Annotated in this window: 36 protein-coding genes; 21 read left to right on the top strand and 15 right to left on the bottom strand. The window is 62.9% G+C overall.

All coding sequences use genetic code 11. From position 1 onward, the window contains the following. Window positions 1-229: 229 nt before the first annotated feature. The 3 genes from glcF to LCF59_RS14410 all read right to left on the bottom strand — a co-directional run bounded on the left by glcF (window position 230) and on the right by LCF59_RS14410 (window position 4,167). The gene (glcF, locus tag LCF59_RS14420) at window positions 230-1,543 is read right to left on the bottom strand and encodes a glycolate oxidase subunit GlcF (RefSeq protein ID WP_292288315.1); all 1,314 of its coding nucleotides are present in this window, start codon (window positions 1,541-1,543) and stop codon (window positions 230-232) included. A gap of 3 nt (window positions 1,544-1,546) precedes the next feature. Continuing rightward, a complete protein-coding gene (locus LCF59_RS14415) occupies window positions 1,547-2,650 on the bottom strand; it encodes an FAD-binding protein (RefSeq protein WP_292288314.1) in 1,104 nt (367 codons plus the stop codon). 68 nt (window positions 2,651-2,718) lie between these two features. Then, complete coding sequence (locus LCF59_RS14410; RefSeq protein WP_292288313.1) at window positions 2,719-4,167, bottom strand: FAD-linked oxidase C-terminal domain-containing protein; 1,449 nt, start codon at window positions 4,165-4,167, stop codon at window positions 2,719-2,721. Between the two features lie 122 nt (window positions 4,168-4,289). Here LCF59_RS14410 and LCF59_RS14405 point away from each other — a divergent pair, with 122 nt between their 5' ends. From LCF59_RS14405 to LCF59_RS14395, 3 genes are read left to right on the top strand one after another with little or no spacing between them, the layout of a single operon-like run. Next, window positions 4,290-4,700, top strand: coding sequence for a CopD family protein (locus LCF59_RS14405; RefSeq protein WP_292288312.1), 411 nt, complete (start codon window positions 4,290-4,292; stop codon window positions 4,698-4,700). Then, the gene (locus LCF59_RS14400; protein WP_292288311.1) at window positions 4,700-5,410 is read left to right on the top strand and encodes a DUF599 domain-containing protein; all 711 of its coding nucleotides are present in this window, start codon (window positions 4,700-4,702) and stop codon (window positions 5,408-5,410) included. Before LCF59_RS14405 ends, LCF59_RS14400 begins: the two co-directional genes overlap by 1 nt. 36 nt (window positions 5,411-5,446) lie before the next feature. Beyond that, entirely contained in the window at window positions 5,447-5,779 is a 333-nt protein-coding gene (locus tag LCF59_RS14395; RefSeq protein WP_292288310.1) for a hypothetical protein, read from the top strand. Window positions 5,780-5,843: 64 nt separating this feature from the next. On the opposite strand, the gene LCF59_RS14390 is transcribed toward LCF59_RS14395, so the two are convergent. Next, complete coding sequence (locus LCF59_RS14390; RefSeq protein ID WP_292288309.1) at window positions 5,844-6,764, bottom strand: rhodanese-related sulfurtransferase; 921 nt, start codon at window positions 6,762-6,764, stop codon at window positions 5,844-5,846. Between the two features lie 112 nt (window positions 6,765-6,876). Here LCF59_RS14390 and pncA point away from each other — a divergent pair, with 112 nt between their 5' ends. The 4 genes from pncA (at window position 6,877) to LCF59_RS14370 (ending at window position 11,180) form a co-directional block, all read left to right on the top strand. Beyond that, a complete protein-coding gene (gene pncA / locus LCF59_RS14385; protein ID WP_292288308.1) occupies window positions 6,877-7,470 on the top strand; it encodes a bifunctional nicotinamidase/pyrazinamidase in 594 nt (197 codons plus the stop codon). 212 nt (window positions 7,471-7,682) lie between these two features. After that, the gene (locus LCF59_RS14380; RefSeq protein WP_292288307.1) at window positions 7,683-8,138 is read left to right on the top strand and encodes a TerB family tellurite resistance protein; all 456 of its coding nucleotides are present in this window, start codon (window positions 7,683-7,685) and stop codon (window positions 8,136-8,138) included. Window positions 8,139-8,212: 74 nt separating this feature from the next. After that, complete coding sequence (gene pncB, locus LCF59_RS14375; RefSeq protein WP_292288306.1) at window positions 8,213-9,505, top strand: nicotinate phosphoribosyltransferase; 1,293 nt, start codon at window positions 8,213-8,215, stop codon at window positions 9,503-9,505. Between the two features lie 253 nt (window positions 9,506-9,758). Next, window positions 9,759-11,180 (top strand): saccharopine dehydrogenase C-terminal domain-containing protein, encoded by a 1,422-nt coding sequence (locus LCF59_RS14370; RefSeq protein WP_292288305.1) that lies wholly within the window; start codon window positions 9,759-9,761, stop codon window positions 11,178-11,180. Window positions 11,181-11,405: 225 nt separating this feature from the next. Here LCF59_RS14370 and LCF59_RS14365 read toward each other — a convergent pair whose 3' ends face one another. The 4 genes from LCF59_RS14365 to LCF59_RS14350 all read right to left on the bottom strand — a co-directional run bounded on the left by LCF59_RS14365 (window position 11,406) and on the right by LCF59_RS14350 (window position 16,480). Next, entirely contained in the window at window positions 11,406-13,868 is a 2,463-nt protein-coding gene (locus LCF59_RS14365; RefSeq protein ID WP_292288304.1) for a heavy metal translocating P-type ATPase, read from the bottom strand. 51 nt (window positions 13,869-13,919) lie between these two features. After that, window positions 13,920-14,381, bottom strand: coding sequence for a hypothetical protein (locus LCF59_RS14360; RefSeq protein WP_292288303.1), 462 nt, complete (start codon window positions 14,379-14,381; stop codon window positions 13,920-13,922). A gap of 89 nt (window positions 14,382-14,470) precedes the next feature. Further along, on the bottom strand, window positions 14,471-15,658 hold the full coding sequence (gene rlmN, locus LCF59_RS14355) for a 23S rRNA (adenine(2503)-C(2))-methyltransferase RlmN (protein WP_292288302.1): 1,188 nt from the start codon (window positions 15,656-15,658) through the stop codon (window positions 14,471-14,473). Between the two features lie 288 nt (window positions 15,659-15,946). Next, window positions 15,947-16,480: an invasion associated locus B family protein gene (locus LCF59_RS14350; RefSeq protein WP_292288301.1), complete on the bottom strand. Its 534-nt coding sequence runs from the start codon at window positions 16,478-16,480 to the stop codon at window positions 15,947-15,949. 172 nt (window positions 16,481-16,652) lie between these two features. Between LCF59_RS14350 and LCF59_RS14345 the strand changes: the two genes are divergently transcribed. Beyond that, window positions 16,653-17,651: an asparaginase gene (locus LCF59_RS14345; RefSeq protein WP_292288300.1), complete on the top strand. Its 999-nt coding sequence runs from the start codon at window positions 16,653-16,655 to the stop codon at window positions 17,649-17,651. On the opposite strand, the gene serB is transcribed toward LCF59_RS14345, so the two are convergent. Next, entirely contained in the window at window positions 17,623-18,513 is an 891-nt protein-coding gene (gene serB / locus LCF59_RS14340; RefSeq protein WP_292288299.1) for a phosphoserine phosphatase SerB, read from the bottom strand. The two genes, LCF59_RS14345 and serB, sit on opposite strands and share 29 nt — an antisense overlap. 295 nt (window positions 18,514-18,808) lie before the next feature. Here serB and LCF59_RS14335 point away from each other — a divergent pair, with 295 nt between their 5' ends. From LCF59_RS14335 to LCF59_RS14325, 3 genes are all read left to right on the top strand, one after another. Continuing rightward, a complete protein-coding gene (locus LCF59_RS14335; protein WP_292288298.1) occupies window positions 18,809-19,990 on the top strand; it encodes a phosphoserine transaminase in 1,182 nt (393 codons plus the stop codon). Between the two features lie 106 nt (window positions 19,991-20,096). Beyond that, window positions 20,097-21,692 (top strand): phosphoglycerate dehydrogenase, encoded by a 1,596-nt coding sequence (serA, locus tag LCF59_RS14330; RefSeq protein WP_292288297.1) that lies wholly within the window; start codon window positions 20,097-20,099, stop codon window positions 21,690-21,692. A gap of 47 nt (window positions 21,693-21,739) precedes the next feature. Then, window positions 21,740-22,477, top strand: coding sequence for a metallophosphoesterase family protein (locus LCF59_RS14325; protein ID WP_292288296.1), 738 nt, complete (start codon window positions 21,740-21,742; stop codon window positions 22,475-22,477). Here LCF59_RS14325 and LCF59_RS14320 read toward each other — a convergent pair. Both LCF59_RS14320 and LCF59_RS14315 read right to left on the bottom strand, forming a co-directional pair. Continuing rightward, on the bottom strand, window positions 22,464-23,474 hold the full coding sequence (locus LCF59_RS14320; RefSeq protein WP_292288295.1) for a cytochrome d ubiquinol oxidase subunit II: 1,011 nt from the start codon (window positions 23,472-23,474) through the stop codon (window positions 22,464-22,466). The genes LCF59_RS14325 and LCF59_RS14320 overlap by 14 nt on opposite strands. 4 nt (window positions 23,475-23,478) lie before the next feature. Continuing rightward, window positions 23,479-24,864 carry a cytochrome ubiquinol oxidase subunit I gene (locus tag LCF59_RS14315; RefSeq protein ID WP_292288294.1) on the bottom strand — a complete coding sequence of 462 codons (1,386 nt, stop codon included), beginning with the start codon at window positions 24,862-24,864 and terminating at the stop codon, window positions 23,479-23,481. A gap of 467 nt (window positions 24,865-25,331) precedes the next feature. Between LCF59_RS14315 and smpB the strand changes: the two genes are divergently transcribed. From smpB to LCF59_RS14300, 3 genes are all read left to right on the top strand, one after another. Continuing rightward, on the top strand, window positions 25,332-25,805 hold the full coding sequence (smpB, locus tag LCF59_RS14310) for an SsrA-binding protein SmpB (RefSeq protein ID WP_292288293.1): 474 nt from the start codon (window positions 25,332-25,334) through the stop codon (window positions 25,803-25,805). Between the two features lie 220 nt (window positions 25,806-26,025). Then, window positions 26,026-26,883 carry a 3-mercaptopyruvate sulfurtransferase gene (sseA, locus tag LCF59_RS14305; RefSeq protein WP_292288292.1) on the top strand — a complete coding sequence of 286 codons (858 nt, stop codon included), beginning with the start codon at window positions 26,026-26,028 and terminating at the stop codon, window positions 26,881-26,883. Beyond that, window positions 26,883-28,067: an amino acid aminotransferase gene (locus tag LCF59_RS14300; RefSeq protein ID WP_292288291.1), complete on the top strand. Its 1,185-nt coding sequence runs from the start codon at window positions 26,883-26,885 to the stop codon at window positions 28,065-28,067. The genes sseA and LCF59_RS14300 overlap by 1 nt, the downstream gene beginning before the upstream one ends. A 147-nt stretch (window positions 28,068-28,214) precedes the next feature. Here LCF59_RS14300 and LCF59_RS14295 read toward each other — a convergent pair whose 3' ends face one another. The 3 genes from LCF59_RS14295 to LCF59_RS14285 all read right to left on the bottom strand — a co-directional run bounded on the left by LCF59_RS14295 (window position 28,215) and on the right by LCF59_RS14285 (window position 32,433). Next, window positions 28,215-28,559, bottom strand: a complete 345-nt coding sequence (locus LCF59_RS14295; RefSeq protein WP_292288290.1) for an antibiotic biosynthesis monooxygenase — start codon at window positions 28,557-28,559, stop codon at window positions 28,215-28,217. Window positions 28,560-28,608: 49 nt separating this feature from the next. After that, on the bottom strand, window positions 28,609-31,593 hold the full coding sequence (locus LCF59_RS14290) for an error-prone DNA polymerase (RefSeq protein WP_292288289.1): 2,985 nt from the start codon (window positions 31,591-31,593) through the stop codon (window positions 28,609-28,611). A gap of 108 nt (window positions 31,594-31,701) precedes the next feature. Beyond that, window positions 31,702-32,433 carry a 4'-phosphopantetheinyl transferase gene (locus tag LCF59_RS14285; RefSeq protein WP_292288288.1) on the bottom strand — a complete coding sequence of 244 codons (732 nt, stop codon included), beginning with the start codon at window positions 32,431-32,433 and terminating at the stop codon, window positions 31,702-31,704. 109 nt (window positions 32,434-32,542) lie between these two features. Here LCF59_RS14285 and LCF59_RS14280 point away from each other — a divergent pair, with 109 nt between their 5' ends. The 5 genes from LCF59_RS14280 to rlmH all read left to right on the top strand — a co-directional run bounded on the left by LCF59_RS14280 (window position 32,543) and on the right by rlmH (window position 37,690). After that, a complete protein-coding gene (locus LCF59_RS14280; RefSeq protein WP_292288287.1) occupies window positions 32,543-33,226 on the top strand; it encodes a putative nucleotide-diphospho-sugar transferase in 684 nt (227 codons plus the stop codon). Window positions 33,227-33,316: 90 nt separating this feature from the next. Beyond that, window positions 33,317-34,300, top strand: coding sequence for a deoxyribose-phosphate aldolase (deoC, locus tag LCF59_RS14275; RefSeq protein WP_292288286.1), 984 nt, complete (start codon window positions 33,317-33,319; stop codon window positions 34,298-34,300). Between the two features lie 34 nt (window positions 34,301-34,334). Then, the gene (locus LCF59_RS14270) at window positions 34,335-36,683 is read left to right on the top strand and encodes an aldehyde dehydrogenase family protein (protein WP_292288285.1); all 2,349 of its coding nucleotides are present in this window, start codon (window positions 34,335-34,337) and stop codon (window positions 36,681-36,683) included. A 153-nt stretch (window positions 36,684-36,836) separates the two neighbouring features. Then, a complete protein-coding gene (rsfS, locus tag LCF59_RS14265; RefSeq protein WP_292288284.1) occupies window positions 36,837-37,202 on the top strand; it encodes a ribosome silencing factor in 366 nt (121 codons plus the stop codon). 14 nt (window positions 37,203-37,216) lie between these two features. Further along, the gene (rlmH, locus tag LCF59_RS14260) at window positions 37,217-37,690 is read left to right on the top strand and encodes a 23S rRNA (pseudouridine(1915)-N(3))-methyltransferase RlmH (protein WP_292288283.1); all 474 of its coding nucleotides are present in this window, start codon (window positions 37,217-37,219) and stop codon (window positions 37,688-37,690) included. 100 nt (window positions 37,691-37,790) lie between these two features. Here rlmH and LCF59_RS14255 read toward each other — a convergent pair whose 3' ends face one another. Next, entirely contained in the window at window positions 37,791-38,594 is an 804-nt protein-coding gene (locus LCF59_RS14255; RefSeq protein ID WP_292288282.1) for an undecaprenyl-diphosphate phosphatase, read from the bottom strand. 219 nt (window positions 38,595-38,813) lie between these two features. Here LCF59_RS14255 and LCF59_RS14250 point away from each other — a divergent pair, with 219 nt between their 5' ends. Both LCF59_RS14250 and gltB read left to right on the top strand, forming a co-directional pair. Then, window positions 38,814-40,247 (top strand): NAD(P)-dependent oxidoreductase, encoded by a 1,434-nt coding sequence (locus tag LCF59_RS14250; protein WP_292288281.1) that lies wholly within the window; start codon window positions 38,814-38,816, stop codon window positions 40,245-40,247. A 68-nt stretch (window positions 40,248-40,315) separates the two neighbouring features. Next, on the top strand, window positions 40,316-44,854 hold the full coding sequence (gltB, locus tag LCF59_RS14245; protein WP_292288280.1) for a glutamate synthase large subunit: 4,539 nt from the start codon (window positions 40,316-40,318) through the stop codon (window positions 44,852-44,854). The last annotated feature ends 13 nt before the right edge of the window (window positions 44,855-44,867 follow it).

Raw genomic sequence — 44,867 nt, 5'->3', positions numbered from 1 at the left:
TGTGCAAAACGCTTTACCGGCAAGTTCGAGCCGGCCAACCGCTTCCCAGGCGCGACCATCCTGGCGGCTCTCCATCGAGAACAGCCCGGCCCCTTGTGCCGCTGCACCGATTGGCAGCAACAGAAACAATGCCCCCCAGAGCACATTGCGCACAAATCACCTCCGATGTGAGACTTCGCAGTGCCATCTGAATCAGGCGAAACTATGACGCAAGGCCAGAGTCGGGTTCCTACAGCCTGGACGCTTCCAGGGCAGCGGGTTTCGGACCACCCGTCGCCCAGTCCAGCAGCTCGACCGTATGCACGATTGGAACATCCGTTCCTCCGCCGATCTGCATCATGCAGCCGATATTGCCGGCTGCGATGATCTGTGGCTGTTTCGCCTCCAGCGTCCGGACCTTGCGGCCCTTGAGCTGTTTCGAAATCTCCGGCTGCATCAGGTTATATGTCCCCGCCGACCCGCAGCACAGATGGCTGTCCGCAGGCTCCACCACCTCGAACCCTGCTGCCTTCAACAGCGTCTTGGGATGTGTCTTGATCTGCTGGCCATGTTGCAGGCTGCAGGCCGCATGATAGGCCACGCGCGCTCCGCCATGCACAGCCCTGGCCTTTGCCACGGCCGCTTCGTCAACCAAATCCACAAGCACTTCGCTGACATCCTTGGCAATCGCCGACACGCGCGCCGCGTCCCCGGCCAGTGGATCATTGCGAAACATGTGCCCGTAATCCTTGACCGTGGTGCCGCAGCCGCTGGTGTTGATGACAATCGCGTCAAGCCCGCCCGCGTCCATCTCGCGCGCCCAGGCCCTCACGTTGGCCGCCGCCGACCCGTGGCTTTGGTCCACCTTGCCCATGTGATGCGTCAGCGCTCCGCAACAGCCCGCACCCTCGGCTACCACCACCTCGCAGCCAAGCCGTGTCAGCAGCCGGATGGTGGCATCGTTGATATCGGTGTTCAGCGCCTTCTGCGCACAGCCGGTCATCAGCGCGACGCGTTTCTTGCGCGGCTGTTGGGGCGCAAAGCTCTGCGGATCGTCATTGCGGCTCACTGGCGGGATGCGCTTGGGCGCCATCTCCAGCATCGCCTTCAGGCGCGCATCCGGGATCAGCGGGGCAAAGGGCCTGCCGATCTTCGCCAGAAGCAGCGCCACCCGGAACCGCGCCGGATAGGGCAGGATCTGCGCCAACGTCCAGCGCAGCGCCCGATCATGCCAGGGCCTGTCGTAATGCGCCTCGATATAGGCCCGCGCGTGATCGACCAGATGCATGTAATGCACGCCGGACGGGCAGGTCGTCATGCAGGCAAGGCAGGACAGGCATCGGTCGATATGGGTAACCGTCTTTTCATCCGGCACACGCTCGTTTTCGAGCATGTCCTTGATCAGGTAAATCCGCCCGCGAGGACTGTCCAATTCATCGCCCAGCACCTGGTAGGTTGGACAGGTCGCGGTGCAGAACCCGCAATGCACGCAAGCCCGCAGGATCTCGTTGGATCGCTGGAAGTCGAGATCCTGCAACTGATTTTCCGTAAATGTCGTCTGCATGATCTACCCCATCAATCCGGTGTTCAGGATCCCCCTGGGATCAAACCGCTGCCGCAGCCCGTGTGACAGCGCCGCAAGTTCCGCCGGTTCCGGCTGAAACTTTGGCTGCCCGCTCCCGCGCACGAGCGTGGCATGGCCGTCAAAATCACCCAGGCGTGCCCGCAGATCCGTGCCCTCCGGCACGCTCATCCAGATCAGGCCGCCGCCCCAATCGTACATCACCGCCTTTGCGCCGCTCCGCCGGGCCAGATCGGCCCCGGTGGTCGGCCTGCCGGATACGCGCCAGACATCCCCCGGCGTGCCGTGGAACGGGGCAACATCCCGGATTTGCGCCCAGTGCTCGGCCACGCCATCCGCGTCGCTCTCGATCCGCGTGCCCATGTCCGCAAACAGGGCCGCAAGCTGCTCTGCACGGTAGCGGACCGATCCCGAAAATCCTTCGATACGCAGCATGGTGACGGGGCCGTCCCCCATCCCGTTTGGAAGATGGGCTGCGCCAGACACCTCGAACGGGGACCGCAATGCCCTGGCCATCGCGGCGATCGCTTGTGAGTCATCCAGCCCGTCGATCATGATGCACGCGGTACGCTCGGGCGTCGGCAGAACCTTCAGGCTGACTTCGGTGAGGATGCCAAGGGTGCCCCAAGAGCCGGTCATCAGCTTCACGAGGTCATACCCCGTGACATTCTTCATCACGCGCCCGCCGTTTTTGACAAGGGTCCCGGTCCCATCGACAAACCGCACGCCGAGCATGAAATCCCGGCAGGCCCCAACCGACACGCGGCGTGGCCCGCTGACATTTGCTGCAACAACACCGCCAATCGTCGGAGCGCCCGATGTGCCCATCAACCCGCGATGGTCCATTGGCTCGAAAGCTAGCCGCTGCCCCTCGGCAGCAAGCGCCGCTTCGATCTCGGCCAAGGGTGTGCCCGCCTGCGCGACAAGGGTCAAAGACCCCGGCTCGTAGAGCGTGATCCCCGACAACCCACCGGTCTCGAGCATCTCCCCATTAAGGTTAACGCCCCGCGTTCCCCCGCCACGCACACGAATCGGTCGTGTCGCCGATGCGATCATCTCGGCCAGGTCGGCCTCTGTCTCAGGTCTCATGATCTTCTCTGGTTCCAAAATATCCCGGGGGAGGCGCGCAAGGCGCGCCGGGGGCAGCGCCCCCAATCCTACTCTGCCGCCAGCGCGACGCTGCGACGGCTCTCGGACGCGGCCAGCGGAAACACCTTTGCAGGGTTCAGCAGCCAGGCCGGATCGAACACGTCCTTCACCGCCATCTGTGCCTCGAGATCGGCAGGCGCGAACTGGTCCACCATGAGGTCGCGTTTCTCGATCCCCACACCATGTTCTCCGGTCAGGCACCCACCCACCTCGACACAAAGCCGCAGGATATCCGCGCCAAGCGCCTCGCAGAGTTCAAGATCACCCTCCTTGTTCGCATCGAACAGGATCAGCGGGTGCATGTTGCCGTCGCCTGCATGGAACACGTTGGCCACGTCCAGCCCGTATTCCCTGGACATCTCGCCGATGCGCCGCAGCACGTAAGGCAGTTCGGACACCGGGATCGTCCCATCGAGGCACATGTAATCGTTGATCTGCCCCATCGCGCCAAAAGCCGATTTGCGGCCCAGCCAGATGCGCCCGGCCTCATCGGCATCCTTGGCCTCGCGCAGCTCCACCGGGTTGTGCCGCCGGGCGATCTCGAGGATCAGTGCAAGCTGCTCGTCGATCTCGGCCGGGCTGCCCTCGACCTCTACAATGAGCAGCGCCTCGCACATCGGGTAGCCCGCCTTGGCAAAGGCCTCGGTCGCCTCGATGCAGGGGCGGTCCATGAATTCGATGGCCACGGGCAGAACACCGGCCTTGATGATATCGGCGACGCAGGCCCCCGCAACCTCGTTCGACTCGAACCCCATCAGCACCGGCCGCGCGCCTTCGGGTTTCGGCAGGATGCGCAGCGTGGCTTCCGTCACCACACCCAATTGTCCCTCAGAGCCGCAGATCAGGCCCAGCAGATCGTACCCGCCGGCATCCAGATGCTTGCCGCCGATCTCCATGATGGTGCCATCCATCTGCACCATGGTGATACCCAGCAGGTTGTTGGTGGTGACGCCATATTTCAGGCAATGCGCGCCGCCCGAATTCATCGCGATATTGCCGGCGATGGCGCAGGCCAACTGGCTCGACGGGTCGGGTGCGTAGAAGAACCCGTCATCCTCGACCGCGCCGGTGACGCTCAGGTTCGTGCGACCTGTCTGCAGGCGGATGATGCGATTGTCGTAATCCGTCTCGATCACCTCGGTCATCCGCGCCACTCCCAGCAGCACGCAATCGGCGGTCGGCAATGCACCCCCCGCGAGTGAGGTGCCCGACCCGCGTGGCACGACCGGTACGCCCATGTCGTGACAGACCCTGAGGACATCGGACACTTCTTGCGTGGAGGCGGGCAGCACCGCTGCAAGAGGCGGGCATTTATACGCGGTCAGGGCGTCACACTCGTAGGCGCGCGTTTCCATCTCGTCCGAGATCACGGCATCCTGCGGCAAGACCTTGCGCAGGCGGCTGACGATCTGTTCCTTCAAGGACAGCACCCTGGCGTCGGGTTGGGGCATTTGCATGGCGGGCTCCTCCGAATTGGTAAGATTATATAACCAATCTTGCGTCAAAAGCTAGAAGAATCTTCTCCCCCTTGGCACTGTAGCCCCTTGCTTTTGGCCGCATCGCCGGTCACGAAGCAATCATGGACTGGATCAAGATCATTCATATTCTTTGCGTCATGGGCTGGATGACCTCGATCTTCGCGGTCCCGCGGGCGCTGATCTACTGGAAGCGCGAACATGACCGCATCGGCGAATTCGGCCCGCTGGGCGACCTGACGATCCGGCTCTACCGCTTTTCCGCCGGGCTGGGTGTGATCGCGCTTGTGACCGGGCTGTGGCTCGGGGGGATTTGGGGCATGCCGCCCTGGGTCTGGCTCAAGCTGGGTTTGGTGCTGCTCCTCGCACTGCATTATGCTTGGACCGGGCGGCTTGTGATCCGCGCGAAACGCGGTGCGTTTACCGAATCTGACCGCTATCTGCGCATCTTCAACGAAATCAGCGTGTTCGGGGTGATCGCGATCCTTTGGGTTGTCGTCGTCAAGCCGTTCTGATGGAGTGGTTAGACCGCCTTTACCTGTTCACGGTGCTGGATGCGGTGGGCCTTGGCCTGCTTATAGTCAGTTGGATCGGCAGCACGATCATCATCGAGAACGCGCCGAAATCGCATCGGTCCACGTCGGAGATCATGGCCGGGTATCGCCGCGACTGGATGCGCACGTTTGTCGATCGCGATCCGCGTATTTTCGACAGCCAGATCATCGCAAGCCTGCGGCAAGGCACTGCCTTCTTTGCCTCCGCCAGCATGATCGCCATCGGGGGTGGCTTCGCGCTTTTGGGGAACGCCGAACGCCTGCGCGGTGTGGCGCAGGACCTGACACTGGAAAGCGATCCGATCTTCCTGCTCGAGGTCAAGCTGCTGGTGCTCTTGCTGTTCGCGGCGAACGCGTTCCTGAAATTCGTCTGGTCGCACCGGCTGTTCGGCTATTGCTCGGTCATCATGGCGGCGGTGCCCAACGATCCGACCGACCCCAAGGCCTTGCCCATCGCCTTGCAGGCCGGCGAGATCAACATCACCGCGGCGCGGGGCTACAACCGGGGTTTGCGGTCGGTCTATTTCGGGATCGCCTCGTCCGCCTGGCTTCTTGGCGCCGAGCCCTTGATACTTGCCAGCTTGGTAACGCTGCTGGTGATCCTGCGCCGGGAGTTCGCGTCGAAATCGCGGCATGTGCTGCTCAATGGCGCGCCGGATGCGGAAACGTGATTTTGCGTGTTGCCGGCGATCTGCTACCGCTTGATCATGATGTATCGTTCCTTGGTCGGCCTCCTGATTTTCACAGGTCCTGTCTTTGCGGACCCGCCTGAAATTGTCGGCTCGGACATCAGCGCAAACCGTGTGTCGGTGACAGTGTCGCATCCCGATACCGGGTGGGAGCATTACGCCGATGGCTGGCGGATCGAAGCCGACAACGGCGCGGTGATCGCCACACGCGAATTGCTGCATCCGCATGTGAATGAACAGCCCTTCACCCGGAGCCTGAGCGTTGGCGGCCTGCCAGAAGCGCCTCTGTTCATCCGGGCGAAATGTTCGGTAGATGGTTGGTCCGAGACCCGCGCGCCCCTGCCGCGCTGAAACCGGGTGAGGATCGCTGACCCAATGTTTCGCACGCGAAACATCTGGGCCGGATCGGACCTATTTACCCTTCGTCAATTACATCGGCATGCAGATGCCGTTGCCCGCGTGCCTCGGAGAGTCGGATCTGTTTCTGCCGCTCGCGGAACCGCGCCTTGTCCGTGTCCGAGGTCTTGTCGATGCACAGATGGCAGGACACGCCATGTTCATACTCCGGCCTGTCACGATCCTCGGGCAGAATCGGATGTCGGCAAGCGTGGCACAACAAATGCGGTCCTTCCCGAAGGCCATGACCCACCGACACGCGACCGTCGAAGACAAAGCATTCCCCCTGCCAGGTACTTTGGTCCTGCGGCACCTCTTCGAGGTATTTCAGAATGCCGCCCTTGAGGTGATACACCTCTTCGATCCCCTGGCTGAGCAAGTAGTTCGTCGATTTTTCGCAACGAATACCCCCGGTGCAGAACATCGCGATACGCTTGTTGTGGAACCGGTCCTTGTTCTGCTCCCACCATTCCGGGAATTCGCGAAAGCTTTCGGTTCCGGGGTCCACTGCGCCGTCGAACGTGCCAATGCCGACCTCGTAGCCGTTGCGCGTGTCGATCACGGCCACATCCGGGCTCTGGATCAGGTCGTTCCATTCAGAGGCATCGACATAATGCCCGACTGATGCGCGCGGATCGACGTCCGGAACGCCCATCGTCACGATCTCTTTCTTCAGCCGGACCTTCATCCGGGCAAACGGCCGGTCCTGCGCGGTGGACAGTTTCCAGTCCAAGTCGGCGCAGCCGGGCAGGGCGCGCAGATGGGCTAACAAATGGTTAACGCCAGCCTCGGGACCAGCCACCGTCCCGTTGATCCCTTCGCGTGCCAAAAGCAGCGTGCCCGTGATCGCATTGTCGCGACAGACCGCTAGAAGCGGATCGCGCAACGCGGCAGGATCGTCGAAGCGTGTAAAATGATATAGTGCGCAAACCGTGAACATGGGCGTGGAATTACGCCCGCAGCACGCCCTGCGCAAGGCTGCCGAATGCCGCAAGCCTTGACCGTTCCTGTCAGGCTTCATACCCACATGAGACGCAACAGGAGGCTGCCGCATGTCCGCGCTACTCGTCATCGACGTACAAAACGATTTCTGCCCGGGCGGGGCACTGGCCGTGCCCGAGGGCGACCAGATCGTGCCCGGCATCAATGCGCTGATGCAAGATGCGGAGGCGGTGATCCTGACGCAGGACTGGCATCCCGCGGCGCATTCCAGCTTTGCGTCGCAGCATGACGGGGAAGACCCGTTCGGAATGATCGAAATGCCCTATGGGCCGCAGGTGCTTTGGCCGGACCATTGCGTGATCGGGTCGCATGGCTCTGCGTTTCATGCGGACCTGAACACCGACTGCGCCGAAATCGTCGTCCGTAAAGGGTTCCGCCGCGACATCGACAGCTATTCCGCGTTTTTCGAAAACGATCATCGCACGCCGACCGGGCTGGAGGGTTACCTCAAGACGCGGGGCATCACGTCTTTGACACTGGTCGGGCTCGCCACGGATTTCTGTGTCGCCTTCTCCGCGATTGATGCGGCCAGGCTGGGCTTTGATACCACCGTGCGCCTGGACCTTTGCCGGGCGATTGATCTGGATGGATCGCTGGCGAGGATGAAATCCGACATGGTCCGAAGCGGCGTCGTGTTGTCTTGAGTTTGTCCGCGGTCGCCGGGTCGAGGCGAAACAGCCATCGGCTCCGTGATGATCGAAGGAGCCCGATGTGCGGCGCAAGCGCCGCGCGCATGGGCTGTCGCGCGGGTGACACGGGGTTCGGCGAATGCAAGCTCATTGCGCCCTCTCCCTTTCCTGGCTGCCGGAAACTGCGGTAGCATTACAAAACGGACCGGCCAAAGGTGTGCTGCCCCATGTTTGAACGAATTCTCGCTCTTTTTGACACATCGGCGTCGCAGACTCCCCTGCCGCCGGCAGAGTCCAGGTACGCGCTCGGGGCGTTGATGGTGCGCACCGCGATGGCGGACAATGCGTATCTCTTTCAGGAGGTCGAAGAGATCGACCGCGTTCTGGCGCGGATGTATGATCTGGGGCCAATCGACGCCGCCAAGATGCGCGCACAATGTGAACGGCTCGAACACGAGCTTCCCAGGACGGCCGACCTTGCCAGGATCCTCACCGAGAACATCAGCCCCGCGAAACGCGAGGCTGCGGTGGCGGCGTTGTGGGACGTGGTCTATGCCGATGGCAATCGCCACGCCAAGGAAGACATGTTTCTCGGCCACATCGCGGGCCTTCTCGGTGTGGACGAAGCAACCTGCGAGCGCATCCGTGACCAGGAAGTGGCCAAGAAGCAGGCGGATGACTGAGGCTGGACAAGTCGGGGCGGGATTGCTCTAAGCAACTCGCTTGTGTTCTCGCGCCCGCGCAATCGGAGGCCGTCATGGTAGATATCGCCACACGCGTGTGGAACCGCAAATGGAAGATCGACCCGGTCGTGCGGTCGCTCATCGACACGGATTTTTACAAGTTGCTGATGTGCCAGTCGGTCTTCCGCAACAAACGGGACACGCAGGTAACGTTCAGCCTGATCAACCGGTCGTCCGACGTGCCATTGGCCAAGCTGATCGACGAGGGCGAACTGCGCGAACAGTTGGACCATATCCGATCCCTGTCCCTGCGGCGGAACGAGAGCACCTGGCTGCGTGGCAACACCTTTTATGGCAAGCGGCAGATGTTCCGATCGGATTTCATGGAGTGGTTCGAAGGTCTGCGCCTGCCCCCCTATCACCTGGAGCGCGTGGGCGATCAGTATGAACTGACCTTCGAAGGCGCGTGGCCCGAGGTGATGCTCTGGGAAATTCCGGCGCTGTCGGTTCTGATGGAGCTGCGCGGGCGCGCGGTTCTGAACGATATGGGCCGGTTCGAACTTCAGGTGCTGTATGCCCGCGCGATGACCAAGCTTTGGGAAAAGATCGAGCGTCTGCGCGAGGTGCCGAAGCTTCGGATTGCTGATTTCGGAACCCGGCGCCGCCATTCCTTCCTCTGGCAGGACTGGTGCGTGCAGGCGATGTACGAGGGGTTGGGCGACAGCTTTGTCGGCACCTCGAATTGCCTGATCGCGAAGAATCGCGACCTCGAGGCGATCGGCACCAACGCGCATGAATTGCCGATGGTCTATGCCGCGCTGGCCGAGGATGACGCGGCTTTGGCGCGCGCGCCCTACGACGTGCTGGCGGATTGGCACGAGGAGCATGACGGCAACCTTCGGATGATCCTGCCCGATACCTACGGAACCGGCGGGTTTCTGAAGAATGCGCCGGATTGGCTGGCGGGTTGGACGGGGATCCGGATTGATTCCGGCGATCCCGCAACCGGGGCCGAGACGGCGATCAAGTGGTGGAAAGAGCGCGGCGAGGATCCGACGCAAAAACTGGTGATCTTTTCCGACGGGCTCGACGTGGACAAGATCCTGGAGCTTCAGGCCCGGTTTTCCGGGCGGGTTCGGATATCCTTTGGCTGGGGCACCCTTCTGACCAATGATTTCCGGGGGCTGACCACCGATGATCGGCTGGCCCCGTTCAGCCTTGTCTGCAAGGCGATCGAAGCGGATGGGCAACCCACGGTCAAGCTGTCGGACAACCCCAACAAGGCGATGGGTCCTGCCGACCAGATCGACCGCTACAAACGGGTTTTCGGGGTCGGGGAACAGGAACGGCTCGAGGTGATGGTCTGACCCCGTCCCATGCGTGGGACATCCCCGCGCGCCAGCAATTTCAATAGGTTACCGGTACGGATTTACGTTTTGGTAATCTCTGGAGCGGGAAAACGGGTTGGGCGAGACATCTTTGGAACCGACCACACCAAGAGGTCCCTGGTCCGGTTGCCGATCCCGGCCAGGTGCTGTTGACACTGTGCCGCATCGCACTTGGACTCCCTGCGGGCAGCAAGGTAGACAGCGGGGCGAGCGGAGTTTGAAAGGGGCGATCATGACGCAGAGCTATCCGGTTTACGGGCGTATCGACGGGCCGATCGTGATGATCGGCTTCGGGTCTATCGGCAAGGGGACGTGGCCCCTGATCGAGCGGCATTTCGAATATGACGCGGATAAATTCGTGGTGATCGAACCGGATGAAAACCAGGCGAATTTCCTGCGTCAGCACAAGATCAACCACATGCAGGTTGCCTTGACGCCAGACAATTACCGCGAGGTTCTCGGGGGGCTTTTTGCCGAGGGCAAAGGCTTTTGCGTGAACCTGTCGGTGGATACCTCGTCGCTTGACCTGATGAAGGTCTGCCGCGACTTGGGGGTTCTTTATATCGACACGGTGGTGGAACCCTGGGCCGGATATTATTTCGACACCACTGACAACGCGGAGCGGACGAACTACGCGCTGCGCCAGACGGTGCGCAACGAGAAAGCCGCGACCCCCGGTGGCCCCACGGCGGTGAGCTGCTGCGGCGCCAATCCCGGCATGGTGTCGTGGTTCGTCAAGGAGGCATTGCTGACGCTGGCGCAGGACACGGGGCGCGATGTGGTCGCGCCGCAGGACCGGGCCGGCTGGGCCGAATTGATGCAGTCTCTGGGTGTGAAAGGTGTGCATATCGCCGAGCGCGACACGCAGGCACGGCGGGTGCCCCGGCCCCGCGACATGTTCGTGAACACCTGGTCGGTCGAGGGCTTCATCGCGGAAGGGTTTCAACCGGCCGAGCTGGGATGGGGCACCCATGAGACGTGGTTCCCGGAAAACGGCTATTCGCATGACCGGGGGTGTCAGGCGGGCATCTGGCTCGACCGGCCGGGTGCGATCACGCGGGTGCATACGTGGTGCCCGACGCCGGGACCACAGTTCGGGTTTCTCGTGACGCATAACGAGGCGATCTCGATCGCCGATTACTACACCGTCGGCGACGCCGGCGCGCCCGCGTATCGGCCGACCTGCCACTATGCTTATCATCCCTGCGACGATGCCGTGCTGTCGCTGCATGAGATGTTCGGATCGGGCAAGCAGCAGACGGTGCATCATATTCTCACGGAAGACGAGATCGTCGAGGGGGTCGATGAACTGGGTGTGCTGCTTTACGGGCATGACAAGAACGCGCTTTGGTATGGATCGCGCTTGTCGAACGCGGAGACGCGCGATCTCGCGCCGTATCAGAATGCCACGGGGCTACAGGTAACCAGCGCGGTTCTGGCCGGGATGGTCTGGGCGCTGGAAAACCCGGAGGCCGGAATCGTAGAGACCGACGAGATGGATCACGCGCGGTGCCTTGAGGTGCAGCGCCCCTACCTGGGTCCGGTCGAAGCGCATTACACGGACTGGACGCCGTTGCAGGACCGTTGGGTGCATTTCCCCGAGGACATCGACGAGAGCGACCCTTGGCAGTTTCGGAACGTGTTGGCGAGCTGAGCCGGATCCGTTGTTCCCGGCGCGCTGACAAGACGGCGTGATGGACCGGATCGACAGCCATGCGCTGGGCGATGGCGGCACCGAGGTCACGGGGCTGTCGCCGGGATGGATCGGCCTGTTCTGCGGGATGCCCCCGGATGGGGACACCGTGCCTTTGGCGGGCCGGGATGATGGCATATTTGAAAAGAGAAGAAGATCAGGGCCGGCCGCCCCTGTTGGCGGTGCTCATGCGGGCACTTCGGTCGTGGTGGGGGCCGGGGCGGGACGGTCCTTTTGGGCCGGGACGATGCCGCGCAGGCGCAGCGCGTTGGTCAACACGAAGACAGAGCTGAGCGCCATGGCGCCCGCCCCGAGCATGGGCGAGAGAAGAACGCCGAAGGCCGGGTAGAGCACGCCGGCCGCAACCGGGATCAGCGCGGTGTTATAGGCGAAGGCCCAGAACAGGTTCTGGCGGATGTTGCGCATGGTGCGGCGGGAGATTTCGACGGCGTTGACAACGCCCGCGATGCGCCCCGAGGACAGGACGATGTCGGCGGCTTCGATGGCGACATCGGTGCCGGTGCCGATAGCAAGGCCGATCTCGGCTTCGGCAAGCGCGGGCGCGTCGTTGATCCCGTCGCCGACGAAGGCGACGGGGCCGAAGCGGTGACGCAGGTCGGCGATGGCGGCGACCTTTCCGTCCGGCAGAACGCCGGCGGTGACATGGTCGATGCCGAGCTGATGGGCGATGGCCTGTGCCGCGTTGGGGCTGTCGCCCGAGATCATCGCGACCGTGAGCCCTTGCGCGTGCAGCGCGTCAATGGCGGGTTTGGCGCCCGGTTTGATCTGGTCGGCGACGGCGAAAACCGCCGCGGCCTCGCCGTCGATGGCGAGACAGACCAAGGTGTGGCCTTTGTCGGCAAAGCGCCGGATCGCATCGGCCAAGGGGGCGGTGTCGACGCCCTGTTCGGCAAGCAGACGTTCCGAGCCAACGAGCAGGGATTGGTCGCTGGTTCGCGCGACGAGGCCATAGCCGGGGCGGTTTTCGGTCTCGTGCAGCGTCGGCAGATCGCCTGGGGCGGCGGCAAGAATTGCACGGGCGATCGGGTGGTCGGAGCCGTGTTCGACAGCGGCGGTCAGCCTGAGCGCCTCGGTTGCGTCGACGCCCTGGGCCGTGGCCTGATCCACCAGCGTCGGGCGGCCTTCTGTCAGGGTCCCGGTCTTGTCGAAGGCGATGACCTTGGCGCCGTCAAGCCGTTGCAAGGCGTCGCCCTTGCGGAACAGCACGCCGAGTTCGGCGGCGCGGCCCGTGCCGACCATGATGGAGGTCGGGGTGGCAAGGCCCATGGCGCAGGGGCAGGCGATGATCAGCACCGCGACACCGGCGACAAGCGCGTGGCTGAGCGCCGGGGTGGGGCCGATCAGGAGCCATGTCGCAACTGTCAGCGCGGCGATGACAAGCACCACCGGGACGAAGATCCGGACCACGCGGTCGGCCAGGGCCTGAATGGGCAGTTTCGCGCCCTGAGCGGTCTGGACCATGTCGATGATCCGGGCCAGCACCGTGTCGGCACCGACGGCGGTGGCACGGTAGGTGAGCGGACGCTGGCCATTGATCGTGCCGCCGGTGACCGTGTCGCCGGGGGATTTGGCCACGGGCACGGGTTCGCCGGTGATCATCGATTCGTCGACGAAGGAGGTGCCTTCGCTGACGATGCCGTCGACCGCGATGCGCGCGCCGGGGCGTGCCTCGATCATGTCATCGGTCCTGACCTCGGAGAGCGGGATTTCGGTTGGCGTGCCGTCGCGCAGCACGCGGACCGTATCGGGGCGCAGGCCGACCAGGTGGCGGATGGCGGCGCCGGTGCGGCCCTTGGCGCGCGCTTCCATCCAGCGACCTGCGAGGATAAGCGTGACGATCACGCCTGCCGCCTCGAAATAGACCGCGCGGGTGCCCTCGGGCAGGAGCGCAGGGGCGAAGGTAGCGATGGTGGAATAGACCCAGGCCGCCAGGGTGCCGAGCGCCACCAGGCTGTTCATGTCGGGGCTGCCCTTGGCCAGGAGTGGCAGGCCGATTCGGAAGAACCGGCGGCCGGGCCAGGCAAGGACCAGCGTGATCAGCAGGAATTGCAGCACCCAGAAGCTTTGGATCCCGATGCTGCCCATGATTGCATGATGGATGGGCGGATACAGGTGCCCGCCCATTTCGGCGAGGAAGACCGGCAGCGTCAGCGCGCCCGCGATCAGCGTGTCGCGTTTCAGGGGTGTGATTTCCGAAGCGGTTCGGGACGGAGTCTCGTCCGTCACGCGGGACGCCGGGTAGCCAGCCTCTGTCACTGTAGAGGCCAGCGCGTCGGGCGTCACCGCGCCCTCGAGGGTCCGGATGGTCGCGGTTTCGGTGGCCAGGTTCACGGTCGCCGACAGGACACCGGGCAACGAGGACAGCGCGCGTTCGACGCGGCCGGTGCAGGAGGCGCAGCTCATCCCGGTGATCGAAAGCTGATGCGTGGCCGTCCGGGCGGGGTAGCGCGCGGTGTCCAGGGTCTTGGCGAGATCTGCGGCCAGGGCGCGCCCGGTGACGACAGCCGTGTGATTGGCAAAGTTGACCGAGGCTTCGGTGACGCCGGAGGTCGCGGCCAGCGCGCGTTCGGCCCGCCCTGCACAGCCGGCGCAGCTGAGGTTGTCGACGGTGAATTTGAGGGTGGGCATGTCGGACTCCATGTTCATGCCCGTCAGATAGGGTCTCCAGTTACTGGAAGGTCAAGGGGCATCACTCCTGCGGGTGCTGATATTTCGACCCGAGATCCGGGAGCGGCACTCTTCGCACAGGAGCGGCAGGCCAACGCGCGCGCCGGCGCAGAGCAGGGGCAGAAGCGCGTCGGGGGAGACAAGGAAACTTGCTTCGGTCATGGCCACATCGCGGCGCTGTTCGGTGGCGGCCATGACGAACCGGGTGATGGAGAGTTCATCTGCGGAATACCGGGGGGCGGTCGGACGCAGGATGACAACAGAGTGCCAGCCGTGTTTCGTGAGCAGGGCCAACATTTGTTCAAACGCCTGAAGGCAGGCGCGGGCGCGCGAAGATCCGAGCGAGCCGCGCAGATCGGCAAGGATCGTCTCTTGCGGGTCCGGGTCGGTGTACCAGACCCGAAGCATGCCGATCAGCCTGTGTTCCGGACCCCGCAACGCGGCGCTTTCAAGAGATTCGGTGGCTGATTGCATGACAGTGACCACAGGTTGAGACTGTAATCACTTTATAGAGTTTAATTCTGACAAAAACAATCAGATAATTTACAACCCGCGGATTGCACTTATCCCGTGCCGGTTTCGGCCGCGATCTGGGCGCGGCTCTTGCGTTCGCGTTCGGTCGCGGATTTGAGTTGGCCGCAGGCGGCCATGATGTCTTCGCCGCGCGGCGTGCGGATTGGCGAGGCGTAGCCTGCCTTGTAGACGATGTCGGCAAAAGCCTCGATCCGGGACCAGTCGGAGCGTTCGTAAGGCGCGCCCGGCCATTCGTTGAAGGGGATCAGGTTGATCTTGGCCGGGATGCCCTGAATCAGCTTGATCAGGCGGCGGGCGTCTTCATCGCTATCGTTCACATCTTTCAGCATCACGTATTCAAAGGTGATCCGTTCGGAGTTCGATTTCTTCGGATACTCGCGCAGGGCGTCGAGCAGGGTTTCGATGTTCCAGCGCTTGTTGATCGGAACCAGCTTGTCACGAACATCATCCGTGGTGGCGTGGAACGACACGGCCAGAAGGCAGCCGATTTCTTCGGCGGTTTTGGCGATCTCCGGCACGACGCCGGATGTGGACAGCGTGATGCGCCGGCGCGACAGGGCGATGCCCTCGCCATCCATCGCGATCTTCATGGCGTCGCGCACGTTGTCGAAATTGTAGAGCGGTTCGCCCATGCCCATCAGCACGATGTTCGACAACAGGCGGGGGCCGTTTTCGCCGGTGCCGATGCCCGGTTCGGGCCATTCGCCCAGATCGTCCCGGGCAAGCATAACCTGGCCGATGATTTCCCCGGCGGTGAGGTTGCGCACCAGCTTTTGCGTGCCGGTGTGGCAGAAGGAACAGGTAAGCGTGCAGCCGACCTGGCTTGAGATGCAGAGCGTGCCGCGATCCGATTCGGGGATATAGACCACCTCGACTTCGTGACCGCCGGCTATTCGGACAAGATATTTGCGGGTGCCGTCGGCGGAGATGTTCCGGGACACCATCTCGGGCAGGGTAATCTCGAACGTCGCGTCAAGCTGCGTGCGGTAGGTCTTGGCGAGGTTGGTCATCGCGTGGAAATCACGCACCCCCCACTGGTACACCCATTGCCAGATCTGATTGACGCGCATCCTGGATTGTTTTTCGGATGTGCCCATGGCGATCAACGCATCGCGTAGCGCCGGCCGGGTAAGGCCGACGATATTCGTCTTGCCGCCCTCGGGCACCTTGCGCGGGATGGTCATTACGTCTTGCGTGATCGGTGCAGAGCCGGTCATTGGGTCAGCCTTTCTCGAAAAGAGATGAGGCACATATAGGATTCTTCGCGTTTTGCCAAAGGGGAATGATGCAGAGGGCGTCCTTGACGCGGCTTGGCCCCCGCAGCGGTGCCGATGAACGGCACAGCAGGGCGCACCAAGCGGCCGGCGTTGAGGCGCGATTGCGCGGCAGAACGCGGCCGTGGCTGGCGCGGTTTCAGGCGGGTCGCCCCCTGAAGCCCGTATCGCGGATGCAGACGGTATCCGACGCTGTGACAGCCTGAGCGCGCCTGCCGGGTTGGCAGGTCTTCAGGACGCGCAGCGCTGTTCGGCATCCTCGATCGCGGCAGTGAAGCCAAGGAGCGAGAACGTGTCCTTGGTCGTTGTCCCGCGGGATGACCGCGCAGTCAGAACCGCATCCGCGCCGCGCTTCATGGCGGTCACGAGTTTCGTATCGTCCTGCGGTGTCGCAGGCCATGCCCATTCACCCTCGGTGAAAAGTTCAAACTCGGTGCCGCCGATATTGACGTTGACGGTGGACCCGCCGGCGAACGGATAACCGCCGGTGAAGGCAACCTGACCCTGCACCTCGGCGCCCGGACGGAAGAAGACCATCAACAGGATTTCGCCCCGCGTCACGGCGACGACCCGGCCATCCTTGGTGTTGACGCTTTCCTTGTAGGTGGTCACGGCCCAGCATTCCCGCGGGTCCTGACCTTCGAACACGCTCCAATCGGTGATGGCGTTCACGCGGTTGTTGCTTGTTTGCTCTTGCGCGATACCCGTGCCGGCCGCCCCAAGCGTCATCGCGCCGATCAGCGCACCGCCAATCCATGATTTCATGCGTCCAGCCTCCAGACTGTCCTTAGCCTCAATTCGATGTGAGTCGCAGTGTGGGTTCTGTGCGCCCGTGTGTCACTGCAAGTTTGCTCTCGACGTGGTGAGATTAGCCTGATTTACAAGAGGCTTCAAAGCCAAATTGGCAGATTCTTGCCCAATCCGAAAGGAGCCTGCGATGGCACAGCCCGCACCCCTTGCCGAGGTCTGGCGCGGCGCGTTCCGCGAAAGCCATCATGTCGGTCATGCCGTGATCTGTGATGGCGCCGGCCAGGTTCTCTTGGCCGTGGGGGATCCGGATGCGGTGGTGTTGCCGCGCTCTTCGTCGAAGATGATCCAGGCCTTGCCGCTGGTCACTTCGGGGGCGGCCGATGCGCAGGGTCTGGGGTCCGAGCATCTGGCGCTGGCCTGTGCCTCGCACGAGGGCGCGCCGATGCATGTGGAGCGGGTCAGCCGGTGGCTTTCGGACCTCGGCCTCGCGGATGATGCGCTGCGCTGTGGCCCGCAAGTGAGCCGGGACACGGACCTGAAACTGGAGATGATCCGGGCGCATGAAATGCCGTGCCGTGTGCACAACAATTGCTCTGGCAAACATGCCGGGTTCCTCACCCTTGCGCAGCACCTGGGGGCAGGGCCGGAGTACGTGGATGTGACCCATCCCGTGCAGGCCGCTTGCAGCGACGCCTTCGAGACCGTGACCGACCAGGCCAGCCCCGGCTTCGGGATCGACGGCTGTTCGGCTCCGAACTTTGCCACCACGATGCAGGGAATGGCGCGGGCCATGGCGTATTATGCCACGGCGGATCAGCGGTCAGACCGGATGAGCGCGGCAGCAGCGCGGCTGGTGGCCGCGATGCACACCCATCCCGAGCTTGTCGCCGGAGAGGGGCGGGCCTGCACAAGGCTGATGCGCGCGGCGGCAGAGCCGGTGGCGCTGAAGACCGGGGCTGAAGGGTATTTCGTCGCGATCCTGCCGAAGCGGGGTCTTGGCATTGCCGTGAAAGCGGCGGATGGGGCCACACGCGCTGCGGAATGCGCGATTGCCGCGCTGCTTGTGCGGCTCGAGGTTCTCGACACTGCCAACCCGGAGGTGAAAGCGTTCTTGAACCCGCAGGTTCACAATTGGGATGGGCTGATCACGGGTGAAATCAAGCCAGCACCGGGTCTTCTGGCGTAACAAAGGCCTCGCGGCTGTAGCCCTGGAGGTAGAGCAGTGCCGTCAGATCGCCGTGGTTGATGCGAAGCTTTGCCTGCGCCTGGACGCTGGGTTTGGCGTGCAGGGCGACCCCCGTTCCGGCAAGCTGCAACATGCCCAGATCGTTCGCCCCGTCACCAACCGCGAGCACATCTGTCTCTGACAGGCCGAGGTCCGCGGTGATTTCCTTCAGCGCGGCGATCTTGGCTTCGCGTCCAAGGATCGGTCTGGCGACGTCACCGGTCAGGTGGCCGTTCGTCGCGAGCAGCGTGTTGGCGCGGTGGGTTTGAAAGCCGAGTGCCTGTGCGACGGGCGCGGTGAACGCGGTGAACCCGCCAGAGACAAGCGCTGTATGGGCGCCCGAGGCCGTCATCGTGGCCAGAAGGGTCGGCCCGCCGGGCATTAGGCTGATCCTGTTGCGCAGCACCTCGGCAATCACCGACACCGGGAGCCCTTTCAAAAGCGCGACCCTCTCCAGCAGCGCGCCTTCGAAATCCAGCTCTCCGTTCATGGCGCGGGCCGTGATTTCCTTGACCTGCGCGCCGACGCCCGCAACCACGGCCAGCTCGTCGATGCATTCCTGCTGGATCATGGTGCTGTCCATGTCGGCCAGCAGCATCGCCTTGCGCCGCCCCCCGGAGGGTTGGATGGCAAGGTCAACAGATTGACCCTGCAACGCTGTCCAGCTTGTCTCGGCCGTGTCGGGGATGGTCTCCATCTCGAACTCCGCCGCCTCGTCCGGAGCCAGCCAGACAAGATCGCCGCCGCCCCAGGCATTGCGCAACGATTCGGCCAAGGCAGGGTCGAGCAGTCCGGGGCTGGCGATCAGCGTGGCTGTGAGCATGGGGCATGTCCTTCGTGATTTTCGGTGCTTTACTCACGGTGCGGCCAAAAGGCCAGACGCAAGAGGCAAGGGATCTGTCGTCTTTTCGTTCGGGAAATGCGTGCCGGGGACATCCGTTTGTGTCGCCCGTGCAAGGCGCTGCCGTGGTCCTGATCCGCTCCGGGAGACTGGTTCTGTGGCGCGGTGCGACGCATCATCTGCATTTTCCGACTTGCAACGCTGGTGGCCGGCGCATAGACGGGGAGGTGGGACACCCCTCCCCAACGAGGGGCGCTTATCTGGAAGGATAGCATAAATGGCTATGACACCACCGGCGTCGCACGAAACCGTGCGCAAACCATCTGCGCGGCCTGCCAACCCGCGTTTTTCCTCTGGCCCCTGTGCCAAACCCCCCGTTTTCAAACTGGACGCGCTATCGGACGCCCCGTTGGGTCGCTCGCACCGGGCAGCCGTGGGCAAGGCCAAGCTGAAGGCCGCAATCGAAGAGACGCGCGAGATTCTCGGCGTGCCGGGCGATTACAAGATCGGTATCGTGCCCGCATCCGACACCGGCGCGGTCGAGATGGCGATGTGGTCGCTGCTGGGCGAACGCAAGGCGACGATGGTCGCATGGGAATCCTTCGGCGCAGGCTGGGTCACGGATGTGGTCAAACAGCTCAAGATCGACGCCGATGTAAAGACGGCTGACTATGGTCAGATCGTCGATATGCCGGCGCTCGATTACGACACGGATGTCGTGTTCACCTGGAACGGCACCACCTCGGGGGTGCGGATGCCCAATGGCGACGCGATCCCGGCGGATCGCGGTGGCCTGACGATTTGCGACGCGACCAGCGCGGCTTTCGCGCAGGACCTGCCCTGGTACAAGCTCGATGTGACGACGTTTTCCTGGCAGAAGGTGCTGGGCGGCGAAGCAGCGCACGGGATGCTGATCCTGTCGCCCCGTGCGGTCGAGCGGTTGGAGACATACACGCCTGCGTGGCCTCTGCCCAAGGTCTTCCGCCTGACAAAGGGCGGCAAGCTCAACCAGGGAATTTTCGTTGGTGAGACGATCAACACCCCGTCGATGCTGTGTGTCGAGGATTACCTGCAGGCGCTCGACTGGGCGCGCTCTGTTGGCGGGCTCAAGGGCCTGATGGCGCGGGCGGATGCCAATGCGCAGGCGGTCTGGGATTTCTGCGACGCCAATGACTGGATCGCGAACCTGGCCGATGATCCGGCAACGCGGTCGAACACCTCGGTCTGCCTCAAGTTCACCGATTCCCGAATCACCGATGGCGCGACCTTTGCCAAGGCGGTTGCCAAGCGGCTGGAAGCGGAAGGCGTGGCGCTGGATATCGGCGCGTATCGCGATGCCCCGGCGGGCCTGCGTATCTGGTGTGGCGGCACGGTCGAAACGGCGGATATCGAAGCGATGCTGCCGTGGCTTGACTGGGCGTTCCACGCCGAGATCGACGCGCAGGCCAAAGCGGCCTGACCCCAGACCGAGTCCAGACGGCGCGTGCCTGCGCGCCTTTCCTCCAAAATTTTCGGGGTGCGTGTTGTCACGCACCACATCCGACATCCATCAAAGGACCAATGATATGGCCCCCCGTGTACTCATTTCCGACAAACTCTCCGACGCCGCCGTGCAGATCTTCAAGGATCGCGGCATCGACGTGGATTTCCAGCCCGATCTGGGCAAGGACAAGGACAAGCTGGCCGAGGTGATCGGCCAGTATGACGGCCTTGCGATTCGCTCGGCCACGAAGGTGACGCCGAAAATTCTCGAGAACGCGACCAATCTCAAGGTGATTGGCCGTGCCGGGATCGGCACCGACAATGTCGACAAGGACGCCGCCTCCAAGAAGGGCGTGATCGTCATGAACACGCCTTTTGGCAACATGATCACCACTGCGGAACACGCCATCGCGATGATGTTCGCGGTGGCACGGCAGATCCCCGAGGCGTCGGCTTCGACCCATGCTGGCAAATGGGAAAAGTCCAAATTCATGGGGGCCGAGCTGACCGGCAAGACGCTGGGCGTGATCGGGGCCGGCAACATTGGCGGGATTGTCTGTGACCGTGCCCGCGGGCTCAAGATGAAGGTCGTTGCCTATGACCCTTTCCTGAGCGCCGAGAAGGCCGAGAAGATGCAGGTCGAGAAAGTCGAACTCGACGATCTGCTCAAGCGCGCAGATTTCATCACCCTGCATGTGCCGCTGACCGATCAGACCCGCAACATCCTGTCGGCCGAAAACCTTGCCAAGACCAAGAAAGGGGTGCGGATCATCAACTGCGCGCGCGGCGGTCTGGTGGATGAGGCGGCTGTCGCGGAGCTGCTGAAATCCGGCCATGTTGCCGGGGCCGGGTTTGACGTGTTCGAAGAAGAACCCGCCACGGACAATCCGCTGTTCAACCTGCCCAACGTGGTCTGCACCCCGCACCTGGGGGCCGCCACGTCGGAGGCGCAGGAAAACGTGGCCCTGCAAGTGGCCGAGCAGATGTCGAATTACCTGCTGACCGGCGCGGTTGAAAACGCGCTCAACATGCCGTCGGTGACCGCCGAGGAGGCCAAGATCATGGGGCCGTGGATCAAGCTGGCCGATCATCTGGGTAGCTTTATCGGCCAGATGACCGATGAGCCGATCAAGGCGATCAACATCCTTTACGATGGGTCGGTGTCCGAGATGAACCTCGATGCGCTGAACTGTTCGGCGATCGCGGGCATCATGAAGCCGGTGAATCCGGACGTGAACATGGTCAGCGCGCCGTTGATCGCCAAGGACCGGGGCATCAAGATCAGCACGACCAACCAAGCGCAATCCGGGGCGTTTGAAGGCTATGTCAAGCTGACGGTGGTGACCGACAAGCGCGAACGCTCGATCGCGGGCACGGTGTTCAGCGATGGCAAACCGCGGTTCATCCAGATCAAGGGCATCAATATCGACGCCGAGATCGGCGCGCATATGGTCTATACGACCAACGAGGACATGCCGGGAATCATCGGCACCCTGGGCACGACCATGGGCGAGAACAGCGTCAATATCGCGAACTTCACGCTTGGCCGGTCCGCCTCAAAGGGTGAAGCCATTGCGCTGCTTTACGTTGATGAACCGGTGCCGGCGGATGTTGTCGCCAAGCTGCACGAGACCGGTATGTTCCGGCAGGTCAAGCCGCTGCAATTCGATGTGGCCTGACGGGGCGCGTGATTGAACCTTGACGATATCCCTGCGAAAGAGCGCGTATGACACGCGCTCTTTACGCATTCGGAGACATCCACGGCCAGGCATCCATGCTGGAAGAGCGGCTGGACTGGGTCCTGGCTGATGGTGGCCCGGATGCGCGGGTTGTGTTTCTGGGTGATTATGTCGACCGCGGCCCGGACAGCCGCAGCGTCATCGAGCTGTTGGCGGGCGGGCTTGATGCCGGGCGGAATTGGGTGTGTCTCAAGGGCAATCACGATCGCTTGTTCGAATGGTTCATCCATCCGGACGGGCCGCGCACCGATCCGTGTCTTCTGGTGGGGTATCACTGGTTGCATCCGGCGATCGGAGGGATCGAAACGCTGGCGTCCTACGACATCTACCCGCCCGAGCGGATACGCCAGGGTCTCCTTGCCGAACAGGTGCGCGCGGCCATGCCGGAGGCGCACAAGGCGTTTCTGCGTGGCCTGGAGACGTCCCACCACGAGGGTGACTTGTTCTTTGTTCACGCCGGGATCCGGCCGGGCGTGTCTTTGGACCGGCAGGAGGAACAGGACCTGCTCTGGATTCGTCAGGAGTTTCACAAGGACCGCCGCGATCATGGCGCGGTGGTGGTGCATGGGCACACGCCCGTCGATGCGCCCGAGCGCTATCACAACCGGGTCAACCTCGATACCGGGGCGGGCTATGGGCGGCCTTTGACCGTCGCGGTGTTCGATGGGAACGAGGTGTTCCGACTGACGGCACAAGGCCGTCAGCGCATCCCTAATCGTAGCTGAGCGCGGTCGCCTTGCCGCGGAACACCGTATAGGCCAACGCGGTGTACCCCAGGATCATCGGAAGCACGAAACAGGTCCCGATCAGGATGATGAACAGGCTTTCCGGGGCGCTTGCCGCTTCGTAAATGGTAAGCTGGTCCGGCACGATGAACGGGTAGAACGAATAGGCCATCCCGAAAAATCCCAGCACGAAGAGCACGATGGTCGCCGAAAACGGAAACCACGCCCAACTGTCGTCGCGGGTGGGCAAACGGCGCAGGGCCATCCAGAGCAGCACGACAAGCGCGGCTGACATCAGGGGAAGCGGCATCAGCAAAAAGAACTCGGGCACCGAGAACCATTTGTCGAAGATGCGTTGGCTGACCAGGGGGGACGCGATCGATATCGCGCCAAGGCCAAGGACAACGCCCCAGATACCGCCTTTCGACCAGCGCACTGCCTTGCGTTGCAATGCGCCTTCGGTTTTCAGGATCAGCCAGGTGGCCCCGATAAAGCTGTAGGCGACGGTAAGGAACACGGCTGTGAGAGCAGAAAACGCCAGCGTGAACGCGGTCATTTCCAGGCCCATGATATACATGCCCAGCATGTAGCCCTGGCTGAGCGAGGTCATCATCGACCCGACGTAAAAGGCCCGGTCCCAGGCGGTCTTGTGATGGACCGGGGCCTTGACCCGGAATTCGAACGACACGCCGCGCAGGATCAGGCCGATCAGCATGACGGCAACGGGCAGGTAAAGCGCGGTCAGGATGGTGCCATGCGCGGTGGGAAAGGCCACCAGCAATATGCCGATGGCCAAGACCAGCCATGTTTCATTGGCGTCCCAGAAGGGGCCGATCGAGGCGATCATGCGGTCTTTTTCGTCTTTGTCGGCGAAGGGGAACAAAACGCCGACCCCCAGATCGAAGCCGTCAAGGACAACGTAGATCAGGATGGACAGGCCCATCAATGTGGCAAAGGCCAAGGGCAGCCATGTGGCGGGATCTCCGAACAGATACATGGTATTACTCCGCTGCGACGGTGACTTGCGCCTCTTGGGCAACGTGGAATGTCGGGCCGGCCGGCTCTCCCATGGTTGCCTTGCGGGCGAGGTAGAACAGCACGCCGACATAGGCGGCAAGCAGGGCGGCGTAGATCGACAGGTAGACGATCAGCGTCGAGGCGACCATCGGCGCGGGTACATCGGCGACCGCCGCTTCGGTTGTCAGCACGCCCTGCACCAGCCACGGCTGGCGGCCGATCTCGGTGGTGTACCAGCCCGCGAGCGTGGCGATCCAGCCCGAGACCGCCATCGGCACCATCGCCCACAAGAGCGGCCTGGGCAGGCCCTCGATCCCGCGCCGCTTGCGCGCCATGAAGACCACGGCAGTCCAGCTCAGCAGCAGCATCGCCATGCCGGTCGCCACCATGATGCGGAAGCTGAAGAACACCGGCGCGACGGGCGGATGCTGCACCGTGCCATCTTCGGCGATAAAGTCATTGAGGCCCGGTACCACCCCGTCGGCCGAGTGCTTCAGGATCAGCGACGCGCCGTTCGGAATGCTGATTTCGAAATCGGTCGAGCGCGTTTGCTCGTCCGGGATGCCGAACAGGACCAGCGGCGTGTTTGGCCCGGTATCCCAGTTGCCTTCCATCGCGGCCACCTTTTGCGGCTGATGTTCCAGCGTATTGAGCCCGTGGAAATCTCCGGCCAGGATTTGCAGCGGGATCAGCACGGCACCGATGATCACCCCGGTCTTGAGGGTCGCCTGCACACCGTTCGACCGGTCCCCGATCAGCCAGCGGAAGGCGCTCAGACCCGTCAGCAGGAACGCCACGGTCAGACCAGAGGCCAGCAGCATGTGCACCAGCCGGTAGGGCATCGACGGATTGAAGATGATCGCCCACCAATCGGTCGCAAAGGCCACGCCGTCGCGCATCTCGAACCCGGCAGGCGTGTGCATCCAGCTATTCAGGACGAGGATCCAGAAGGCCGACATCGTCGTGCCGAAAGCCACGAGGAAGGTCGACAGCGTGTGCAGCCAGCCGGGCACTTTGGACATCCCGAAGAGCATGATGCCGAGGAACACCGCTTCGAGGAAGAAGGCGGTCATCACCTCGTAGGCCAGCAGCGGTCCCGCGATGTTGCCGACGCTTTCCATGAAGCCCGGCCAGTTGGTGCCGAACTGGAACGACATGGTGATGCCCGACACCACGCCCATCGCAAAGCTGAGCGCGAAGACCTTGACCCAGAAGCGATAGGCATCGGCCCATTTCTGATCACCTGTCCCCGCAAGGCGCAGGCGAAAGAAAAGGAGCACCCACCCCAGCGCGATGGTGATGGTCGGAAACAGGATGTGAAACGAGATATTCGCACCGAACTGCATGCGCGAGAGAATGAGCGTGTCCATGATTGCCACTCCGTCAGGAAACTTTACTGATATTGTAAAGATAGTTTGCGGAGTCAGGTTTCACCGTCTCTGCGACAGGATTGCACAGCCGGATCGCAGGGCAGACTGTCGCAGCTTCCAACGACGCTGCCGGTCGATGCATGGTTTTCCAGAACGCCTGTTTGGTTGCGGAACCTTGCGTATGCTGGAGTGTGGGGTCCTGCTGCGCAGATACATCACCCGTTTGCAGGGCGATGGTTTCATTCAACGGACGATCAGGCCGATGCATGTCGTGGCTGTCTTCGCAGGCTCGCCGGTGCCGGCTTTGACACCGCAAGGGTTTGAAAGAGCGACGCGCGGGCTGTCCGGATGCGCTGGAACTGGCCGTCAGGACCGCCCATCGTGTTGCAAGCCGGCGGGAAACCGGTTTCAAACTGCCTGTGATATCCTATATCCACAGCTCTCGCGGGCCAAAGGAGACCGCAGCGATGGCAAAGCCGAAGGACAACCCGAATTACAAGGTGATCGCCGAAAACCGGCGGGCCCGGTTCGACTATGCCATTGAGGACGATCTGGAGGTCGGGATCGTGCTACAGGGCTCTGAGGTGAAATCGCTGCGCGAGAACAGCGCCAATATCACCGAATGTTATGCCGCCGTTGAAAACGGGGAGCTGTGGCTCGTCAATTCCTATATCGCACCCTACAACCGCGCCATGTTCCCGCACGAGGAACGGCGCAGGCGCAAGCTCTTGGTGTCGCGCAAGGAATTGTCGAAACTTTGGAACGAAACACAGCGCAAGGGCATGACGCTTGTTCCGCTGGTTCTGTACTTCAACCACAAGGGCATCGCGAAGATGAAGATCGGGATCGCCAAGGGGAAAAAAAACCACGACAAGCGCGAAACCGCGGCCAAGCGCGATTGGGGCCGTCAGAAGCAGCGGCTGTTGAAGAACGCGGGCTGACGGGAAGGACAGGACGCCTTTCCGCCCGCTCCCGGGGCCGGCCCAAGGCGTCGCCGCCGGTGCAATGCGACGGTCTTCCATCAGGGTGGTCCGATCACTTTGACCGCCGGCAACGGGATCGGGCAAGGTCCGGCGCGACATCTGTTGAGACGGGCAATGTCTTGCACCGCGCGGCGCCGGGTTCTATGCAGAACCATTATTGGCAATTGCGGGAATGGTCATGGCAAAGGACGATCCGAAAACGCTGGTTTCGACCGATTGGCTTGCGGCGCATATGCGCGACCCCGATCTGCGTATCCTGGATGGATCGTATTATCTGCCCGATGCGGGCCGGGATGCGAAAGCCGAATACGAAAAGGCACATATCCCCGGCGCCCGGTTTTTCGACATCGACGATGTTGCAGACAGCCGGTCGGATCTGCCCCATATGGCGCCTCCGGTGGAAAAATTCATGTCGCGGATGCGGGCCATGGGGGTCGGCGACGGGCACCAGGTGGTGGTCTATGACGGGGCCGGCCTGTTTTCCGCTGCCCGCGTGTGGTGGCTGTTCAAACTGATGGGCCACAGTGATGTTGCGGTGCTGGATGGCGGGTTTCCCAAATGGGTGGCCGAGGGCCGTGCCGTCGAGGACATGGCGCCGCTGATCCGCGATCGGCATATGACGGTCCGGCGGCAGGCGCATCTTGTGCGTGATGTCACGCAAGTGTCCGCGGCGTCCAAGCTGCGCGATCACGAGATCATCGACGCGCGCTCGGCCGGACGGTTTCGCGGGGAAGATCCCGAACCCCGTCCAGGCATGCGCGCCGGGCATATTCCCGGCTCGAAGAACGTGCATTACGCCAGCCTTTTGAACGATGACCAAACGATGAAATCGCCCCAGGACACCCGCGCGATTTTCGAGGCGGCAGGCGTGGACCTGTCGAAACCGGCGATCACCACATGCGGTTCTGGCGTCACGGCGGCGATCCTGTCGCTGGCAATGGCGCGCATGGGCAAGGATGATTTTTCGCTTTACGACGGGTCATGGTCGGAATGGGGAATGTTTCCCACCGTGCCCGTTTCTACTGGAGACACCTGATGTTCGAGACGTTGAAAGAACAACCCGCAGACAAGATCCTGGCCCTGGTGCAAGCCTATCGCGACGATCCGCGCGACGGCAAGATCGACCTCGGCGTCGGCGTCTACAAGGACGCGTCCGGCAACACGCCGATCATGCGCGGGGTCAAACAGGCCGAGCAGCAGCTTTGGCAGGCCGAGACGACGAAGGCCTATACCGGGCTTGCGGGCGATCCGGCCTTTGGCGATGCCATGGTGGCGATGGTTCTTGATGATGCGGTGCCGCGCGCCAATGTCGCCGCCGCGGCCACGCCGGGTGGCACCGGCGCCGTGCGGCAAGGCTTTGATCTTGTCCGCATGGCAAACCCCGAGGCGCGGGTGTTCGTCAGCGATCCGACATGGCCGAACCACCTGTCGATCCTCAAGCACATGGGCATGGAAATGGTGCCCTACCGCTATTTTGACGATGACAGCCGTGGTGTCGATTTCGACGGCATGATGGAGGATCTGGCCCAAGCCGGGCCCGGCGACATTGTGCTGGTGCATGGCTGCTGCCACAACCCGACGGGTGCGAACCTGAACATGACCGAATGGCGCGCGCTGGTCGATCTGCTGCTCAAGACCGGTGCGACACCGATGGTCGATATCGCCTATCAGGGCTTTGGGGATGGTCTGGACGAAGACGCCGGCGCGACGCGACTGATCGCGTCCTCGGTGCCGGAGACGATCATCGCGGCGAGTTGTTCGAAGAACTTCGGTATCTACCGCGAGCGGACCGGGATCTTGATGGTGGTGTCGCAGAACGCCTCTGCGCAAAAGCTGAATCAGGGGACATTGGCCTATCTGAACCGGCAGAATTTTTCCTTCCCGCCGGACCACGGTGCGCGATTGGTGACGATGGTTCTGAGCGATGACGCCTTGCGCGCGGACTGGGCGAAAGAACTGGAAGAGATGCGCACCGGCATGCTGGCGCTGCGCGAACAATTGGCGGCGGAATTGCAGCGCCTGTCGGGGTCGGATCGCTTTGGCTTTATCGCCCAGCATCGCGGCATGTTCTCGCGGCTCGGAGCGACACCGCAGCAGGTCGAAAAACTGCGAGAGGATCACGCGATTTATCTTGTCGGCGATTCGCGGTTGAATATTGCCGGTCTCAACGCGGAGTCCGTCCCCGTTCTCGCCAAGGCGATGATCGACGTCGGGATTTGAATGTATGGGCGCCTGCGGGCGCCCATTCTGCGTGTCTCGTCCGCAGCCTTCGGCTTTGTCCTCGGGGCCCCTTGTGGCGGTGACGCGTCATCAGGCGGTGCGCGATTTGCAACGCCGTGTTTGCATATTTGCAAAGAGAAGAAGCAGCTAGCCGTGCGCCTTGACGCTGTCCTCTGGTGCTTGATCCCGGTCGAACATGCCGTAGTCGCGCATCACGTGGCAGACCCGCAGGCGGTAGTCCGAGAAGATACCGGCGCGGCCCCTGGATTGGGCATTTCGGTGCGCGGCCAGTTTGCGCCAGCGCAGGACGGCGTCCTCGTCTTCGAAAAAGCTGATCGACAGGAGTTTTTCGGGGTTGGTCAGGCTCTGGAACCGTTCGACCGAGATGAAGCCGTCTATGTCTTTCACCATCGGGCGCATCGTGGCCGCGATGTCGAGATAAGCGTCTTTCTGGCCTTCGGCGGGCATGAGTTCGAAGATGATGGCGATCATGTCTGGCTCCCTTTTTTGGTGCCACTGATCCCCGCAGAATGCGGGGCTGTCAATCGGGGTTCGCGCGCGTGAACGGCAGGGGCATCGGCGGTTTGTACGGTTTGCCGTTTGAGACGTATGGTTTGCCCGGTCGGGAGGGATCCGGTGTCAGGATGTGACGCAGCAGCGCCACCGGGTGGCGGCGCAGGGTCAGGCGCAGGGCGACGTAGTCTTCGACCACCTGTTCGCCTTCGGTCATCTGCGGCAGCAGGGCTGCCGGTTCCGAAATGGCTTCGCCGTCGATATCACCCTCGAAGAGCGGCAGGGTCGTGCGGGTTGTCAGTGCCTTGGCGTCCCACAGCGCCTGTCGGCGGGACAGGCGCAGGTCGTGGAACGTGTCGGCCTCGGCGAGGCGCGCGATGGTGGCCGGATCAAGGCCCGCGCGGCGCCAGAGGTCGCGGACGCTTTGATAGCCATTGCCGCGTCCGGCGGCGATCCAGGTGGCGTCTTCCTCTGCGATGCCCTTGATCTGCCGGAAGCCGAGGCGCAGGGCGAGGCCGCCTGCCTCGTCCGGTTCCATCACGTTGTCCCAGAAGCTGGCATTGATGCAGACGGGCAGGACGGTGACACCATGTTCGCGGGCGTCGCGGATGATCTGGGCGGGGGCATAGAAGCCCATGGGCTGCGCGTTGAGCAGCGCGCAGGCGAAGATGCCGGGGTGGTGATGCTTGATCCAGGCGCTGGCATAGACCAGCAGGGCAAAGCTGGCGGCGTGGCTTTCGGGAAAGCCGTAGGATCCGAAACCTTCGATTTGCGAGAAACAGCGTTCGGCGAAATCTTCGTCATAGCCCTTGTTGCGCATGCCGCGCAGGAAAAGCGTGCGGAACTCTGACACGTTGCCGTGTTTCTTGAAGGTGGCCAGCGAGCGGCGCAGGCGGTCGGCCTGTTCGGGGCTGAAGCCCGCGCCGACGATGGCGATCTGCATCGCCTGTTCCTGAAAGAGCGGCACGCCGAGGGTCTTGCCCAGCACCGCGCCCAACTCATCTGACGGAAAGCTGACCGCCTCTTCGCCGTTGCGGCGTCGGATATAGGGGTGAACCATGTCGCCCTGGATCGGGCCGGGGCGGATGATCGCGACCTCGATCACCAGGTCGTAGAAGGTACGCGGTTTCATGCGGGGCAGGAAGTTCATCTGGGCGCGGGATTCGACCTGGAAGACGCCGATGCTGTCGGCCTTGCAGAGCATGTCGTAGACGCCCGGGTCTTCGGGCGGCAGGGTGGCGAGGTTGTAGGTCTGGCTGTGATGGAGCTGCATCAGGTCGAAGGCCTTGCGGATGCACGACAGCATGCCGAGCGCCAGCACATCGACCTTGAGGATGCCGAGCGCGTCTATATCGTCCTTGTCCCAGCAGATGACGGTGCGATCCGCCATCGTGGCGTTTTCGATCGGGACCAGTTCGTCGAGCCGGCCTTCGGTGATGACGAAGCCGCCGACATGCTGGGAGAGGTGGCGGGGGAAGCCGATGATCTCGAAGATCAGTTCCATCGTCAGTTTCAGGCGGTGATCGTCGGGGTCGAGGCCGATTTCGCGCATGCGCTGGTCTTCGAGGCCGTTGGTCGAGAAGAAGCCCCAGAGTTGCGAGGACAGCGCGCCGATGGTGTCCTGGCTGAGGCCCATGGCGCCGCCGACTTCGCGGATGGCGCGTTTGCCGCGATAGTGGATCACGGTGGCGCAGAGCCCCGCGCGGTGGCGGCCGTAGCGGTCATAGATGTGCTGGATCACCTCTTCGCGGCGTTCATGTTCGAAATCGACGTCGATGTCGGGGGGCTCGTCCCGCGCTTCGGAGACAAAGCGCTCGAACACCATGGTGCCGATCTCGGGCGAGACGGAGGTGACGCCGAGGCAGTAGCAGACCACCGAGTTGGCGGCGGAGCCGCGCCCCTGGCAGAGGATACCGCGTTCCCGCGCAAAGGCGACGATGTCGCGCACGGTGAGGAAATAGGGTTCATAGTTCAATTTTCCGATCAGGGTGAGCTCATGGCTGAGCAGGGTTTTCACCTTGTCGGGGGCGCCGTGGGGATAGCGCCAATGCAGGCCTTCCTGTGCCAGGCGCGCGAGGCGTTGGGTCGCGGTTTCCTGTGCGGTGATTTCGCTGGGGTATTCGTAGCGTAGCTGGCCGAGGTCGAACTGGCAGGTTTCGGCGAGCTGGGCGGCGCGGGTGACGGCCTCGGCATGGGGGCCGAGCAGGCGGCGCATCTCGGCATCCGAGCGCAGGCGGTGTTCGCCATTGGCCAGCGCCTTGGTGCCCAATTCATCAACGCGGCAGCCCTGGCGGATCGCGGTGACCACATCGGCCAGCTTGCGGCGGCGACCGTGGTGCATGATCGGGGTGGCCGAGGCGAGGGTGGGCAGGTTCAGATCCTGGGCCAGCCCTGCAAGGCGGTCGAAACGGGGCCTGTCCTGCCCGTCGTAGCGCGGGCTGAGGACGAGATGGGTCTGCCCGGCAAAGCGGCGCGACAGCTGCTGCGCCTGTGTGTGCCATGCGCCCGCGCCGTCCGTGACTGTCGGGACATGTGTCGGCGGGTGCAGGAGCCAGTGCAGGCCGTGCGAACAGTGCAACAGGTCGTCGAGCGTGAGGTGGCAGTCGCCCTTGGGCGCGCGGCGGCGGCCGGTGGTGAGCAGGCGGCAGAGCTGCGCCCAGCCTTGCCGCGTGGCAGCCAGCGCCGTGACGGTGAAGCCGGTGTCGGTGACGATGCGCGCACCGGGGATCAGGCGCGGCACATGGGTGAGTGCCTGTGACCGTGCGTGATCGATGTGATCGGGCACGGGTGGGCCGATCGGGCCGTTCTTTGCTTCGAGCGTGGTACGTTCGCGGATCAGGCGGGTGATCTGTTTGGCTTCGGACCAGGCGCGGACGATGCCGGCCACCGAGTTGGTGTCGGTGATGGCGATGGCCGAGAGGCCCAGCGTGGCGGCGCGATCCATGTATTCCTCGGGATGGGACGCCCCGGTGAGGAAGGTGAAGTTGGAGGTGATCGACAGCTCTGCAAACATGTCGTTCTTTTATGTTCTTTCTTTGTTCCAGTTCCAGTGATTCGAGTCGGATCGAGCGTCTTTCCCGGTGGATCGGGAGGCGTTGGCATATTTGGAAAGAGAAGAAGATCAGGACGCGGGCGTGACCAGCCATGTGAGCACATGGGTGTCGGTCTGGCTGTGCCTGAGCGTGAAGCTCTGGCCGGCGCCGAGAGCTTCGGTCAGGTTGGTTGCGAGGGTCAGCGTCAGGCTGCGCGCGTCTGGCGGGCTGCGCAATGTGGCAGCGTCGAAGCCGAAATGCCGGTTGACGCGGGGATAGAGCGCCTTGAACAGCGCCTCTTTGGCGGAAAAGGCGAGCGTGGCATTCGTGGCGACAGGAAACGCGCCCTTGGTGATCGTCTCGCGTTCCTCGGGGCTCAGGGTTTCGGAGAGGATCGCCGCGAGGCTGCGGCCCGACGCCATGGCCTCGGTGTCGACGCCGCAGGTCTGTTCCGTGTTGCGTGACAGAAGGCAGGCGCAGCGCCCACGCGCGTGGCTGATCGACCCCGTGAGGCCTGCGGGCCAGACCGGTGCGCGGCTGGCTGCGTTGGAGACCGGTGTGGGCGCGTGGCCGAGCAGCGCCATGGCCGCCAGGGTCATTGCCCGGCCGGCCAAGTATTCGGCCCGGCGTTTGTCCACGGCTCGGTGCAGCCTGTCCGGCAGGGGGATGTCGAGGGCTCTGAAGAGCTCTGGCGTGAAGGCGGTGTCGCGATACGCAGCCGTGACGAGCACGGTGTCGGGGAGGCCGCTGTCCTCGGTCCGCAGGTCCGACAGGAAGCCTTGGGCGCGGGTCTGCAGGTCTGACAGGAGGCTCTGGGTCATGGCTGTTTGACATCGGCGCACAGGCGCCTTCGGTCAAGGAAAAACGCCCGTGCATTTACTTGGGACATGCGCTTGGGTAAGGCGATGGCACAAGCGTGGAGGCGTCAGAATGTCGGAATCCCCCCCGTCGCGCGGGGTCGTATACGTGGCCTGGGGCAAGGCCCATGTGGATGTGGCGCGGCGATCGGCAGCATCGGTCAAGACGCACAACCCGGATCTGCCCTGCGCGATCTGGTGTGCCGAGGGTGATGACGTTTCGGGGTTCGACCAGAGCTTTGTCATTCCCGCCGACATGACCCGGCCCAAGGTGGGGGCGCTGAAGTTCAGCCCCTATGACGAGACCCTGTACCTGGACAACGACACCATGATCCGGGCTGATCTGTCGTCCTTGTTCGACCTGTTGCAGAAGTTCGACCTGTGCGGCGCGCATGTGATGCTGTGGCACCGGCCGCGACACAGGCGGATGTGGCGGACCGAGGTGCCGGAGACCTTTCCCGAGATCAATTGCGGGGTGCTGCTCTATCGCAGGAACGCGGCAACCGACCGGTTTTTCGACGATTGGCAGGCGGCTTATGATGCGGCGGGGATGAAGATCGACCAGCCGACGTTCCGGGAAACGCTGTGGCATTCCGATCTGCGGTTCTACGTCTTGCCGCCGCAATTCAACAAACGTGTTTTCGAGGCGTCAGAGCTGATCTATTCGGACCAGCCGAAGCCGCGTATCCTGCATATGCCGATCCTGCGGCCGCAGAAGACCCTGTTCAAACGGTGGTTTTCGAATTTGATCCGGTAGGCGGATCCGTATCATCCGGTGAACGCGGCGGAGCGGCTTGTACGTGGACACAGCGCGTGCCAGCATCAGTCGCCAAGGAGTGTGAGAGCCATGCAGATGCAGACAGAGGCGGTGCAGTTGCCGCAGACGGTCGAGCCGCGCAATCCGGGGATGGGGCTGGACCTTGACTGGGTGATGCGGGCCACGGCGAACCGGTCGGCGATCGAGCGGCGCGCGGCGGCGCTGCCGGGGCGGCGGTCGGTGAAGAAGGACTTTCAGGCAGCGTGGCTGTGCCGCGCGGTGACCTGTATCGACCTGACGACGCTTGCGGGCGATGACACGGTGGGCCGGGTGACCCGCCTGTGCGCCAAGGCGCTGCAACCGGTGCGGTCGGATTTGCTGGCGGCGCTGGGCATGGACGGGCTGACCGTCGGGGCGGTCTGTGTCTATCACGATATGGTTGCGCCCGCCGTCACGGCGCTGGCAGGCACGGGGATTCCGGTGGCGGCGGTCAGCACGGGGTTTCCGGCGGGCCTGTCACCGTTCCATCTTCGTGTCGCGGAGATCGAGGAGAGCGTGAAGGCGGGTGCTGCCGAGATCGACATCGTGATCTCGCGCCGGCATGTGCTGACCGGGAACTGGCAGGCGCTTTATGACGAGATGCGGGCCTTCCGTGCGGCCTGCGGCGAGGCGCATGTGAAGGCGATCCTGGCCACGGGAGAGCTTGGCACCTTGCAGAACGTGGCGCGGGCTTCGCTGGTCTGCATGATGGCGGGAGCGGATTTCATCAAGACCTCGACCGGCAAAGAAAGCGTGAATGCCACATTGCCGGTGTCGCTGGTGATGGTCCGGGCGATCCGCGAGTTTCACGAGGCGACGGGGCACCGTGTCGGCTACAAGCCCGCCGGCGGGATTTCCAAGGCCAAGGACGCGCTGGTGTACCTGGCGTTGATCAAGGAAGAGCTGGGCGACCGCTGGGTGCAGAACGATCTGTTCCGCTTTGGCGCCTCGTCGCTGCTGGGCGATATCGAACGGCAGCTGGAGCATCATGTGACCGGGGCCTATTCGGCGTCCTGGCGGCACGCGGCTGGGTGATGTCGCGTTTGCATATTTTTAAAGAGAAGAAGCCATGACCGTGCGAGAGATATTCGAGAGTATGGATTACGGGTCGGCCCCCGAGGCAGCGGGGGATGCGCTGGCATGGCTGGTCGACCAGGGCGATCGGTTTGGTCATTTCATCGACGGAGCCATGACTGAACCCGAAGCGGTGTTCGAGAGCCGCAATCCCGCGACGGGGGAGGTTCTGGCGCATGTGAGCCAGGCGACGGAGGACGATGTGGATGCCGCCGTTGCGGCCGCGCGCCGGGCGCAGGGCAAATGGGAGAAGCTGGGCGGACCGGGGCGCGCGCGGTATCTTTATGCGCTGGCGAGGCTCATGCAGAAACATGCGCGGTTGTTCGCGGTTCTTGAAACATTGGACAACGGCAAGCCGATCCGCGAAAGCCGGGACATCGATATCCCGCTGGCGCAACGGCATTTCTACTATCATGCCGGTCAGGCGCAATTGTTCGACAGCGAATATGCCGGGCGCGTGGCGCAGGGCGTGTGCGGGCAGGTGATCCCGTGGAACTTCCCGCTGCTCATGTTGTCTTGGAAGGTGGCACCGGCCCTGGCGGCGGGCAACACCGTGGTGTTGAAGCCTGCTGAATACACCTCGCTGACCGCGCTTCTGTTCGCCGACATCTGCCGCCAGGCCGGGGTGCCGAAAGGCGTGGTCAATATCGTCACGGGTGACGGGGCCGTGGGAGAGAGGGTCGTCACGCACCCGGACGTGGACAAGGTGGCGTTCACCGGATCGACCGCCGTGGGGCGGCGCATCCGCGAGGCGACGGCTGGGTCGGGCAAGGCGCTGACCTTGGAGTTGGGCGGCAAGTCGCCCTATATCGTGTTCGAGGATGCAGATCTGGATTCGGCCGTTGAAGGCCTTGTCGATGCGATCTGGTTCAACCAGGGGCAGGTGTGTTGCGCCGGGTCGCGGCTGCTGGTGCAGGAAGGCGTGGCGTCGCGGTTCCATGCCAAGCTGCGCGCGCGGATGGACACGCTTCGGGTTGGCTCGCCTTTGGACAAGTCGATCGACGTCGGCGCGATTGTCGACCCCAAACAGCTGGAGGCGATTCGAAAGCTGGTCGATGGCAACTCTTCCGGTACGACATATCGCGCGAATTGCGAGATGCCGGAGAGCGGGTGTTTTTATCCGCCGACGCTGATCACCGGGCTTAGCACCGCCGATCCTCTGATGCAGGAAGAGATTTTCGGACCCGTGCTTGTCGGGACCACGTTCCGCACGCCGAGTGAGGCCGTCGATCTGGCGAACAACACGCGTTACGGGCTGGCGGCGACGCTGTGGAGCGAAAACATCAACGTGGCCCTCGACATTGCGCCAAAGCTTGCGGCGGGCGTTGTCTGGGTCAACGGGACCAACATGTTCGACGCGGCGGCCCCCTTTGGCGGGGTGCGCGAAAGCGGGTTCGGGCGCGAGGGCGGGCCGGAAGGGATGATGGCCTATTCCAAGCCGTCTGGGCCCGGAAAAGCGCTGGCCAAGATCGCCGGGTTCAGCAGCGGGGCCGATACAGAGCCACAGGCGGTGGACAGGACGGCGAAGCTTTATGTCGGTGGCAAGCAGGCCCGGCCCGATGGCGGCCATGCCTATCACGTCTTCACCAAAGCGGGAAAATTGATCGGGCAGGCGCCCCTGGCGAACCGCAAGGATGTGCGCAATGCCGTCGAAGCGGCGCGGGCGGCCAAGGGCTGGGCCGGGACAACGGGGCATCTGCGGGCGCAGATCCTGTATTACATCGCCGAGAACCTCGCGGCACGGAAAGACGAATTCGCTGCGCGGATCAACCGGATGACGGGTGGCCGATCCGGCGCGAAAGAGGTCGATGTATCGGTGAACCGCCTGTTCACCTATGCCGCCTGGGCCGACAAGTTCGACGGCCGCGTGGCGCAGGTCCCCTTGCGGGGCGTGGCGCTTGCGATGCGCGCGCCCTGCGGTGTGATCGGGGCGATTTGCCCGGATGATCATCCGCTGCTGGGACTGGTGTCGGTGATGGCCCCGGCGATTTCGATGGGCAACCGCACGGTGCTGGTGGCATCGGAGCCGTTCCCGCTGGCCGCGACGGATTTCTACCAGGTCCTGGAAACGTCGGATGTGCCGGGTGGTGTGGTCAATATCCTCACCGGGCGTCATACCGATCTGGCCCCGGTGCTGGCCAGCCATATGGATGTCGAGGCGGTGTGGTCCTTTTCCTCCTCTGATCTGTCTGCCGGGATCGAGCGCGGGGCCGCCGGCAACCTCAAGCGGACATGGGTCAATGACGGGCGCGCGCGCGACTGGGCGGGTGAGGCGGGCGAAGGGCGCGTCTTTCTTGATGCGGCGACGGATACCAAGACCGTTTGGGTGCCTTACGGCGCCTGATCGCCAATTTTGGCCGCGGTCATTGAGAATCCACATTGCAGGTGTTACCTTCTGCCCATGCGGGCGCCTGCTATGATTGGCGCATAATCAAAGGAGGACGATGTCCTGTCACTTCAATCGGATGTGGCCAAGGCCGCTGACGGGGGCGTACCGATGACCGGTGCATCCCGAGCCGGATCAGCCAGCGACGCGTTGCTCGCGGCGATCCTTGACGATCTTCAAGACAACAAGGCCGAAGATATCGTGCAGATCGATCTGCGCGGAAAATCGGCCATTGGCGATTACATGGTGGTTTGTTCCGGGCGATCGACCCGACAGGTGACTGCGATTGCCGAAAAGCTGGTGGATACGCTCAAGTCCGAGCGCGGCGTTTTGTGCAAGGTCGAAGGCAAGGAAACAGGCGACTGGGTTCTGATCGACACCGGCGATGTGGTTGTGCATGTGTTCCGGCCGGAGGTGCGCGAATTTTACCAGTTGGAAAAGATGTGGCTCCCGGTGGGCGCGGCACAGACCAGCTAGTGCGGTCTACCTAGATGCGGGTGCATCTTTGCGCCGTAGGGCGGCTGAATCGCCGGTCCGAAGAGCGCGCCCTCTTGGATGACTATGTGTCCCGGTTCGGTCAGACCGGGCGCACCCTTGGCTGGCGATTTGGAACCGAAGTCGAAGTCGAGGACAGGAAAAACGGCGGGACAGCTGCCGAGGCCGCGCTGCTCAGGGCGGCGATCCCGGATAGGTCCTTGACTGTCTGCCTTGATGAGCGCGGCCGCGTCCTGTCTTCGCCGGACTTCTCTGAAATGATGCGGACCTGGGCGGATCAGGGGCGATCTGACGTGACTTTTGTCATTGGAGGGGCGGACGGATTGGACCAATCGTTGCGCGGACAGGCGGATTTTCTGCTCTCGTTTGGCAAGATGGTCTGGCCGCACAAACTGGTCCGCGTGATGATGGCCGAGCAATTATATCGCGCGGCGTCGATCATTGCCGGAACGCCCTATCATCGGGGCTAGGGTTTCGAATTGGCTGCGCCAATCCGACAGGCTGCGACAAGGCTTTGAATCGCCGGAGTGTATTCCAACGCATCTTCGACCCAGGGAAACCGGATGTCGCTCAGGTGTAGGCGATGACCAGAAGGATCACGCCGAGCAGCACGCGGTAGATGACGTATGGCGTGAAGCTCACGGATTTGAGCAGCGCGAACATCAGCTTCAAGGCGGCAAGGGCGGCAAGGAACGCGAACACCGCCGCGATGGCGGCGTCGCGAAAGAGCGCTGTGTTCGCCTCTTGTGCCACCTCGACGCTGAGCAGGGTGCCCGAGGCGAGAATTGTCGGGATCGACATCAGCATCGCAAGCCGCGCCGCGCTTTCGCGATCATAACCAAGCTGCCGGCCGGCCGTGATGACGATGCCAGAGCGCGAGGTGCCGGGAATCAGCGCCAGCGCCTGCCAGAGACCCATGATGACGGCATCTTTCAGGGTCCAGTTGCTGGTTTGTTTGACCACTGGTCCGGTTTGATCGGCCCAGTAGAGCAAAATGCCAAATATCAGCATGGTCCATCCGATCACGGCGGTGGAGCGCAGCAGGTCGCCGAACCCTGTCAGCTTGAGCGCCAGACCAAGGAGCACAACCGGCACTGTCGCGACCAGCAGGCAAAGCGCCCAGAACGCACCTTGAGTGTCGAGCCGACCTTGAACAAGACGACCCAGACCGGCTGCGACGCCGCGCACGTCGGTCCAGAAAAACAGGATCACTGCGCCAAGCGTGCCCACATGTACGGCCACATCCAGTGCCTGTCCCTGGTCTGTCAGTGCGGTCAATTGCGGCAGGAGAATCAGGTGGCCTGAAGACGAGATCGGCAAGAATTCGGTGATACCTTGAATCAAGGCCAGTATGAGCAAGTGGGTCAAGGCCATCGGAGTGATCCAGATACAAATTCGCCGTCGGGTATAAAGGTCTGAAAATCATTAGAAAGAGGAAAGTTGGGTCCGGATCGGACCTAAAATAACTGCGACGCAGCAATATTTTTTGGCTCACTCGGCGAAATTCCCCAAAATAGGTCAGCACATGTGACTTTTCTTTTGCTGATGATTTCTATAGTCAGACGCGACCGGAGCTAAGGAAGGACCCGAGCCATGGCCAAGCAGCCGATGTTGAAGTTTGTGCAGGTTGAACGCGACATGCCGCTTAAGCGCACTGCTGACGAGCGGCGCGACGACTTCCATGAAATCTATGCCGAATATGCCGATGCAAAGGCCAAGGAGCAGTCAAGCCGCTGTTCGCAATGCGGTGTGCCGTATTGCCAGTCGCATTGTCCGTTGCACAACAATATTCCCGACTGGCTGCGCCTGACCGCCGAGGGGCGGTTGCAAGAGGCCTATGAAGTCAGCCAGGCGACCAACACGTTTCCCGAGATTTGTGGCCGCATCTGTCCGCAAGACCGGCTGTGCGAAGGCAATTGCGTCATCGAGAAATCGGGGCATGGCACCGTCACCATCGGTGCCGTCGAGAAATACATCACCGACACCGCGTGGGAAGAAGGCTGGGTCAAGCCGATCACACCCGCGCAGGAGAGACGCGAAAGCGTTGGAATTATCGGCGCCGGTCCAGGCGGCCTGGCCGCCGCGGATGTGCTGCGCCGCCAGGGCGTGCAGGTCACGGTGTATGACCGTTATGACCGCGCGGGCGGGCTGATGACCTATGGCATTCCCGGTTTCAAGCTGGAAAAGCCGGTCGTCATGCGCCGCAACGAACAGCTTGAACAGGGCGGCGTGCGGTTTGTCCTGAATTGCAATGTCGGCGATGAGATTTCCTTCGAAGAGATTCGCAGTCAACATGACGCCGTGATCATCGCCACGGGGGTCTACAAGTCCCGCGACCTGGGTGGTCCGGGATCGGGCGTTGCCGGCATTGTCCGCGCGCTGGATTTCCTGACAGCCTCGAACCGCAAGAGCTTTGGCGACCCGGTGCCCGAGTTCGAAAGCGGCGAATTGAACGCCGAGGGCAAGAAAGTTGTCGTGATTGGCGGCGGGGATACGGCGATGGATTGTGTCCGGACGGCGATCCGCCAGGGCGCGGAATCGGTGAAATGCCTGTATCGTCGCGACCGGGAGAACATGCCCGGCTCGCAGCGCGAGGTGCAGAACGCCGAGGAAGAAGGCGTGAAGTTCGAATGGCTGACCGCGCCCAAGGGCTTTACCGGCGATCCGGTGGAGGGCGTCATGGTGCAGAAAATGCGCCTTGGTCTGCCGGATGCGACGGGCCGCCAGATGCCCGAGGTCATCGAAGAGTCCGACTATGTCGAGCCGGCGGACCTGGTGATCAAGGCGCTGGGTTTCGAGCCGGAAGAGCTTCCGACTCTGTGGGGTGTGCCCGAGCTGGAGGTGACCCGTTGGGGCACCGTCAAAGCGGAATTCACCAGCGGGGCGACTGCATTGCCGGGCGTCTATGCGGTAGGTGACATCGTGCGCGGTGCGTCTCTTGTCGTCTGGGCGATCCGCGACGGGCGTGATTGCGCGGATGCCGTTCTGCGCCAGTTCGCCGGCGCAAGCGCCGTTGCTGCGGAATAGATCTTAATTGACACAAGCCCGCGCAAGGACCGCCGTCCTTGTGAGCGGGCCCCGAGGAGGGACTTCACATGACCAAATATGACGCAGAATGGGTCCGCGCCGAGGAAGCCAAGCGCACCTGGATGGCCGAGAACGGCATGTATTCCGAGGAGGACGAGCATTCGTCCTGTGGCGTGGGCCTCGTGGTGAGCCTTGATGGCACCCCGTCGCGCAACGTGGTTGCAGCAGGGATCGACGCGCTCAAGGCGATCTGGCACCGTGGTGCCGTTGATGCGGATGGCAAGACCGGCGATGGCGCGGGCATTCACGTGCAAATCCCGGCGCCGTTCTTTTACGACCAGATCGAACGCACCGGCCATACACCGCGCATGGACGAGCTGATGGCGATTGGCCAGGTGTTCCTGCCGCGGACCGATTTCGGCGCGCAGGAGACCTGCCGGACCATCGTGGAAACCGAAGTGCTGCGCATGGGCTATTACATCTATGGCTGGCGGCACGTGCCGGTGAATGTCGAGTGCCTGGGCGAGAAGGCGAATGCAACGCGGCCCGAGATTGAACAGATCATCATCTCCAACTCCAAGGGGGTCGATGAGGAAACCTTCGAGCGCGAACTTTACGTCATTCGCCGCCGGATTGAAAAGGCGGCGAGCGCGGTGGGGATCGGGCAGCTTTATATCGCCTCGCTGTCCTGCCGGTCGATCATCTACAAGGGCATGATGCTGGCCGAACAAGTGGCCGAGTTCTATCCCGATCTTCAGGACGACCGGTTCGAAAGCGCCTTTGCGATCTATCACCAGCGCTATTCGACCAACACCTTTCCGCAGTGGTGGCTGGCGCAGCCGTTCCGCATGTTGGCCCATAACGGCGAGATCAACACGCTCAAGGGCAATACCAACTGGATGAAAAGCCACGAGATCCGCATGGCCTCGGCGGCCTTTGGGGACATGGCCGAAGACATCAAGCCGATCATCGCCAATGGTGCGTCCGATTCGGCGGCGCTCGATGCGGTGTTCGAGGTGCTGGTCCGCGCCGGACGGAATGCGCCGATGGCAAAGACAATGCTGATCCCGGAATCCTGGTCGAAGCAGGCCGTGGAACTGCCGCAGGCGTGGCGGGACATGTATTCCTATTGCAACTCGGTGATGGAGCCCTGGGATGGCCCGGCCGCGCTTGCCATGACCGATGGTCGCTGGGTCTGCGCCGGTCTGGACCGCAACGGGTTGCGCCCGATGCGCTATGTCGTGACAGGCGACGGGATGCTGATCGCCGGGTCCGAGGCGGGCATGGTCCCGATCGACGAAAGCACCGTCCGCGAAAAGGGTGCGCTTGGTCCGGGTCAGCTGCTGGCTGTGGATATGGCCGAGGGCAAGCTCTACCACGATGTCGAGATCAAGGATAAACTGGCGGCCTGCCAGCCCTTTGGCGACTGGGTCGGCAAGATCAACGAATTGGACAGCGCGCTCTCCCGGGTGACCGAAACGGCGATGTTCGAAGGGGGCGAATTGCGCCGCCGCCAGATCGCGGCTGGCTACAGCATCGAAGAGCTGGAGCAGGTTCTGGCCCCGATGGCCGAAGATGGCAAAGAGGTGGTCGCGTCGATGGGTGACGATACCCCGTCGGCGGTCTTGTCCAAGAAGTACCGCCCGTTGTCGCATTACTTCCGCCAGAACTTCAGCCAGGTGACCAACCCGCCCATCGACAGCCTGCGCGAATTCCGGGTGATGAGCCTCAAGACACGCTTCGGCAACCTCAAGAACGTGCTGGACGAGTCGAGCGCGCAGACCGAGATCCTCGTTCTGGACAGCCCCTTCGTGGGCAACGCGCAGTTCAAGGACTTGGCCAACCATTTCAACGCCGGCCTGTGCGAGATCGACTGCACCTTCGCGGCAGGTGGCAGCCAAGGCGCATTGAAAGACGCACTGGAACGTGTCCGGTCAGAGGCCGAAGACGCTGTGCGTTCAGGAGCGGGTCATATCGTCCTGACGGATGAATATTGCGGTGAAGACAAGGTCGCGATGCCGATGATCCTCGCCACCAGCGCGGTGCACAGCCACTTGACGCGGAAAGGGTTGCGCACCTTCTGTTCGCTGAACGTGCGATCGGCAGAATGCATTGACCCGCATTATTTTGCGGTTCTGATCGGCGCTGGCGCGACCGTGGTCAACGCGTATCTGGCGGAAGATTCGCTTGCGGACCGGATCAATCGCGGGTTGCTGGACCTGTCCTTGACAGAGGCCGTGAAGAAATACCGCGATGCCGTGGATCAGGGGTTGCTGAAGATCATGTCCAAGATGGGCATCTCGGTCATTTCGTCCTATCGCGGCGGTCTGAACTTCGAGGCGGTCGGTCTGAGCCGCGCGATGTGTGCAGAATATTTCCCCGGCATGCTGAGCCGGATTTCCGGCATTGGGCTGACGGGATTGCAGCGCAAGGCCGAGGAGATCCACGCGCTGGCTTTCCGCGGGGGTCAGGATGTGCTGCCGATCGGCGGGTTTTACAAGGCCCGCAAATCCGGCGAGACCCACGCTTGGGGCGCGCAGTCCATGCACCTGATGCAGATGGCCTGCAACAAGGCATCCTACGAGATTTGGAAGACCTATTCCAAGGCGATGCAGGCGAACCCGCCGATCCATTTGCGCGATCTGTTGGCGATCAAGCCGTTGGGCGACGCGATCCCGTTGGAGCGGGTGGAATCCATCACCTCGATCCGCAAGCGGTTCGTGACACCGGGCATGTCGCTGGGCGCTCTGTCGCCCGAGGCGCACAAGACGCTGAACGTGGCCATGAACCGGATCGGCGCCAAGTCCGACAGCGGCGAAGGTGGCGAAGACCCGGCACATTTCGTGCCGGAACCCAACGGCGACAACCCGTCTGCCAAGATCAAGCAGGTGGCGTCGGGCCGCTTTGGCGTGACCGCCGAATACCTGAACCAGTGTGAAGAGCTTGAAATCAAGGTCGCCCAAGGCGCCAAGCCGGGTGAGGGGGGACAGCTTCCGGGAATGAAGGTCACCGACCTGATCGCCCGTCTGCGCCACTCGACCAAGGGGGTGACGCTGATCTCGCCGCCGCCGCACCACGACATCTATTCGATCGAAGACCTTGCGCAGCTGATCTACGACCTCAAACAGATTAACCCGCGCTGCAAGGTGACGGTCAAGCTGGTGGCGTCCTCGGGTGTCGGCACGATTGCGGCCGGCGTGGCCAAGGCCAAGGCGGATGTGATCCTGATTTCCGGCCACAATGGTGGCACCGGCGCATCGCCTGCGACGTCGATCAAATATGCCGGGCTGCCGTGGGAGATGGGCCTGACCGAGGCGCATCAGGTCCTGTCGATGAACAAGCTGCGCGACCGCGTGACCCTGCGGACCGATGGCGGGTTGCGCACCGGGCGTGACATCGTCATGGCGGCGATGCTGGGGGCTGAGGAATACGGCATCGGCACCGCGGCGCTCATTGCCATGGGTTGCATCATGGTGCGGCAGTGCCAGTCGAACACCTGCCCGGTGGGCGTCTGCACGCAGGATGAAGAGCTGCGGGAGAAGTTTACCGGCAACGCCGACAAGGTGGTGAACCTGATCACCTTCTATGCGCAGGAGGTGCGCGAGGTGCTGGCCTCGATCGGGGCGAAGTCGCTGGACGAGGTGATCGGCCGTGCCGATCTGCTCAGCCAGGTCAGCCGCGGATCGGATCATCTCGATGATCTCGACCTCAACCCGCTTCTGATCCGGGTCGACGGGTCGGATGACATCGTTTACGACCGCACCCGCCCGCGCAATCCGGTGCCGGACACGCTGGATGCCGAAATCGTGCGCGATGCGGCGCGGTTCCTGGAGGATGGCGAGAAGATGCAGCTGTCCTACGCGGTGCAAAACACGGACCGGACCGTCGGCACCCGCACGTCGAGCCATATCGTGAAATCCTTTGGCATGAACAACGCGCTGCAGCCGAACCATCTGACGGTGAAGCTGACCGGCTCGGCGGGTCAGTCGCTCGGCGCCTTCGCGGCTCCGGGGCTGAAGCTCGAGGTGTCGGGTGACGCCAATGATTATGTCGGCAAGGGTCTGTCGGGCGGCACCATCGTGGTGCGGCCGCCGCAGGTCAGCCCGCTGAAAGCGGCGGAGAACACGATTGTCGGCAATACCGTGCTCTACGGGGCGACCGGGGGGGTCCTGTTCGCAGCAGGCCGCGCCGGGGAACGGTTCGCAGTGCGGAATTCCGGGGCCCAGGTGGTCGTGGAGGGCTGCGGCTCCAACGGCTGTGAATACATGACCGGCGGTGTCGCGGTGATCCTGGGCGAGATCGGCGCGAACTTCGGGGCGGGCATGACCGGCGGCATGGCCTATGTCTACGATCCAGAGGGCAAGGGGCAGACGCTCATGAACATGGAGAGCCTCGTGACCTGCCCGGTCTCGACCGCGCATTGGGAGGCCGAACTGAAGCGGCTGATCGAGCGGCATGTCGAGGAGACGACGAGCCGCAAGGGACAGGATATCCTGCAACACTGGGATATCGAACTGGCGCATTTCGTGCAGGTCTGCCCCAAGGAGATGCTGGACAAGATCAGCCACCCTCTTGGCATCGAGGAGCAGGCCGTCCCGGCGGAGTGACCGGCCCGCAGAG

Source organism: Marivita sp., from assembly GCF_020055675.1.
Lineage (GTDB): Bacteria > Pseudomonadota > Alphaproteobacteria > Rhodobacterales > Rhodobacteraceae > Marivita.
The sequence above is the reverse complement of the archived record's forward strand: the minus strand, read 5'-3'. Positions and strand labels throughout refer to the sequence as shown.

Bases quoted from the DNA above. Each gene is read 5' to 3' on its own strand.
- rlmH (WP_292288283.1), top strand. From the start codon at position 37,217: ATGCGGGTGCATCTTTGCGCCGTAGGGCGGCTGAATCGCCGGTCCGAA.
- LCF59_RS14290 (WP_292288289.1), bottom strand. From the start codon at position 31,593: ATGTTTGCAGAGCTGTCGATCACCTCCAACTTCACCTTCCTCACCGGG.
- LCF59_RS14255 (WP_292288282.1), bottom strand. From the start codon at position 38,594: ATGGCCTTGACCCACTTGCTCATACTGGCCTTGATTCAAGGTATCACC.
- sseA (WP_292288292.1), top strand. From the start codon at position 26,026: ATGGCAAAGGACGATCCGAAAACGCTGGTTTCGACCGATTGGCTTGCG.
- LCF59_RS14390 (WP_292288309.1), bottom strand. From the start codon at position 6,764: ATGTTCACGGTTTGCGCACTATATCATTTTACACGCTTCGACGATCCT.
- rlmN (WP_292288302.1), bottom strand. From the start codon at position 15,658: ATGACCGGCTCTGCACCGATCACGCAAGACGTAATGACCATCCCGCGC.
- glcF (WP_292288315.1), bottom strand. From the start codon at position 1,543: ATGCAGACGACATTTACGGAAAATCAGTTGCAGGATCTCGACTTCCAG.
- LCF59_RS14365 (WP_292288304.1), bottom strand. From the start codon at position 13,868: ATGCCCACCCTCAAATTCACCGTCGACAACCTCAGCTGCGCCGGCTGT.
- LCF59_RS14405 (WP_292288312.1), top strand. From the start codon at position 4,290: ATGGACTGGATCAAGATCATTCATATTCTTTGCGTCATGGGCTGGATG.
- LCF59_RS14350 (WP_292288301.1), bottom strand. From the start codon at position 16,480: ATGAAATCATGGATTGGCGGTGCGCTGATCGGCGCGATGACGCTTGGG.
- LCF59_RS14380 (WP_292288307.1), top strand. From the start codon at position 7,683: ATGTTTGAACGAATTCTCGCTCTTTTTGACACATCGGCGTCGCAGACT.
- LCF59_RS14325 (WP_292288296.1), top strand. From the start codon at position 21,740: ATGACACGCGCTCTTTACGCATTCGGAGACATCCACGGCCAGGCATCC.
- deoC (WP_292288286.1), top strand. From the start codon at position 33,317: ATGCAGATGCAGACAGAGGCGGTGCAGTTGCCGCAGACGGTCGAGCCG.
- LCF59_RS14285 (WP_292288288.1), bottom strand. From the start codon at position 32,433: ATGACCCAGAGCCTCCTGTCAGACCTGCAGACCCGCGCCCAAGGCTTC.
- LCF59_RS14395 (WP_292288310.1), top strand. From the start codon at position 5,447: ATGATGTATCGTTCCTTGGTCGGCCTCCTGATTTTCACAGGTCCTGTC.
- LCF59_RS14280 (WP_292288287.1), top strand. From the start codon at position 32,543: ATGTCGGAATCCCCCCCGTCGCGCGGGGTCGTATACGTGGCCTGGGGC.
- LCF59_RS14345 (WP_292288300.1), top strand. From the start codon at position 16,653: ATGGCACAGCCCGCACCCCTTGCCGAGGTCTGGCGCGGCGCGTTCCGC.
- LCF59_RS14370 (WP_292288305.1), top strand. From the start codon at position 9,759: ATGACGCAGAGCTATCCGGTTTACGGGCGTATCGACGGGCCGATCGTG.
- serB (WP_292288299.1), bottom strand. From the start codon at position 18,513: ATGCTCACAGCCACGCTGATCGCCAGCCCCGGACTGCTCGACCCTGCC.
- LCF59_RS14335 (WP_292288298.1), top strand. From the start codon at position 18,809: ATGGCTATGACACCACCGGCGTCGCACGAAACCGTGCGCAAACCATCT.
- LCF59_RS14360 (WP_292288303.1), bottom strand. From the start codon at position 14,381: ATGCAATCAGCCACCGAATCTCTTGAAAGCGCCGCGTTGCGGGGTCCG.
- LCF59_RS14250 (WP_292288281.1), top strand. From the start codon at position 38,814: ATGGCCAAGCAGCCGATGTTGAAGTTTGTGCAGGTTGAACGCGACATG.
- pncA (WP_292288308.1), top strand. From the start codon at position 6,877: ATGTCCGCGCTACTCGTCATCGACGTACAAAACGATTTCTGCCCGGGC.
- rsfS (WP_292288284.1), top strand. From the start codon at position 36,837: ATGACCGGTGCATCCCGAGCCGGATCAGCCAGCGACGCGTTGCTCGCG.
- smpB (WP_292288293.1), top strand. From the start codon at position 25,332: ATGGCAAAGCCGAAGGACAACCCGAATTACAAGGTGATCGCCGAAAAC.
- LCF59_RS14320 (WP_292288295.1), bottom strand. From the start codon at position 23,474: ATGTATCTGTTCGGAGATCCCGCCACATGGCTGCCCTTGGCCTTTGCC.
- gltB (WP_292288280.1), top strand. From the start codon at position 40,316: ATGACCAAATATGACGCAGAATGGGTCCGCGCCGAGGAAGCCAAGCGC.
- LCF59_RS14410 (WP_292288313.1), bottom strand. From the start codon at position 4,167: ATGCAAATGCCCCAACCCGACGCCAGGGTGCTGTCCTTGAAGGAACAG.
- pncB (WP_292288306.1), top strand. From the start codon at position 8,213: ATGGTAGATATCGCCACACGCGTGTGGAACCGCAAATGGAAGATCGAC.
- LCF59_RS14415 (WP_292288314.1), bottom strand. From the start codon at position 2,650: ATGAGACCTGAGACAGAGGCCGACCTGGCCGAGATGATCGCATCGGCG.
- LCF59_RS14295 (WP_292288290.1), bottom strand. From the start codon at position 28,559: ATGATCGCCATCATCTTCGAACTCATGCCCGCCGAAGGCCAGAAAGAC.
- LCF59_RS14315 (WP_292288294.1), bottom strand. From the start codon at position 24,864: ATGGACACGCTCATTCTCTCGCGCATGCAGTTCGGTGCGAATATCTCG.
- LCF59_RS14300 (WP_292288291.1), top strand. From the start codon at position 26,883: ATGTTCGAGACGTTGAAAGAACAACCCGCAGACAAGATCCTGGCCCTG.
- LCF59_RS14400 (WP_292288311.1), top strand. From the start codon at position 4,700: ATGGAGTGGTTAGACCGCCTTTACCTGTTCACGGTGCTGGATGCGGTG.
- LCF59_RS14270 (WP_292288285.1), top strand. From the start codon at position 34,335: ATGACCGTGCGAGAGATATTCGAGAGTATGGATTACGGGTCGGCCCCC.
- serA (WP_292288297.1), top strand. From the start codon at position 20,097: ATGGCCCCCCGTGTACTCATTTCCGACAAACTCTCCGACGCCGCCGTG.